This is a genomic window from Paracoccus albicereus, assembly GCF_024359525.1.
Lineage (GTDB): Bacteria > Pseudomonadota > Alphaproteobacteria > Rhodobacterales > Rhodobacteraceae > Paracoccus > Paracoccus albicereus.
Genome location: NZ_JAKZEU010000001.1, coordinates 112591 through 166650, shown reverse-complemented (window position 1 = coordinate 166650; position 54060 = coordinate 112591). Strand labels below are relative to the sequence as shown.

Below are 54060 nucleotides of genomic sequence, written 5' to 3'. Positions count from 1 at the left end.
GATACCCGGTTGGCGATCGGGCAGATCGGTCGACCGCTGCCAGCGGCTCGCCGGCGCCTGGTCCGGCGGCTGGCGGGACGCGGGGCGGGACCGGAGGAGCAAGTTTGACCGCGCAGGAAGGGATTTCGAGATGACGACACAGCACAGGGTTCCGGCCTTCGCGCCGCTTCCGGCGAGCTTGCCCGCGACGGTGCCCTTCGTCGGCCCGAACGCGCTGGAGCGGCAGAACGGGCGTCCGTTCCGGGCGCGGCTGGGTGCGAACGAGAACGGCTTCGGCGCGCCGCCCGCCGCCATCGCCGCGATGGCCGAGGCGGCGGCGCAAAGCTGGAAATACGGCGACGAGAATGCGTTCGATCTGAAGAATGCCCTTGCGGATCAACTGGATGTCGCGTCCGACCGGATCATCGTGGGCGAGGGGATCGACGGGCTTCTGGGCTTGCTGGTGCGGCTGATGGTGGCGCCGGGGGATGCGGTCGTGACCTCGGACGGGGCCTATCCGACCTTCAACTATCACGTTGCCGGGTTCGGGGGCGTGCTGCACAAGGTGCCCTATCGCGACGATCACGAGGATCCGTTTGCGCTGGCCGCCAAGGCGGCGGAGGTGGGGGCGCGGCTGACCTATATCGCCAATCCCGATAACCCGATGGGAACATGGCATGATTCCGCGACGATCCTGCAGATGCTGGAAATCCTGCCCGAGGACGGTCTGCTGGTTCTGGACGAAGCCTATGTGGAGTTCGCGCCGGAAGGGACCGCACCGCCGATGGCGGTCGATGATCCAAGGCTGATCCGCTTCCGCACCTTTTCAAAGGCTTATGGAATGGCGGGGGTCCGGATCGGCTATGGGATCGGGCATCCTGACCTGATCGCCGGATTTCACCGCATCCGCAATCATTTCGGCGTCGGGCCTATCGCGCAGGCGGGCGCGCGGGCGGCTTTGGCCGAGCGTGACTGGCTGTCCGCGACGCTGGCCAAGGTTGCGCGCGCCCGCGCTCGGATCGGTGAGATCGCGGCGGAAAACGGGATCCAGGCCCTTGAATCGGCGACGAATTTCGTGGCCGTCGATACGGGGCGGAACGGGGCTTTCGCGCGGGCGCTGGTAGCGGGTCTGGGCGAGGAAGGCGTGTTCGTGCGGATGCCGGGCGTCGCGCCGCTGGACCGCTGCATCCGGATCAGCGTGGGGCCGGACGACGAGCTGGACGTGCTGGCCGAGGTGCTGCCGCGCGTGCTGGACCGGCTACGCAGATCTTAACCAATCTGAACGGCAACGGCAGCGTGCGGTGGTGCGCAACAGCGCAACACCCTGAGGTGTCGAAAGCCCAGCATTCGCCGGGTTTTCGGGGTCACAACCCGTACACCGTGCGTACACAGGCTGTACACACCCTGTACACAGGCTGCGCGCGTGCGGTTCAGGAAGCGTTAAGGGGTCCCGGCTGCGCCGGGATGCCTCTGGCGGGGATATTTGCTTGAAGAAGAAAGGGTTGGTCGCTGTGAGGCCGTCGGTCGGGCGTTGCGCGGCGGCCGGGTCAGCGCCGCGCGTCGCGCGCGCGGTTTTCCATAGCCATCGCGCGCTTGAGTTCCATCAGCGCGATCTGGCGCTGAAGCTTCGCGCGTTCCTCGGGGTCCTCGATCTGCTCGAGGATGCCGCGCTTGGCCGCGATCTCTTTCTGCATCTCGACCTCGGGCGGCACGAAGCCTTCTTCGGCCAGCAGCCGGTGCATCGTCTGTTCGGCAGTCTCGCGCAGGCGGGCGCGGTCCAGCGGCCGCCCTTCGCCGGGCAGGTTCGAAAGCTTGCCGGCCGCCTGCGCCTCATCGAGGATGCGGGTGGCGATGCGTTCGAACCAGTGGCTCACCGGTCGCTCACAGCGTTTCCAACTGCTTCAGCGCTGCGCGGATGCGGGCGAGATCGTCGTCGAGCGCGGCCAGCTTGTCGCGCGTTTCCTCGATCACCTCGGGTTCGGCATTCTCGGCGAATTTTGGATTGGCGAGGCGCTTGCGCAGGCCCTCGGCATCCTTTTCGGTCTTGCCGGCGGATTTGGTCAGGCGCTGGGTCTCGGCGCCTGCGTCGATGACGTCGCCGATGGGCAGCGCGAAGCTGGCCCCCGGCGCCGCCACGGCGATGGTTCCGCGGCCGGCCGTGCCGTCCTGGGGGGTGTTGGTGCGGGCGAGGCGTTCGACCAGCGGTGCGTTGGCCGTCAGCGCAGCGCGTGCGGCCTCGTCGGCTTCGGTCACGATCAGGTCGAGCTTCGCGCCCGCGGGGACGCCCATCTGGGCGCGGGCCGAGCGGATGCTTTCGATCAGCCCGATCACCCAGTTCATCTGGCGATCGGCATCCGCGTCGATCAGGTTCTCGCCGTAGGTCGGCCAGTCGCCGTGGACCAGCATCTTCGGCCGCTCGCCCGTCAGCGCCCACAATTCCTCGGTCACGAAGGGCATGATCGGGTGCAGCAGCGTGAAGCACTGATCCAGCACCCAGCCCATCGTGGCGCGGGTCTCATTCGCGTGTTCGCCGTCGAACAGCGGCTTGGCGAATTCGACATACCAGTCGCAGACCTTGCCCCAGACAAAGGCGTAGAGCCCGGTTGCGGCGTCGTTGAACCGATAGGTGTCCAGCGCCTCGTCGGTGGCCATGCGGATGCGCGCGACCTCTCCGATGATCCAGCGGTTGACGGTGTGGCTTGGTTCGGGGCGGGCGCCGCCGCCCCGGGCGCCGTTCATTTCGGCGAAGCGGGTGGCGTTCCAGATCTTGGTGACGAAGTTGCGGTTCGCCTCGACATGCTTCGGCCCCAGCTTGGGGTCGCGGCCCATCGCGGCCATGCTGGTCAGCGTGAAGCGCAGCGCGTCGGCGCCGTATTCGTCGATCAGCGTCAGCGGGTCGATGACGTTGCCCTTGGACTTGGACATCTTCGCGCCCTTCTCGTCCCGGACGAGGCCGTGGACGTAGACGGTGCGGAAAGGGACGTCGCCCACGACTTCGAGCTGCATCATCATCATCCGGGCGACCCAGAAGAAGATGATGTCGAAGCCGGTGATCAGCGTCGAGGTGGGGAAATACTTGCGCAGTTCCGCCGTATCCTCGGGCCAGCCGAGCGTGCCGATGGGCCAGAGGCCGGAGGAGAACCAGGTGTCGAGGACGTCGGGGTCGCGGGTCAGGGTCTTGCCCGGCGCCTGCGCCTGCGCCTCGGCTTCGGTCGGCGCGCAGTATTGGTTGCCGTCGTCGTCGCACCAGACCGGGATCTGGTGCCCCCACCAGAGCTGGCGGGAGATGGTCCACGGCTCGATGTTCTCGAGCCAGTTGAAATAGACCTTCTTGTGCTGCTCGGGCAGGATTTGCGTCCTGCCGTCGCGGACGGCGTCCAGCGCGGGGCCGACGATCTTCTGCGTGTCGACGAACCACTGATCGGTCAGCATCGGCTCGATCACGACGCCAGAACGGTCACCGAAGGGCTGCATGATCGGCTTGGCCTCGACCAGGGGGACGAGGTCGTCCATGCGCGCCTCGCCGCCATCCTCAGGTTCCGGCGGGCGGGCGGCCTTCCCCAGACGCGGGTCCGAGGGCTGGGTCATGACGGCAAGACCGTCGGTGGTGATCTGATCGACGACGCGCTTGCGGGCTTCGAACCGGTCGAGGCCGCGAAGCTCGTCGGGGACGAGGTTCACAGTCGAAACGTCGCCGACATCCTCGCCCCCTGCTGCACGCGAGGCTATATCTGCGCTGTCGGCATAGGACTGTCCGTCCGATCGCATCGCGCCCTTGCTGTCCATCAATGCGTAAAGCGGGATCCCGTTCCGCACCGCGACGCCATAATCGTTGAAATCGTGCGCGCCGGTGATCTTGACCGCCCCCGAGCCGAAATCGGGGTCGGGATATTCGTCGGTGATGATCGGGATCAGGCGGCGATGTTCCTTGGGTCCGACCGGAATTTCGCAGAGCTGGCCGACGATCGGGGCGTAGCGCTTGTCCGAGGGATGGACCGCGACCGCACCGTCGCCCAGCATCGTTTCCGGGCGGGTGGTGGCGATGGCGATGTAGTCGCGCTCTTCCTCGAAGAGGACGGTCCCGTCCTCATCGGTTTCCGTGTAGGTGTAGGTCGCGCCGCCGGCGAGCGGGTACTTGAAGTGCCACATTTGCCCCGGCGTCTCGCGGTTCTCGACCTCCAGATCGCTGATCGCGGTCTCGAAATGCGGGTCCCAGTTCACCAGACGCTTGCCGCGATAGATGATGCCCTTGTTGTAGAGATCGACGAAGACGCGGATCACCGCGTCGTGGAAATTGCCCTCCTCGCCCGCGGGGGCGCCGGGCGCGCCGGACATGGTGAAGGCGTTCCTGGACCAGTCGCAGGAGGCGCCGAGGCGCTTCAACTGGTTGATGATCGTGTCGCCGGATTCCTGTTTCCAGGCCCAGATCTTCTCGACGAAGGCGTCGCGCCCGATGTCGCGGCGGTTCGGTTCCTGACGCTCGGCCATCTGACGCTCGACCACCATCTGCGTCGCGATGCCGGCATGGTCCTGGCCGGGCTGCCACAGCGTGTCGAAGCCGCGCATCCGGTGCCAGCGGACCAGGATGTCCTGGAGCGTGTTGTTCAGCGCGTGGCCGATATGAAGGCTGCCGGTCACGTTCGGCGGCGGGATCATCACGGTGAAGGTTTCGTCCCGCGAGGCGTTGGCGCCCGCCTTGAACGCGTCGGTGCGGTCCCATTCGGCCGCGATCCGCGCCTCGGCCGTGGCTGCGTCGAAGCTCTTGTCCATGCTCATCGTCGTGATCCCGTCATACGTCACCGGGACTTAGCGAACCCCGGCGCAAAGGCCAAGGGAGAGGGCGCGCAGACCCCGCGGAACTGGCAAGTTTTCCCTTGCCAGAGCAGGTTCCAGCGGGAAGACTGCCCCATCCGGACCGGCCGGAGGGAGAACGGCCGGCAGTGAGGATGAAGAAGGGGAGGACTTCCATGAAGACGTTTCTGACCGCCGCCTGCGGGCTGGCGATGGCTGCCACGGGTGCGCTGGCCGATCCGGCCGGCTGCGACGATGGCGAAGAGGTGGTGAAGTTCAGCCACGTCACCAACACCGACAAGCACCCCAAGGGCATCGCCGCCGCGCTGTTCGCGGAACGCGTGAACGCCGAGATGGAAGGCAAGATGTGCGTCGAGGTCTATCCGAACTCGACCCTCTACGACGACGATCAGCTGCTGGAGGCGATGCTGCAGGGCGACGTGCAGATGGGCGCGCCGTCGCTGTCGAAATTCGAGACCTTCACCAAGGTGTTCCAGATCTACGACCTGCCGTTCATGTTCAAGAACATCGAGGCGGTGGACGAATTCCAGGCCGGCGAGGCCGGGCAGGCGATGCTGTCGAGCATGGAGCGGCGCGGGATCTCGGGTCTCGGCTACTGGCATAACGGCATGAAGCAGCTGTCGGCGAACAAGCCGCTGATGACGCCCGAAGACGCCAAGGGGCTGAAGTTCCGGGTCCAGCCCAGCGACGTGATCATCGCGCAGATGGAGGCGATCGGCGCCTCGGCCCAGCCGATGGCCTTCGCCGAGGTCTATGGTGCGCTGCAGACCGGCGTCGTCGACGGGCAGGAGAACGCCTGGTCGAACATCTACGGCCAGAAGTTCTACGAGGTGCAGGACGGGATCACCGAAACCAACCACGGCGTGCTGGATTACCTCGTCGTCGCCTCGACCGACTGGCTGGACGGGCTTGACCCCGAGGTCCGCGACCAGATGATGACGATCATGAACGAGGTCACGACCGAGCGGAACGCGGCGGTCAACGATGTCGACATGGAGGCGCGTCAGGCGATCATCGATGCCGGGTCCGAAGTCCGCGAGCTGGACGAGACGCAGCGTCAGGCCTGGGTCGATGCGATGATGCCGGTCTGGGACCAGTTCGCCGAGGGCGTGGGTCAGGACAACATCGACGCCGCGCAGGCGATCAACGAAAAACACTGAGGCGGGTCTGAACTGCACGACACGATGCGCGCGCGTCCCATGCCCGACACGGCACGGGGCGCGCCTTTCGCTGGGCGGCCCGCATCGGGGCTGTCGGAACAGGGAGCGGACAGATGAGTGAGCGGCGCGATCATTCCTTCGTCGACCAGCTTGAACGGAACGTCATCGCCATCATCCTGGGGCTGATGACGATCCTGACCTTCGTCAACGTGATCCTGCGCTATGTCTTCCAGTCCAGCATCATCTGGAGCCTGGAACTGACGCTGGCGCTGTTCGCATGGCTGGTGTTGCTGGGCGTCAGCCATGCGGTCAAGATCAACGCCCATCTGGGCGTGGATGCGCTGATCAACGCGCTGCCGCCCGCCGCCCGCAAGGGGCTGGCGCTGGTGGCGGGCGCCTTGTGCATCTTCTACGCGGTGCTGCTGCTGAAGGGTGCGTGGGATTTCTGGGCGCCCTTCGCCGGATTGCAGCAGACCGGCGGGCGATGGCTGCCGACAGGCTTCATCGAGACGCGGGACCGCGCCTTTTACACGACGGAGCAGATTCCGATGCCCTTCGGTGCCGAATGGCTGGGCGCGATGATCAACGAAGGCGAGACCTACGAGAAGCTGCCGCGCTTCATACCCTATATCGTGCTGCCATTCGGGATCGGGCTGCTGCTGTTCCGGCTGCTGCAGGCGGTGTGGATGGTCTGGCGGGGCGAGCGCGAAAGCCTGATCGTCAGCCACGAGGCCGAGGACGCCGTCGAGGATGTCCGCCATATGAACTACGAGGAGTAGCCCCGTGGACGTGATCCTTCTTTTCGTCCTGATCATCGGGCTGATGCTGCTGGGCGTGCCGATCGCGATCGCGCTGGGCCTGTCCTCCACGCTGTTTCTGCTGTGGTTTTCGGACACGTCGCTCGCCTCGATCGCGCAGACCTTCTACAATGCGATGGAAGGGCACGCGACGCTGCTGGCGATCCCGTTCTTCATCCTCGCGTCCAGTTTCATGTCCACCGGCGGCGTGGCGCAGCGGATCATCCGCTTTTCGATCGCCTGCGTCGGTCATTTTCCCGGCGGGCTCGCCATCGCGGGCGTCTTCGCCTGCATGATGTTCGCGGCCTTGTCCGGGTCCTCGCCCGCGACGGTGGTCGCAATCGGGTCCATCGTCATCGCGGCGATGCGGCAGGTGGGCTATTCCAAGGATTTCGCGGCAGGCGTGATCTGCAACGCGGGCACCCTGGGCATTCTGATCCCGCCGTCGATCGTGATGGTCGTCTATGCCAGCGCGACCGACGTCTCGGTCGGGCGGATGTTCCTGGCCGGTGTGATTCCCGGCCTGCTGGCGGGCTTCATGCTGATGGCCGCGATCCTGATCATCGCCATTGCCAAGAACATGCCGCGCGGGGCCTGGCAGGGCTGGCGCGAGATCTGGGACAGTTTCCGCGAAGCCTTCTGGGGGCTGATGCTGATCGTCATCATCATGGTCGGGCTTTACGGCATCCCCGGCGTGACCCGCGCGATCTTCACACCGACCGAGGCCGCCGCCGTCGCATCCGTCTGGGCCTTCATCGTGGCGATCTTCATCTATCGAGACATGGGACCGCTGCGCGACGGCGAGCGCCGCATCCCGCTGTGGCAGAAGCCGCAGGCGCTGGTCACCGGGTTCTTCCATCCCGGCACGCGCGACGTGCTGTACGAGGCGGGCAAGCTGACCATCACGCTGATGTTCATCATCGCGAATGCGCTGATCCTGAAGCATGTCCTGACGGACGAGCAGATCCCGCAGCAGATCGCGGGCGCGATGCTGGATGCCGGTTTCGGCAAGATCATGTTCCTGATCATCGTCAACGTGATCCTGCTGATCGGCGGTCAGTTCATGGAGCCGTCGGGCCTGATCCTGATCGTGGCGCCGCTGGTCTTCCCGATCGCGATCGAGTTGGGCGTCGATCCGATCCATCTGGGGATCATCATGGTCGTGAACATGGAAATCGGGATGATCACGCCGCCGGTGGGTCTGAACCTGTTCGTGACCTCTGGCGTGGCCGGCATGTCGATGATGCGCGTCGTGCGCGCAGCCCTGCCGTTCCTGGGCGTGCTGTTCATCTTCCTGATCATGGTGACCTACATCCCGTGGCTCAGCACATGGCTGCCCACGATGATGATGGGACCGGAAACCGTGATCCGCTGAAAACCGACCGGCCCCGGCAGCGCAGTGCCGCCGGGGCAGGGTCGCATGGTCAGGCGTGAAGACCCATGATGCGCCGGATCTCGGACTCGCGGGTCTTGCCCTGTTCCGCCAGAGCTTCGTCGCTGGTGCGCGACAGACGCTCGAGCGCCTTCATGCGGGGGTTCGCCTCGGCCAGAAGGACCATGAGGGTCCACAGCGCGCGGAACGGCATTCCGAGCGTGCGCAGGACGGACTGCGTGGACAGGCTTTGGGTGAAGGTTGCGGTTTGTGCCATTGCGGAAACTCCTTGTGGGGTCACAGGTGGTTTCCTCCCTGATGTCACCTTGGCCCATCGTCGGACACGGGATCAAGGATCGATGCTGCAGAGCAGCATTGCTTCAGGCGCAGAGCATCGCGTCGGGATCCGGGATCGAGGCGCTGAAGCACAAACGCGGGCGATGATCGCCCGCGTCACAATGCGTCCCGCGTCTCAGGCCGCGGCGCGGCGGGTCAGAGCGTCAGCCATGCGATGCAGAGCATTTGCCAGCGAAACACGCAGTGCGGAGAAGTCGATGGCGGCATGGGGGGCGGGGGCGGGGATGAAGCGGGGCATGAGGCCTCCTTGGTATCTGGTATACATCGTTTCGTCGTGACACCGATTTAAGGATTCCTCCCGACACCACAACCAACACTGCTGCAACGCAGCATTGCGTCTGGTGCAAGTCGGCCGGATTTAACGGAACCTTTGCGGAATTCGTTCCGGGAAGGGGAAGTATTGCAGCCAGGGCTTCGCCTCATCATGCACGCGCGCAACGGACGGTCGTGCGAGGAGCCGCTCGAAATAGGCGGCGAGGTTCGGACGATCGTCGAACGGATGCAGGAAGCCCGCGTAGAACAGCGCCGGAACGGCCGCGCAATCGGCCAGTCCGAAATCGCCCGCCGCCCATTCCCGTCCCGCCATGTGCCGGTCGATGGCGGCGTAGGACCGGTCGAGGGAGTTGCGCGCGAAGACGCCGATCGGTTCTTCGGCCGCGTCGTCCATGAACAGACGCGCATCCACGATCTGCTGCGCCTCGCGCATCACGTGGTAGTCGAAGATGTTGTTCCAGGTTCGCGCCTGCAGCGCCGCATCGGGATCGCGCGGCAGCAGCGGTGCCGGACCAGGGTGATGGCGGTCCAGCCATTCGATGATGATCGCGCTTTCGCCCAGCGTCACGCCGGCCTCATCATCGACCAGGGCGGGCATCTTGCCCATCGGGGTCAGGCTGGCCATCAGGTCGCGATCCGCCTGCTGCGAGGGATCGATCTGGCGGAAGGTGAAGGGGGCGCCGGTCTCATACAGCGCGATCAGCACCTTGTGGCAGTAGGACGACAAAGGGTGTCCGTAGAACGTCAGGGGCATCACTCGCTCCTTGGGAAAGTGGTGCGGGCGAGCGGTCGGACGATGCGCCCACCCGCCATCGCTGGTTCAGGTCTTCGCCGCGCGCTTGCGGTCGGCTTCGGTCCAATGGTCCATCTGCGCCTGATGGGCGCGCTGGAAGGCCGGTCGCGCGGTCGCGCGCTCGACATAGGCCTTGGTGGTCGGGTGACGGTCGAGGGCGCCTTCGTCGCGGGCCGGGCGCAGAACCTCGGTCAGGATGATGTCGGCGGCTGTGAAGCGGTCGCCGACGATCCATTCTTTGTCCGCCAGATAAGCGTCGAGCTGGTCAAGGCGCTGATGCATCCAGCCGCCGAAATCCTCGCCGGCCTTCTCGTTCTTCTTGAACTTGCCGCCGAAGATCCAGCCTGTGATCGGCGGCTCTATGCTGTTCAGCGCGGCAAAGGACCATTCGGTGACATGCGTGCGCAGGGTGTCGTCATCGGGCATCAGCGCGGGTGAATCCTTGGCCAGATGCAGCACCATCGCGCCGCTTTCGAACAGCGTCAGATCGCCGTCCTTCAGGATCGGCACCTGATGAAAGGGCTGCATCGCAAGGTGGTCCTGCGTGCGGTCCATCAGCGGCACTGTCTCTGTCCGGTAGGGGATGCCCGCTTCCTCGCAGGCCCAACGGGCGCGGATGTCACGGACATAGCCGCGCGGAAAATCGGGCACCCAGTCATAGGTGACGATGGTCACGGGTTCGCGGGTCATGCTGCACGCTCCTTCGGGCCGACAAGGGCGAACCATGCGCCCTGCGGGTCCTGCGCGATGGCGATGAAGGCGCCGCCGGGGACCTCGGCCGGCCCGTGATGGACAGTCCCGCCGCCGTCCTTGATCCGGGCGATGGCCGGATGGATGCCGTTGACGCCGAAATAGGGCATCCAGGCCGGAACCGGAGAATTGCCGAGCCCCATCATCCCGCCGATATCGGCGCCGCCATGAGAGAAGAGCTGGTAGGTGCCCATCTCGCCCATGTCCATCGCCTGGGATTTCCGCCAGCCGAGCAACCGGGAATAGAAATCGAACCCGGCTTCGGGGTCGGTCGTCATCAGTTCGTGCCAGTTGCCGTGGGCGGCCTTCTGCTGGTCGAAAGCGCTGCCTTCGCTGGTCTCGCAATTCTCGTCCATCGCCTCGGGCTGCAGGATGCCGAACACGGCCCCCTGCGGATCGGCGACGATGGCGAAGTGCCCGGTGCGCGGCACATAGGCGGGCTCTTTCAGAACATTGCCGCCCGCGGCGCGGATGTCGGCAGCGGACTTGTCGCAATCGTCGACCGCGAAATAGGTGCACCAGTTCGGCGGCGGGGCGCCTTCCTGTGCGCCGAGCGCCATCATTCCGGCGACATTGTCGCCGTCCGACTGCGCGAGGCGATAGTCGAACCCTTCCATTCCGGGATCGAACATCTGCCAGCCCAGGATCTTGCCGTAGAAATCCTGCGCGCCTTGCAGGTCGCTGGTGCCGAGTTCGTACCAGACCGGTTTTCCGTGTTCATTGGCCATCGGACCATCCTCTCATTGGCTGGCGGAATCGAAGATCGGTTCGAAGCCGCCCCAGAACATGCGTTTGCCGTCGAACGGCATCGCGGGCATGTCCTGGCCGGACATCTCCGTCTCCATCTCGCGGGCGGCCTTGTCGCAGGTCGCGCGGTCCGGCCACTCGACCCAGGAAAACATCGGGATCTCGCCATCCTTGGCGTCGGCGGCGCGATAGAAGTCGGTCACCTTGCCGTGCGGGACGTCATCGCCCCATCCCTCGACCATGTGGGTCGCGCCCTTGCCGGTGAACATGCCTTCGGTGCTGCGCGCCATCTCGACATAGGCGTCCTTGTTGTCTTCAGGCACGGCCAGGACGAAGCCCTGCACGTAGCTTCCGGGCTTCGACTGGCCGAAGCTGACGATCGGCGAGAAGCCGCCCCAGAACATCCGCATTCCGTCGAAGGGCATCGGCGGCATCGCCTGGAAATCAGGGTGGTTCTGCATCTGCGAACCGGCCGTTTCGGCGGTCGCCTTGTCGGGCCACTCGATCCACGAAAAGACCGGCACCTCGTCGTCCTTGCACTGAACGGCGCGATAGAAATCGGTCTGCTTGCCCTTGGGAACATCCTCTGCCCAACATTCGACCGCGCGGACGGCTCCGAGCTTTTCGAAGATCGGCCACGCCATCGCGGCGTGATCGATATAGGCCTGTTTGTTGTTCTTCGGGACGGGCTGAACGAAACCCCAGTAAAAGGTCATGCTGTCCTCCAATCGCGGCAAATGATGAAACTGCCTGCGAATCGAACCATGCCGCTTGAAGTAATAAAAAGCAACTGTTAGTATTAAAACATGACTGATTCCGGCAAAAAGCTGCGTTACGACGAAGGGTGTCTGGGCGCGCATGCCCTGAATCTGGTGGGCGACCGCTGGGCGCTGCTGGTCGTGCGCGAGCTGATGTTCGCGCCCAAGCGCTTCCAGATGATCCGCGCGGGTCTGCCCGGCATCACCGCCACGGTGCTGACCGGCCGTCTGGCGCAATTGCAGGAGGCGGGCGTGGTCAGCCATGATCCGCGCCTGGGCGTCTACGCGCTGACCGAAGCCGGCACGGGGCTGCTGCCTGTGCTGCAATCGCTTTGCCGCTGGGCGCTAACGGTGCCGGGGCACGATCACCGGCGGTTCATCAGCCCCTCGGCGCTGATGATCTCGATGGGTGTGTGCCTGCGGACCGATCTGGCGCAGCACGCAGGCGGCCCGGCGGGCTTCGATCTTGGCCAGGAGATGTTCGAGATGCGCGTCGAGGATGGCCGGACGCAGACCGTCGCGGTGGCACGCCCGGACACGCCCTTCGTGCTGTCTGGTGACGGCAATCGGATGGCCGTCGCCGTCTATGGCAGCGCGCCGGTCGCGGCGCTGGCGGCCAAAGGGATGATCGGCGCCACGGGCGATCTGCAGGCTGCGCAGGCCTTCGTCGATCAGTTCCGGCTGGCGCCTCAGCCGTCCGTGATGGCCTAGGCGAAAATTTCACTTCAAGGGTGCGGCCGGAACGATTAGGGGCCATTCTGGGTTCGAACTGACACGACAGGAAGGCACGACATGGGACAGGACAAGACCGTCTGGGCCAACCCCGCCGAGATCATCCGGCAGCAGCAACCAGACAATCCCGTCATCGCCTTCGCCCCCACCGTGTTGCAGGACACGGCCCGGCGCTTCATCGACGGTTTTCCGGGCCTTGTGACCTACGCGGTGAAATCCAACCCGGAAGAGGCGGTGATCCAGAACCTGGTGACCGCCGGTCTGAAAGGGTTCGACGTCGCATCGCCCTTCGAGATCGACCTGATCGGTCGTCTGGCCCCCGAAGCCGCACGTCATTATCACAATCCGGTCCGCGCCCGGTCCGAAATTGCCCATGCCGTGAAGGCGGGCATCCGGTCTTGGTCGGTGGACAGCCAGACCGAGTTGGCCAAGCTGACCGCGCAGGTCCCGGTCGAGGTGGATGGCAAGCCGGTCGAGATTTCACCCCGTTTCAAGCTGCCGGTGCTGGGTGCGGCCTATGATTTCGGCTCGAAGTTCGGCGCATCGCCGGAATTGGCGGCCGAGCTTCTGAAAGAGGTCGCGGCGCGCGGATATACCGCCTCTCTGACATTCCATCCCGGCACGCAATGCACCGATCCGGTGGCGTGGGAAAGCTACATCCGCGTCGCGCGCGAAATCTGCGATCTGGCCGGTGTGCAGGCCGCGCGGCTGAACGTCGGCGGTGGCTTCCCCTCGCACCGCGTGGTGGGGGTCGAGCCCGACCTGACCTCGATCTTCGATAAGATCGGCGAGACCACGCGCGAGGTTTTCAGCGCGGACGCCCCCGCTCTGGTCTGCGAACCGGGGCGCGGGCTTTGCGCCGACGCTTATGCGCTGATCACGCGGGTCAAGGCGGTGCGCGATGGCACCGATCTGTTCCTGAACGATGGTGTCTATGGCGGGCTGACCGAACTGCCGATCATCGGCAATATCGACCGGATCGAGGTGCTGACGGCGGACGGGGAGCCGCGGGGCGAAGAGATTTCAAGCCGTGTGATCTTTGGCCCGACCTGCGATTCGGTCGATCGCCTGCCGGGCGAGATGGACCTGCCCGCCGACATCGCGGAAGGCGATTACGTCATCTTCCACGGCGCGGGGGCCTATTCGACCGTCACCAACACCCGCTTCAACGGGTTCGGCCTGATGAGCCACGCGACGGTGATGGCGCTGAGCTGAGGCTAGGCGACCGTTCAAGGGCGTGAACGAAATCGAAAGGCGGGGCGTGCTAGCCTTGCCGGATGCAGACGATTCGCCCCCCCGTGATCCACGTGATCATCCTCGACGGTACCTTCGCTTCGCTGGTGCAGGGGTCGCGGTCGTCCCTGGGGCGCATCCACGCACTGCTGAAGGGTTTTCACGGCCCTTTGCCCGGCGGTTCGCGGATCCGGTTGCATTATGCGGCAGGCCAGCAATGGAACCGGCTGGGCACGATTCCGGACCTGATGCTGGGTCGCGTTCTGGATGTCCGGATCACCGACGCCTATGGCTGGCTTGCCAGCCAGTATGCGCCGGGTGACACAATCTTTCTGCTGGGCTATTCGCGCGGCGCATTCGCGGTCCGCAGCCTTGCGGGCATGATCGGCAAGGTGGGGCTGCTTCGCCCGCGCGATGCGACCGAACGTCATATCAGGCTGGGCTGGCGTCTGTATCGGCAAGGCGGGTCCGACGCGGCCCGCACGGTCTTTCGGCAGCGGTGTCACGACAAGGTGCCGATCCGGATGGTCGGCTGTTTCGAGACGGTGATGGCGCTGGGCATCCGGCTGCCGATCCTGTGGGCGCTGACCGAGCCGCAATTCCGCTTTCACGACGCGCATCTGGGCGCCGATGTCGAGCATGGTTTCCATGCGCTGGCGCTGGACGAGACGCGGGCGGCCTTCGCGCCGCTGCTGTGGGACGACGAAAGCGCCTGCCCGCACATCGAACAGATGTGGTTTCGCGGCTGTCACCCCGATATCGGCGGGCAATTGAACGGGCTGGAATTCGCCCGGCCGCTGGCGAACATCCCGCTGGTCTGGATGCTGGAAAAGGCGGAAAGCGTGGGCCTGCCGCTGCCCGATGGCTGGCGGAGGCATTTCCCCTGCGACGCCCGGGCCCGGTCGATCGGGAGCTGGCGGAAATGGGGCAAGGCCTTCCTGTCCCGACGCCGCCGCACCGCGGGCCGCGAGGCGAGCGAGGCGCTGCACGACAGCGTCGCGCTGCCCTATACCGGGCCGGCCATTCTGGCCGGTGCGTTGGCTGCTCAGGGTCAAACCGGGTCGTCAGACTTCCGCCCTGATCGCAAGCACCGGCACGCGGCGGGCGACAAAGAGGCGGGTCATCCGGCGTAACGATGCTTCGGCGTCAGACGTGGCGCGTTGACCGACCACACTGCGTAAGGGCGTTCTACCCGGAGGGTTTCACCCTGAAAATATGCGGGCCGGCGAGCGCCGACCGCTGATTCGCTGCGATCGACGCGGTCGCAGCGCCGCGAGACGCTAGGCTTCCCGGATCACCTTCGCGAAATTGTCCCAGATCGTGGCGTTGGCCGCGATGATGGCAGGGGAATCCTGCGCCGGGCCATCGCCGCGCAGCGGTTCGACGAAACCGCCCGCCTCTCGCACCAGAAGCACGCCCGCGGCGATGTCCCAGGTGCTGATCCCGCGTTCCCAATAGCCGTCGTAGCGGCCGGCTGCGACATAGGCGAGGTCAAGCGCCGCCGCGCCCCAGCGGCGTACACCGGCGGTCAGCGGCATCAGCCGGGCAAGGTCCTTCAGCGTCGCGGGCAGGGTAGGCCGTCCGGCGAAGGGAACACCTGTGGCGAAGATCGATTCGATCATCTTTCCGCGCCCCGAGACCCGCAGACGCTGGTCGTTCATGTAGGCGCCGGCGCCCTTTTCGGCGGTGAAGAGTTCGTCCTTGGCAGCGTCGAAGACCACGGCGGCGACGATCTCGCCCTTGTGCTCCAGCGCGATGCTGACCGCCCAATGCGGCAGGCCGTGCAGGAAGTTGGTGGTGCCGTCCAGCGGATCGACGATCCAGCGCCGGGTCGGGTCCTCACCCGCTTCCTCACCCGTTTCCTCGCCCAGCCAGCCGTAGTTCGGCCGCGCGGTGCGCAGGTCTTCCTTGATGATCCGCTCGGCCTCGCGGTCGGCGCGGCTGACGAAGTCGCCCGCGCCCTTGGCGCTGACCTGCAGGTTCTCGACCTCGCGGAAATCCTTGACGAGCGAGCGCCCCGCCTTGCGCGCGGCCTTGATCATGATGTTGAGGTTGGCGCTGGCCATGACGTGCTCCTGAAGCTTGCGCGCGTCATAGGGCCCAAAGGCCGGAAAGCCAAGGCGCGCGCGGCGTCACCCGCCGCGCAGCATACGCAACGGTTCTGTCCGAGACAGGCGCAGGACATGGGCCATGTAGGGCTGGTCCAGATCGGTGTCGCGCACAGCGGCGTAGAGCCGACGCAGGATGCCGCCCCGGGTCAGCGGCAGCATCGCCAATTCGGAATTGCCTGTCTCGCGCCGCAGCACCCAGTCGGGCATCACCGCGACGCCATGTCCCGACGCGACCAGCATCAGCGTGACGGGCGTCAGTTCGATCTGCCGATGGCGGGCGGGCTCGATCCCGGCAGGCGTCAGGAACTGCGAGAAGACATCCAGACGACCGCGATCCATCGGATAGGTGATGAGCGTCTGGTCGATGAGATCTTCGGGCTCGACAAAGCCCTTGGCCACCAGGGGATGGCCCGCAGGGACGACCATCGTCGGCGCGTAGTCGAAAAGCGGCTGAAAGCTGACGCCCGGCGTGTCTTCGGGGTCTGACGAGATCACCAGATCGACCTCTTCCCGTGCAAGCGCGGGCAGGGCTGCGAAGGCGAGACGCTGGCGGATGTCCACGTCGACATCCGGCCAGGCGCGCCGGAACAGGTCGAGCACCGGCAGCAGCCAGTCGAAACAGGCGTGGCATTCCATTGCGATGTGCAGCCGACCGATCCGGCCCATCTCGACGCCCTTGAACTCTGCCTCGGTCGCGGCGACCAGCGGCAGCACCTGTTCTGCCAGACGCAGCAGGCGCATGCCGGCGGCCGACAGGCGCATGGGCTTGGCGCGGCGCACGAACAGCTCGACCCCGGCCTGATCCTCCAGTGCCTTGATCTGGTGGGACAACGCGGATTGAGTGATGTTCAGGACGTCGGCGGCGCGGGCGAGGCCGCCATGGTCATGGACGGCGCGAACGGTTCGAAGATGGCGCAGTTCCAGATGCATGTTGAGCCGCGTTCATGACCTTGTTGAGAATCATGAATTTGTTTCACGCAGGCGCGCATGGCACAAGAGCATCAAGCAAGAGGACCACGACCATGACCGACTCGCCGCGCATCTCGTTCGAATTCTTCCCGCCCAAGACGCTGGATGCGTCCTTCCGGCTGTGGGAAACCGCACGTGCGCTGGCGCCGTTGACCCCGGACTTCGTGTCCGTGACCTACGGCGCGGGCGGCACCACGCGGAAGCTGACGCATGAGGCGGTGACGACAATCAACCGCCATTACGGCATGAACGTCGCGGCCCACCTGACCTGCGTCGAGGCCACGCGCGAAGAGACGATGCAGATCGTCGAGGATTACGCGCAGGCCGGCATCCGCGAGATCGTGGCGCTGCGGGGCGATGCGCCGAAAGGGGCGACCCGCTTCACACCGCACGAAGACGGTTTCGCCAATTCGATCGAACTGATCGAGGCGATCGCGGCGCGCGGCGACATGACCATCCGCGTCGGCGCCTATCCCGAGCCGCACCCGGACAGCGCCGGCAGCGATGCCGACGTGGCCTGGCTGAAGCGCAAGATCGATGCGGGCGCGACCAGCGCGATCACGCAGTTCTTCTTCGACGCCGAGACCTTCTTCCGCTTCCGCGACAAGTGCCAGAAGGCGGGGATCGACGCGCCGATCATTCCCGGCATCCTGCCGATCCAGGGCTGGGCTGGCGCAAAGCGCTTTGCCGAAAGCTGTGGCACCGCCATCCCGCAATGGGCAGAGGACGCTTTCAACGCCGCCATCCGCGACGGTGGCGACCGCGAGCGGCTGCTCGCCACCGCGATCTGCGCCGAATTGTGCGACGATCTGGTGCAGGGTGGCGTGGATCGGCTGCATTTCTACACGCTGAACCGCCCCGAGATGACCCGCGATGTCTGCGCAGCCCTTGGCCTGCATCCGGTGCGCGAGCTGGAAGCTGTCGCCTGAGACCTGCATTTTGCGACTGACTGGTCTGCGCGCCGCCCGGGTTGACCCGGCGGCGCGAAACGCGCATCGCGCGGATGTCCCATCCAAGGTCGCGCCATGCCGGAACCGACGCTTACCCTTCCCCTGATCGCCCCGCTTCCGCCGGTCAATCCGGGCGACAAGCCTGATCGCAGCGGCTTCGCGATCCTGCTGATGTGCACGGTCAGCCTCCTGTTCGCAATCCAGGACGGATTCTCGAAGCAACTCGGCGCGGAATATCCCCCGCTGCTGGTGGTTATGATCCGGTTCTGGGTCTTTGCGATCTTCGTGACGATGCTGGTCGCCCGCAAGCCGGGCGGGTTGCGGGCTGCCGTGCGCTCTCGCCGGCCGGTGATGCAGATCGTCCGCGGCCTGCTGCTGGCGGCCGAGGTCGTGGTGATGGTCGAGGCGTTCGTGCGCCTTGGTCTGGTTGAAACGCACGCGCTTTTCACCGTCTATCCGCTGATGGTCGCGGCTTTGTCCGGCCCGGTTCTGGGTGAAAAGGTCGGCTGGCGGCGCTGGCTCGCCATCGGGGCGGGCTTTGTCGGGATCCTGATCATCCTGCAGCCGGGCGCGCGTGCGCTGTCGGTCGAGGCACTGCTGCCGCTTTCTGCTGCGGTCATGTTCGCGGTCTACGGGCTGCTGACGCGGATGGTTGCGCGCGACGACAGCGCGATGGTCAGCTTTTTCTGGACCGCGATGGCGGGTGCGGTCGGCATGACCCTGGTCGGGCTGAAGGACTGGCAATGGCTTGCGCCGGTCGACTGGCTGTGGATGGCCTGTCTCTGCGTGGTTTCGATCACCTCGCATTACCTGCTGATCCGCGCTTACGAGCTGGCCGAGGCGTCGGTCCTGCAACCCTTTGCTTACACGCAGCTGGTCTTCGTCAGCGTGCTGGGCGTCGTCGTCTTCGGCGAAACGCTGCATATGAACGTGGTGATCGGCGCGACGATCGTGGTGGGTGCGGGGCTGTTCACTCTGTGGCGGTCGCAGGTGCGGGCGCGCCAGCAGGCGGCCCGGCAGGCGGCGGAGGCCGGTCGGACGCGGTCCTGAGATCCGGCGGCACCCAATCGGTCGGCAGGCGAGGCCCGATGAAGGGTTTCGCCGGGGGATGCGCGGATCGGACAAGGTTCAGGCGCGGCGGCGGCGGGGGCAGGATGCCACCCCCGGTCAGGTCCCAAGTCGGCACGACCGGGACAGGATGTCCCGCGATCCGGGCGCGGTAGATCGGCATCGCCTCGGTCACACGCATGACGTAGTTGCGCGTCTCGTCGAAGGGGATCAGCTCGACCCAGTCGACCGGATCGACATTCTTGCGCAGGTCGCCGAAATCGCCCAGCCAGCGCGCCGGTCGGCCCGGCCCGGCGTTGTAGCCGGACGCGGTCAGCGCGGTCGAGGCGCCGAAGCGGTCGCGCAATCCCTTCAGATAAGCCGCGCCAAGGCGGGCGTTGTAGGCGGGGTCGGTGGTCAGGCGAGCCAGCTGATAGGGTTCGCCGATATCGCGCGCCATCATCTCGGCCGTGCCCGGCATCACCTGCATCAGACCCTTGGCGCCGACCGGGCTGCTGACCGCGAAGTTGAATTCGCTTTCCTGTCGCGCGATTGCCATGACCAGTTCGGCCGGCACGCCGAGTTCGCTGTCCTGAAGCCCGGTCAGCGGGAAGTGAGCGGCGGGATAGATGGCGCCTTGGTTCGCGGCCATCTTCGACAGCCGCAGCGCGTGCCACGGCGCGCCCGCTTCCAGCATCAGCCGCGCCATGCGGGCGGTGTCGTCCGGCGCCGCGGTTTCGGCCAGATGCAGAAAGAAGCGCTGCGCCTCGTCCCGCCGGCCCGTGGCCAGCAACCACAGCCCGGCGCGGAAGATCGTATTGTCGCCCAGGGCAGCGCGCCGCCAATCGGGCAGCGTCTCGATCGCAGCGCCGGGCACGGCATAGGCCGCGGGCAGGGTTGCACCGGTCTTTTCCGCGGCAAGCTGCCCGTAATAGGTGCCGATATGGTCGGCGGCTTGGGCGTAAGCATCCTGCGCCGCTGCCGTATCGCCCAGATCCTCATGGGCGCGACCCTGCCAGTAAAGTGCGCGCGACGTACTGATCGCGCTGCCGACGACGGTTTCAAGGTGGTTGAAATGATGCAGCGCGCGCGCGGGCTGGTCCTGGTGCAGCGCCGCAAATCCTGCGAGCCATTCGAGATCGGGATAATGACGGTTCTCGGGCGTCAGGTGATGGTTGGCGGCCAGCCGCTCTGCCAGCTTCCAGTCACCGCCCCGCATCGCGAGCCGCGAGTAATCGACGCGCATCTGCGCCCAGGCATCGGGATTGCGCAGCGTGGCTGCATTGGCCGAGGCGCCCAGCATCAGATCACGCGCGCCGTCGTGCAGCTTGGCGCGCACGCGCCATCGGAAGCGGTCGAGCGTCAATCCGGGATCGGCGCGGGCGCTGTCGGGCAGCGCCTCGATCAGGTCATCGACGCCGGTGCGGCCCGCCTGAAGCGCGATCCGTGCGAATGGCAGCGCCCGTGCCGGTTCAGGCAGCAGATCAAGGCTGCGTTCCGCCGCTGCCCACTCGCCGGCATCCAGAAGCGCCGCGATCCGTTCGCCGTGAAGCGGCTGCAGTTCCGCCCCAAAGGCTTCCAGCAACGTAGATTCTTCCACGGGCGACAGCGGTGCGCTGCGCCACAAGCGGGCGCGTTCAGCCGCCGCATCCTGTTCGGACATGGCTGATGCCATCGCCTGCGACGTGCGCAGGTTTGACGCGGGACTGTCACCCTGCCAGCGCAGGATCTGATCGACCGGCGTGGACGGCCCGATCTTCGCCTCGCCGCGTTCACGCAGCAGGGCGAGGCCGGGCCAGTCCGCGTTCGTCTCGACGAAGGCCAGATAATCCTCGAAATCGCCATAGCCCGCGCGCAATGCCTGCCAGCCGACCAGCGCCTGTGCCACAGGGCCCGATCGTTCCGCCGCAGCCCGTGCCGTCGTCCAGTCCCTTGCGTCGGCCGCCGCCAGCGCCAGCGCCATCGCGCCCGCATCCTCGGCCCGCGCGGGCAGGGCGACGAGCGAAAGCGTCGCAGCGGCAAGGATGTTACGAAAAAGTCCCATCGGACTTATGTCTGCGGCCCCCGGGCGCGGGGCGCAACTCACATCCTTGGCAAGGCGGATGTGCGGGCGTAGTGTCCGCGCACATTTTTTGGGCCAAAGGAAGCGTGTCATGTTCAAGGGATCGATCCCTGCCATCGTCACGCCGTTCGATGAGGACGGCGAGCTGGATATGGCGACGCTGAAGAAGCTGGTCGAGTGGCATATCGAGCAGGGCAGCAACGGCCTTGCCCCCGTGGGCACGACGGGTGAGACGCCGACGCTGACCCATGACGAGCACCGCCAGGTGATCGAGACTGTGATCCGCACCGTCGATGGCCGCATCCCGGTGATCGCGGGCGCGGGGTCGAACTCGACGCGCGAGGCGATCGGCCTCGTTCAGTTCGCGGCCGAGGCCGGGGCACAGGGCGCGCTGGTCGTCACGCCCTATTACAACAAGCCGACGCAGGCCGGCATGATCGCGCATTTCACCGCGCTCCACGATGCCGCGGACCTGCCGATCATCATCTACAACATTCCCCCGCGCTCGGTCATCGACATGCTGCCCGATACGATGGGCGAGTTGGCCAAGCTGAAGAACATCGTCGGCGTGAAGGACGCGACCGGCAAGCTGGAGCGGGTCAGCCAGCAGCGGATCACCTGCGGAACGGACTTCATCCAGCTGTCGGGTGAGGATGCGACGGCGCACGGCTTCAACGCCCAGGGCGGTGTCGGCTGCATCTCTGTCACCGCGAACGTGGCGCCCGCGCTCTGCGCGCAGATGCAGGCGGCGACGCTGGCGGGCGACTACGCAAAGGCGCTGGAATTGCAGGACAAGCTGATGCCCCTGCACATCGCGATCTTCGTCGAGCCGGGTCTGGTCGGCGTCAAATATGCGATGTCGCGTCTGGGGCTTTGCAACGAACGGGTCCGCCTGCCGCTGACGCCGCTGACCGAGCCGACGAGACGCCTGATCGACGCGGCGATGGCCCATGCCGGCCTGATCTGACCGTCCGCGCCGGGTCGTCCTGGTCGAACACCGCGTTCGGCCCGGCCCTGCATTGATCTTTCCAGCCCGCGCGCACATGTCGGTTGTCAAGCAACCGACAGGAGCGATCATGGCCAACGATTACACACCACCCAAGGTCTGGACATGGGACAAGGAAAATGGCGGCGCCTTTTCCAAAACCAATCGTCCCATCGCGGGGGCGACGCATGACAAGGACTTGCCGGTGGGCAAGCATCCGCTGCAGCTATACTCGCTGGCCACGCCCAACGGGCAGAAGGTCACGATCCTGCTGGAAGAACTTCTTGAGGCCGGGAAGAATGCCGAATACGACGCCTGGCTGATCGATATCGGCGAGGGCGACCAGTTCGGCAGCGGGTTCGTCGAGGTCAATCCGAACTCGAAGATCCCCGCGCTGATGGACCATTCCGCCAATCCGCCCCGGCGCGTGTTCGAATCCGGCTCGATCCTGCTCTATCTCGCCGAGAAATTTGGCGCTTTCCTGCCCCAGGATGCGGATGGAAGGACCGAGACGCTGAACTGGCTGTTCTGGCAGATGGGGGCCGGCCCCTATCTGGGCGGCGGTTTCGGACATTTCTACCATTACGCGCCTGAGAAGATAGAATACGCGATCGACCGCTTCGCGATGGAGGTGAAACGCCAGCTGGACCTGCTGGACCGCACGCTCGCCGACCGCCGCTTCATCGCGGGCGATGAATACACCATCGCCGATATGGCGATCTGGCCGTGGTACGGTCGCCTGATCACCGGCGGCGCCTACGGCGATGCGGCAACCTTCCTGGATGGGCAGAGCTACAAGAACGTCGTCCGCTGGGAGGCCGAGATCGCCGAGCGTCCGGGCGTGAAGCGCGGCAAGATGGTCAACAGCAAGTCCGGCGATCCGTCGCGGCAATTGCGCGAGCGCCATGACGCCAGCGACTTCCAGACGAAGACGCAGGACAAGATCGACGGACAACCCTGAACAAAAAAGCCCGGGCGTTGCCCGGGCTTTCCTTCGAATGGGTGACTTCGCTCAGTTACGGGCGCGGTCGACCATCTTGCCTTTGGAGATCCAGGGCATCATTTCGCGCAGCTTCGCGCCGACCTGTTCGATCTGGTGTTCGTCGTTGATGCGGCGCGTGGCCTTGAACGACGGCTGGCCGACCGAGTTTTCCTGCATGAAGTCGCGTACGAACTTGCCCGACTGAATGTCGCGCAGCACAGCCTTCATCCGCGCCTTGGTTTCGTCATAGGGCAGGATGCGCGGGCCGCTGACATATTCGCCGTACTCGGCCGTGTTCGAGATCGAGTAGTTCATGTTCGCGATGCCGCCTTCGTAGATCAGGTCCACGATCAGCTTTACCTCGTGCAGGCACTCGAAATACGCCATCTCGGGCTCGTAGCCCGCTTCCACAAGCGTCTCGAACCCCATGCGGATCAGCTCAACCAGACCGCCGCACAGGACCGCCTGTTCGCCGAAGAGGTCGGTTTCGCATTCCTCGCGGAAATCGGTCTCGATGATGCCCGAACGGCCGCCGCCGATGGCCGAGCAATAGGAGAGCGCCAGATCCAGCGCCTTGCCGGAGGCGTCGTTGTTCACAGCCACAAGGCAAGGCACGCCGCCGCCCTTGACGTATTCGCCGCGAACCGTGTGGCCGGGGCCCTTGGGCGCCATCATGATGACGTCGACGCCGGGCTTCGGCTCGATCAGGCCGAAATGGACGTTCAGGCCGTGGGCGAAGGCGATCGCAGCACCCTCGCGCAGGTTGTCGTGGACGTGCTTGCGATAGGTGTCGGCCTGCAGTTCGTCGGGCATGGTGAACATGATCAGGTCGGCCCACTTGGCGGCCTCGGCGATGCCCATCACCTGAAGGCCTTCGCCTTCGGCCTTGGCTTTGCTGGGCGAGCCGTCGCGCAGGGCGACAACGACGTTCTTGGCACCGGAGTCGCGCAGGTTCAGCGCATGGGCGTGGCCTTGGCTGCCATAGCCGAGAATGGCGATCTTCTTGTCCTTGATCAGGTTCACATCGCAATCGCGATCGTAATAGACGCGCATGGGGGAGCTCCTTTCGGGTTTATCGACCGGAACGTTCTAGGCTTTTGCGATCGGCGAGACTGTTCAATCTTACCGTATACGACTAAAGATGTGCGATCATCATGCTCTCTGACCTTATCGACCGAATTAATCATGCCCGACACGACAGATCGCCGCATTCTTCGCCACCTCTTCGCTGATCCTTCGCAACCCAACTCCGCGCTGGCAGAGCGGGCAGCCGTGACGCAGGCCAGTCTTTGGCGGCGGATGGACAGGATGAAGAATACCGGGGTGCTGCGCGCGATCGAGACCCGCATCGATTGGCGCGCCCTTGGGTGGGAAGTCGAGGTGAGCCTGCGCTTCACTCTGGACAAGACCGAACCACGTGCCTTCGACGAATTCATCGCCGCCGCACGCGCTGTGCCCGAGGTGATCGAGATCCAGACCTTCCTTGGCAGCGTCGATCTGCGGCTGTCGGTGATCGCGCGCGACATGGCGCATTGGCAGCAGATCTATCGCGACAGTATCCTGACCCTGCCGCATGTCGCCGACAGCGACGCGCTGATGCTGGTGTCGACCATCAAGGATGCAGCGGAGTTGCCGCTGTGAGCGCTGCTGCCGACGACACCGACCTTGCGATCCTGCGGCTGCTCGCGGGCGACGCGACGCTGGGCGCAGCCGAGATCGGGCGAAGGCTTGGGATGGGTCAACCGGCGGTCTGGCGGCGGATCAAGCGGCTGACCGAGCAGGGCGTGATCGCGGGCCGGCGGGTGGTCGTGGACAACGCGGCGTTAGGCTTTGGGGTGACCGTGTTCCTGGGGATCAAGCTGGCCGCGAAGGGTCGGACCAGCCTCGAGGATTTCGAGCGGGCCGTGACCGCCATCCCAGAGGTGCAACTGGTCCAGCATGTTCTGGGCCAGTTCGACTATCGCCTGCGGATCACCGCGCGCGACATTTCGGATTTCGAGCGGATCCTGCGGCGGCGGATCATGACCCTGCCGGGTGTGGGGCAGGTCGAGGCGAACGTGATGCTGTCGGAAGAACGTCGGCCCGGCCCGTTGGGCGGCTGATCAGAGGCCCAGGCCCGTCCGCATCAGCAGGCGGCGGACCGGCGCGACGCCGTACAGCGTCCCCAAGGCGGCGGCGCGCAGATCACGCAGGGGCTGGGCACCGGCCATGCTGGCACGGTTCAGCGCGTCGATGCCCAGAAGCCGCGCCATCGCCTCGGGCCGCCGGGTCCGGTTGTAGCGGATGAGGCCGTCGCGGCCGCCCGGTTCGTTTGCCGACATGTCCAGCAATGCGCCCAGATCGGCCAGGCTCATGTTCAGCCCTTGTGCGCCGATCGGCGGCAGGACATGCGCGGCCTCGGCGATCAGCGCGGTGCGGGGGCCGCTGAAGCGGTCGGCGATCTGGCTGATGATCGGCCATTCGGACAGCCGTGTGATCGGGGTCAGATGGCCCAGTACGCCCGCAGAACGCTCGTTCAGCGCGGTCACGAAATCCTCGGTCGGCAAGGTTCGCAGCCGCGCGATCTCGGGGCCCCGGTCCATCCAGACGACTGCCGAACGGGGCAACCCGTCGCGGTCGGGCAGCGGCACCAGCGTGAACGGGCCGCCGCTGCGGTGCACCTCGGTCGAGACGTTGCCGTGGGGCGTCTCATGGCTGACCGCGAAGGCGAGCGCCTTCTGGCCATAGCGGAAGGTGCGGACCCCGATCCCCGACGCTTGCCGAACGGGGGAAGTGCGACCGTCCGCCCCGATGATCAGCCGTGCGCGGACCCTGTCGCCGTCGCTGAGCGACACCACCGACGCGTCGTCCCGCGCCACGATGCCGGCGGTCGCAGTGCCGGGCCGCAACTCGACAGTCCCGAGGTCTTGCAGATGGGCGACGAGTTCACGCCGGATCAGCCAGTTGGGCAGGTTCCAGCCAAACGGTCGGTCACCGATCTCGGCGGCATCGAAGTCACGGGTTAGGCGCGGCGTGGCTGTGGTTCCGCCCGCATCGACGATCCGCATCACCTGCAGCGGGGTGGCGTGCGGTGACAGGCGGTCCCACAGGCCGATCCGGTCCAGCAGATCGACCGACGGCGCCAGAAACGCCGTCGTGCGCAGATCCGCGCCTTCGTTCGCGACATCGGTGACGGGCGGCGCCGGATCGACGCAAAGCACATGCCAGCCGCGCGATCCGAAAGCGGCGGCGGCGATCAATCCCGCCGGGCCGGCACCCGAAACGAGGACATCGACCGCATCGCTCATTCCCGAGTTTCCTCGCGTGTCACTGCCAGGGCCAGCAAGAACGCGGTCAGGTCGTCGGTCCGGTGCTGGACGTGTGGTCCGTACCTGTGCCCTGGCGGCAGCACGTCCGGGCCATGCCGGCCGTCACCCACCAGCACCGTCACCATGCCCAGGTCATGCGGCACGGTCAGGTTGCGGGGATCGTCTTCGAAAAAGGCGGCACGGGTCGGGTCGATCCCGTGGGCGTCGAGTACGATGTCATAGGCGCGCGGATCGGGCTTGGGGTGAAAGCCGGTTTCGGCCACGCCGTAGATCGCCTCGAACAGATCGGCCGCATCAAGCCCGCGATGGGTCAGAACCCGCGCGGCATAGTCCTTGTCGGCATTGGTGTGGATGATCTTGCGCCCCGGCAGCGCGGCGATGGCTGCGGCCAGGGGCGGGTCGGGCATCAATTCGGTGAAGTCGATGTCGTGAACGTCGGCCAGATAGGGCGCCGGGTCCAGCGCGTGATGCGCCATCAGGCCGGCCAGCGTCGTCCCGTGGTCGCGCCAGTACTGGTCGCGCAGATGGCTCGCCTCGGCCTCGCTCACGCCCAGTTCGCGCATCACATAGGCGGTCATCAGGCGCTCGATCTGCGAGAACAGCCGGGCGTCGGGGTGATAGAGCGTGTTGTCCAGATCGAAGATCCAGCACTCGACATGCGCGAAATCCATGATTGACGGGATAGCGCGCGGGATGGCCGCTTGCAATCGCGGGGGGCAGGGCGGAATGTGGCCGCCATGAAGGACGCCTATACATTGATCCTGTCGGCCATCGATGCCGGCGAATACCGACCGGGGGACCGGCTGGTCGAATCCGAGCTGGCCGAGCGGTTCGGGGTATCGCGCACCCCGGTCCGTGAGGCGCTGCAGCGGCTGGAAACGCAGGCGATGCTGGTGCGCGACGGGCGCAGCCTGATCGTCGCCACGCTCGACCACAACCAGCTGGCAGAGCTTTACACGGTGCGTGCGGAACTGGAGGCGCTGGCGGCGCGGCTGGCCGCCCGCCACGCGACGCCCGAGGAAGTCCGCGTGCTGGAGGGGATGATCGCCGAAGATCGAGACAGCGGTCGCGACCCCGAGGCACTGGCGCGGACAAATCGGCGTTTTCACCACCAGCTGCACCTTGCCTCGCACAACCGCTACCTGGTCCAGCAGCTTGATCTGGTGCGGCGCAGCATGGCGCTGATGGCGCGGACCACGCTGGCCGCGGAAGGGCGGGACGAAACCGCGCTGGACGAGCATCAGGCGATCGTCGATGCGATCCGCGCAGGCGACGGCGACGGCGCGGACCGTGCAGTCCGTGCGCATATCTCGCAGGCATGGGAGACGCGGTTGAAGCTGGATGCGGAACGCGTCGATGGCTGACGATGCGCTCGACGCGGCGCGCGCCGATCCGAAGGGGTTGATCCGCGAAAGCTTTCGCATCGACGGGATCACGCTTGGGGAATGTCGGACGATCTTTCTGGACTGGGCGCTGTCGCTGCCCGACGGCGTCGCCCCGGCAGAGGCGATGCGGGCGGTGCTGGACCTTTACGCGCCTGACGGGGCGGGCGGGCGGCGTGACCATCCGATGGTCACCGTCCTGTCCGAAGGGCTTGCCGCCGCGGCGCGCGCGCCTGTCCGGCGTGGCGGGAGGGCCGGGCGTTTCGCCCAATGAGGCTGATCGAGACAGAGGCGGATCTGGCCGAAGGCTGCGCGCATCTGGCGTCGGTCTGTCCAGTCTGGGCCGAGGCGCTGCCCCGCATCGGCCCGCTGCCCCTGCGACGGCGCGCAGACGGGTTCGCCGCCATTCTCGATGCGATCGTATCACAACAGATTTCGGTCGCGGCGGCGGCCGCGATCATGGAACGTCTGCAATCCGCCGGGCTCACGGACGAGCGCAGCATCGCGGCGGCCGCAACCGGATGACTTGCGCGCCGCAGGTCTGTCTCGGCCCAAGGCACGCTACCTGCGGGCCATTGCCGCGCGCGGAATCGATTGGTCGGCGCTGCGCGATCTTTCCGATGACAAGGCGATGGCCGCGCTGGTCGCGCTGCCCGGCATTGGTGTCTGGACCGCGGAAATCTATCTGAAATTCGCGCTCGGCCGCGCCGATGTCTTCGCTGCCGGCGATCTGGCGCTGCAGGAGGCCGCGCGGCTGATGTACCGTCTTGATGAGCGCCCGAAGGAGGCAAGCCTGCGCCTGCTGGCGCAGCCTTGGGCGCCGTGGCGGTCGGTTGCGGCGCGGGGGCTCTGGGCCTATTACCGGCTTGAGAAGGGCCGACAGGGTCTGAATGCAGCGTGAAGGAGCCCCCATGGTCCGCGAGTTGACATCCGCCCGCAAAGGCCCGCGCGAAGCGCAAAGCGTCGTCGTCTTCCTGCACGGCTACGGGGCGGATGGCGCGGATCTGCTAGGCCTCGCCGACGTGCTGGGGCCGCATCTGGCGGGCACAGCGTTCTACGCGCCCGATGCGCCTGAACCCTGTGCCAACAATCCTATGGGGTTTCAGTGGTTTCCCATCCCCTGGCTGGACGGGTCGAGCGAGGAGCAGCGCAAGTCTTCGATGGACCGGTCGATCGAGGATCTTGACGCCTATCTGGACAAGGTTCTGGCGGACGAAGGATTGACGCCCGACCGGATGGTGGTCGTCGGCTTTTCGCAGGGCACGATGATGGCGCTTCACGTCGTGCCGCGCAGGGACAAGCCGGTGGCTGGGATCGTCGGTATCTCGGGGCGGCTTCTGGCGCCCGAGTTGCTGGGAGAGGTCGCGGTCAAACCGCCGGTGCTGCTTGTCCACGGCGATCAGGACCAGATGGTCCCCTTCGCCGACATGGGGCTGGCAGCGGATGCCTTGGTTCAGGCGGACTTCACCGTCTACACCCATGTCATGAAGGGCACGGGCCACGGCATCGCCCCTGACGGATTGTCTGTCGCGCTGGCCTTCATTCGCGACCGGCTGGGCTGATCTTTGCTTGCGGGCTGGGCCCTGCTGCAACCGCCGCGCCGTGATTGCGTTGGGTCGCTGAACCTGACCAGAGGATCACTGCCATGACTGTCCTGCTTGCCCTGTCACTGATGACCGTCGCCGTGCTGAGCCTGTCCGCACGGAACCGCGAACCATCCGTCGCGAAGGTCCGCCGCTAAGTTTCCGTCCAGATGGTCGGATCGGCGAGTTCGATCGAATTTCCGGCCGGATCGCGAAAATAGATTGATCGTGCTCCGTTAGGCCACTCGAAATCGGCCTCTATCTCGACATTGGATATGATCAGATGGTCGCGCCAAGCGTCCAAGAGATCGGGCGAAACCGCTAGACAGTAATGACCGGGCCCATTTGCCCCGTGGGATGGCACAGGAAATCTTGCACCAGCCTTCGGCGGACTTTCGGTGGCGGAAGCCCGGAAAACCAGCAGAACCTGTGGCGGTGTACTGGCAGTTCTGAAGAAGGCGTGGCGCCCATCGACCCGCTGGAAGCATTCCAGACCGATCGTGTCGGTCCAGAACCGTATCGCTTCCTCAAGGTCGTCTGCATATAGCGCGGATTCGAGTGTGCCGAGTATCGGGGGAGGTCTGCTCATGACTTGGACCCTTTGCGGTGATGACCGCTCACCCTCGCATCCGGACTGTGGAATTCAACCCATCGGGCAACATGGTTTCGCGTCACGGCGTTGTCACCTTCTGGCGATAGAAGGCTGGGCATACATCCGGGGACTTGCCAGCCACCGGACGCGATATATAGTCGGCTTGAACGAATAGACGGGTCGCCCTGTCGACCCGGCCTCGACGGACGGGATACGGGCGATGCTGGACCATCACGACACGGACTTCCGAACTCAGTTCGTGCGCGAGCCCGGCGCGTTGCGTCAGCATCCGGCCTTGGTCCTGAACGCCGATTATCGACCGCTGTCCTATTACCCCCTTTCGCTTTGGCCGTGGCAGGAGGCCATCAAGGCGGTGTTCCTGGATCGCGTCTCGATTCTTGCGGAATATGATGACGTCGTTCGAAGTCAGCGGCAGGCGTTCCGGATACCGTCCGTGGTGGTGCTGAAAGATTACGTCAAACCCAAGAAGCGCGTGGCCTTCACGCGCTTCAATCTTTTTTTGCGTGACGAATTCTGCTGCCAGTATTGCGGATCGAAGGGGGAATTGACCTTCGATCACGTGGTCCCGCGCTCTCGGGGCGGTGTCACCAGTTGGGATAATGTCGTCGCGGCCTGCTCACCTTGCAATCTTCGCAAGGCGAACAAGTCGTTGCGCCATTCCGGGATGTCCTTGCGCAGGCGTCCCCGTCAGCCGTCGGCAGACGAGATGCACGCCGTCGGCCGGCGCTTTCCGCCGAACCACCTGCACGAAAGCTGGATGGATTTCCTTTACTGGGACGCCGAACTGGAAAGCTGAGACGCCCCGCAAGGTAGCCCGGCAAGTCGCCGTAGCCGGTCTTGCGTCGTTGATAGGCCAGTCCCAGCCTTGCCGCAGCCTCTTCCGCCTTGGCGTCCAGCGCCGGGTCTTCGGTCTGGGCCAGATAGATCAACCGGTCGTAATGCGCGAAATAGATGTCGCGCAGTTCGGGGTGCCGATCGAGGCCCATCGCGCGCCACACGAAAGCGTCGAACTGGCGAACCAGAAAATCGGTCAGGAAGAAGGCGGTGAACTCATCCTCGGCCCGAGCGGCATGGGCGTCGATTCCGTCGAAGAAGGCATAGCAGTGGGGGCCGGGAATCATCTCGACCCCCAGCTCTTCGCATCGCGCCTTCAGCAGCCCGCCGGTGCCGCAATCTGCATACACGACGACGATCCGGTCATATCCATAGCCATGCTTCGCGACCGCCGCCGCAACCGCGTCGGGGATCTTTTCGGGACGCAGATGCAGTTCAGCAGGCAGGCAATGCAGGTCCATGTGATGCCAGTTGTTGGCGTCACGGATTGCGATGATTTCTTTAGCCAAGGCACCACATGCCAGCAGCAGCGTGCGGAGCGGGGCAGGAATATCGGTCTGGTGAATGGGGGCGTCAGCCCTCATGATCGCGCATCGACAGGTGCAGCACGGCCGCCCCGGTCAACGCGATCAGGGCAAGAGCCACAAGCGGGACGCCCGCCGACAGCGTCGCCCAGATCGTCAGGGCGGCCGCCATGATCACGGCGGCTATCATCAGCAGGAAATGCGGCAGCGGCATGATGTCCTCACTCATCTTGCTCATCTCAATATGAGACCCGGCCGACCGGATTGAAAGGGTCAGTTGATGAGAAAGCATCAGAAGTGATCCGGGGATCCATCACGCGGCAGGATCCTGCCGCGTAATCGCGCATTAGGCCGCGAGCGTCCCGGGCGATCAGCCGCCTGCGGCCAGCTGATTGTGCTTGCGCTTGATGAAATCCTTGGCCGTCTCGACCGTCACGGCGGCGTCGCGGCAATAGGCGTCGGCGCCGATGGCGCGGCCGAATTCCTCGTTCAACGGCGCCCCGCCGACCAGGACGATATAATCGTCGCGGATGCCCTGTTCCTTCATCGTGTCGATCACGACCTTCATGTAGGGCATTGTCGTGGTCAGCAGTGCCGACATGCCGATGATGTCGGCTTCTTCGCGCGCTGCCGCTTCCAGATATTTCTCGACCGCGTTGTTGATGCCAAGATCGACGACCTCAAATCCCGCACCCTCCATCATCATCGACACCAGGTTCTTGCCGATATCGTGGATGTCGCCCTTCACGGTGCCGATCACCATCTTGCCCATCCGCGGCGCGCCGGTCTCTGCCAGAAGCGGCTTCAGAATCGCCATGCCGCCCTTCATCGCATTCGCGGCAAGAAGTACCTCGGGCACGAACAGGATACCGTCGCGGAAATCGTGGCCGACGATCGTCATGCCGGCGACCAGCGCCTTGGTCAGCACGTCGTAGGGCGCCCAACCCCGTTCCAGCAGGATGTTGACGCCTTCTTCGATCTCTTCCTTCAGGCCGTCGTAAAGATCGTCCATCATCTGCTGGACAAGCTCGTCGTCGCTGAGTTCGGACAGGATGATCTCGTCGTCGTTGTCGGCCATGGCAAAGATCCTTGCAATCGTATCCGTGATCTGAAGCGGATCGCGCGCAGAAGATAGACTGAATCCGACATCGGCGCGCAAATGCGCGACGGCAGAATCGAATCGCTGGCCAATGTTCTCTCTCTGTTCTAAATTTGGACTATGCTGCCGCCTCGCAATCCTGATGAGCGTCTGAAGGCTCGTGGTGCCGATACACGGCCTGCAGGCCGGTTCGAACCGCTGCGGTCCGAGCGTGAATCGGATGGCTGGGATCTGGACGACGAACAGCATCTGCTGCGGACTGAGATCACCGAGGAACGGCCCCGCGCGATCATCACCCGCAATGCCAGCCCGGACGTGCCGTTCGACCGTTCGATCAACCCTTATCGGGGTTGCGAACACGGTTGCATCTATTGCTTCGCGCGTCCGACACATTCCTATCTGGGCCTGTCGCCGGGGCTCGATTTCGAAACGAAGATCGCCGCCAAGCCTGACGCGGCGAAGCTTCTTGAACGTGAGATCGGCAAGCCATCCTATAAGGTGGCACCCATCGCGCTTGGCACGAACACTGATCCCTATCAGCCGGCCGAGGCCAGATACCGGATCATGCCTCAGATCCTGCGCGTGCTGTCGGACTGGAACCATCCGATCACGCTGGTCACGCGCGGGCAGTTGGTGTTGCGCGACGTGCACCTGTGGGCGGAGCTTGCAGCCAAGGGTATGGCGATGGCCGGCGTGTCGCTGACTTCACTGGATCCGGCCTTGGCCCGCGCGATGGAGCCGCGCGCGCCTGCGCCGGGAACGCGGCTGCGGATGATCCGTGAACTGGCTGCTGCGGGAGTGCCCACCAGGGTCATGGTGGCGCCGATCGTCCCGGTGCTGAACGAGCCCGAGATCGAGGCGATTCTGCAGGCCGCGCGTGAGGCCGGGGCGACGACTGCCAGCATGATTCCATTGCGCTTGCCGCACGAGGTCGCGCCCCTGTTTCGCGACTGGCTGGAGCGGCACCATCCGGGCAAGGCCGCCCATATCATGCGGCGTGTGCAGTCGATGCGGGGTGGTCGCGACAACGATCCGAACTTCGGTAGCCGAATGAAGGGCGAGGGGATCGAGGTCGAGCTGATACACAAGCGGTTTCGCCTGGCCAAGCAACGGCTCGGCTACCAGACCGGGACCGCTGCGTTGGATTGCAGCCGATTTGGCCCGCCCGCGAAGGCCGGCGACCAGCTGGCCCTGTTCTGACCCCTGTCACGTCGCCGAGACGCCGTTAAGGTGGCCCCATGCGCCCGATCCTCGACAATCGAACCGCCCGCCATCTGTTCCTAGATCGGCATCTTTTGCTTCGACCTAGCACCGGGAGCGGGCGGGGCGACGATCTGCAGGGCGTGCTGAACGATCTGGGCTTCGTGCAGGTGGATAGCGTCAACACGCTGGCGCGCGCGCATGACCTGATCCTGTGGTCGCGGCGCGGACGCTACCGCCCGAAGGCACTGTCGCGCCTGGTCTCTCACGACCGATCCGCGTTCGAACACTGGACGCATGACGCATCGGTCATTCCGATGCGGTTCTATCCGATGTGGCGGCTGAAATTCGCCCGCGACGAGGCACGGATGCGGCAGCGCTGGCCCGCTTGGCAGGGAGAAGGCTGGGACGCAGAGGTTCACAAGGTCCTCGACCACGTTGCGGCCCACGGGCCGGCTTCCTCTCTGGACGTGGGCGGCGACGAGCCCAAGGGATCATCGGGCTGGTGGGAGTGGCATCCGTCGAAGACCGCGCTGGAATTCCTGTGGCGATCGGGAAAACTGGCGATCTGCCACCGTTCGGATTTTCGGAAATACTACGACCTCGCCGAACGGGTGATCCCTGCCGATGTCTTATCGACCCATCACGAGGATGCCGAAATCATCGACTGGGCGATGATGGCGGCGCTGGAAAGGCTTGGCTTCGCGACAAGCGGTGAACTGGCCGCTTTCTTCGCCATCGTCACACCGGCCGAGGCGAAGGATTGGTGCGCCGCCGCGCTGGCCGCCGGGCGGGTCATCGCCGTGGACGTAGAGATGGCGGATGGCAGCCGCCGTCGCAGCGTGACGACCGAAGCGATCCTGGCACAGGCGCAGAACCTGCCCGAGCCGGCGAACCGTGTGCGCCTGCTCTCACCCTTCGATCCGGCACTGCGAGACCGCAACCGTGCGTATCGCCTGTTCGGCTTTCACTTCCGCATCGAGATTTTCGTCCCAGAGGCGCAGCGCACCTATGGCTACTACGTCTTTCCGGTCATGCAGGGCGACCGAGTCATCGGTCGGCTGGACGTCAAGCGCGACGGCCGCACGCTGGCCGTTCGCGCGTTCTGGCCAGAGCCGGGCGTCATGATGGGCAAGGGCCGCGTCGCCGGGCTATCGGCGGAACTGGACCGCGTTCGTCATCTGGCCGGGGCCGACGACGTCGTCTTCGCCCCGGACTGGGTACGGCCCTAGCCGCGTCGACGTCCGCGCCGTTCCCGGGTCGGTCCCTCGCCATCGGTCCCGTCGCTGGCCGAGGAAAAACCGCCAAGCTTGGTCGCGATCTCGTCCAGCGTCGGCCGCTCGCCCCGCGGCCGCGTTTCCAGTGCCTCGCGCATCGCGCGCAGATGGTCGGGCATGGTACCGCAGCAACCGCCGATGATCCGAACGCCCAGGTCGCGGGCGAGGACGGCATAATCCGCCATCAGGTCGGGCGTGCCGTCATAGTGGATATGCCCGTCCTGAAAGCGCGGAATCCCCGCATTGCCCTTGGCGATGATCGGACGCTCGTTGCCCGAGGCGACGAAGCCCGTAACCGTGCGCAGCAGATCCGCCGCGCCGACGCCGCAATTGGCGCCGTAAGCGACCGGCGGGTTCTTCAGCTTTTCCACCATGGCCGACATCTGTGCAGAGGTGACGCCCATCATGGTGCGCCCGGCAGTATCGAAGCTCATCGTGCCGCACCAGGGCATCCCGGCCAGATCGGCGGCCTCGGCTGCGGCCTTGTATTCCTCGGGTGCGCTGATCGTCTCGATCCACAGAACGTCGGCTCCACCCTCTTTCAGACCCTCGGCCTGTTCGTGGAACATCTCGACGGCAGCGTTATGGGTCAGGCTACCCATCGGCGCCATGATCTCGCCGGTCGGACCGACGCTGCCGGCGAGCACGACGGGGCGACCGGCCTTGTCGGCGATCTCTCGACCAAGCTCGGCGGCGATCCGGTTCAGCTCGCGCACGCGATCCTGCGCATTGTGCAGCTTCAGACGGCTGGCATTGCCGCCGAAGCTGTTGGTCAGGAAGATGTCGGACCCCGCCTCGACCGCGCCGCGATAGAGCGTGCGAATTTTTTCGGGCTCATCGACATTCCACAATTCGGGCGGTTCGCCCGATTCCAGACCCATGTTGAAGAGGTTGGTGCCGGTCGCCCCATCGGCGAGCAGCCAGTCGCGGTCCGCAAGAAGCCGGCTCAGCGCATCACTCATCGTCTCTCCCCGTTTCGGTTTCGGACCGACATCAATCCTGTCGTTCCACGCCGCCGGCGCCACGTCAAATGGCGTTTATGCATGTCGATCATGCGCGGCCCTGTATGGAAAAACCGCGCCGGTCGCCCGGCGCGGTTCATGATCGCGATCGCGACGGCCCGAAGGCCTCAGCGGTCGTCGTCGTCCGTGTTGCGCGAGGGCGTGGCTTCTTCCAGATCGTCGGCGCCGGCGGAGCCAATGTCGTCGAACAGCTCGGCGATCTCGAACTCAGCCTCGGCATCGGCCTCGGCGGCCAGATCCTGGATCGACTTGCCCTGTGCCTGCAGCTCGGCCTCTTCGGTCGAGCGCGCGATGTTCAGGGTCACGGTCGCCTCGACCTCGGGGTGCAGGACGACGGCGATGTCGTGCAGACCCAGTTCCTTGATTGGGTTGCCCAGAACGATCTGCTTGCGGCTGATCGTGTGACCGGCTTCGGCCGCCACCGCCTCGACGTCACGCGGGGTGACCGAGCCGTACAGCGCGCCTGCGTCGGACGCCGAGCGGATGATGACGAAGCGCTCGCCGTCCAGCGTCTTGGCGGCCTTTTCCGCCTCTGCACGGGATTCGTCGTTGCGGGCCTGACGGTCGGCCTTCTGAGCCTCGAAGGCATCGATGTTCGACTGGCTGGCGCGCAGCGCCTTGCCCTGCGGCAGAAGGTAGTTGCGGGCGTAGCCCTCTTTCACCTTCACCACTTCGCCCATCTGGCCCAGTTTGGCCACGCGTTCCAGCAGGATGACTTGCATGATCGGTCCTCCTTACTTCACGGCGTAGGGAAGGAGCGCGAGGAACCGGGCACGCTTGATGGCGCGCGCGAGTTCACGCTGCTTCTTGGCCGAGACGGCGGTGATGCGCGAGGGCACGATCTTGCCGCGTTCGCTGATGTAGCGCTGCAGCAGACGGGTGTCCTTGTAGTCGATCCGGGGCGCGTTGTCGCCCGAGAACGGGCAGACCTTGCGGCGGCGGAAAAACGGTTTCGTTGCCATGTTCTATGCCTTTCCGATCAGTTGCGGTCGCGGCGGCGGTCGCCGCGATCACCGCGGTCGCCACGCTCTTCGCGCTTCTGCATCTGGATCGAGGGACCTTCCTCGTGCTCGTCCACGCGGATGGTCATGACCCGCATCACGTCGTCATGCAGACGCGCCAGACGCTCCATTTCCTGCACGGCATCGGACGGCGAGTCCGAGCGCAGGTAGGCGTAGTGGCCCTTGCGGTTCTTGTTAATCTTGTAGGCGAGGGTGCGGACACCCCAATATTCGTTGTCCACGACCTTGCCGCCATTGTCGGACAGCACGGTCGAGAAATGTTCGATCAGCCCTTCGGCCTGCGTGTTCGACAGGTCCTGGCGGGCGATCAGCACATGCTCGTAAAGCGGCATGGCGATCCTTTCTCACGTTTCGGGCGGCTTCATAGGCGGGTCGAAAACCCTTCCGCGCCCCGCCACGAGAGGCTTCGCCGGTTTCGCAAATCTGCGGAAGGATGCGGCCTTATAGCGGGAAAGGCTGCAGACGCAAGGTGATTCGGGCTTGTGGCGCGAGGCGACTAGTCTTCGGCCGCCTTCTTCGTAGAGGCTTTTTTCGCGGCGGGTTTCTTGGCGGCCGGCTTTTTCGCCGCCGTCTTCTTGGCAGCGGTTTTCTTCGCGGCCGGTTTCTTCGCCGCAGCAGGCTTCGACGCGGCTTTCTTGCCGCCCTTCTTCGCCGCCTTTGCGGAAATCAGTTCCAGCGCCTTGTCCAGCGTGATGTCGGCCGGGTCCAGATCACGGGGCAGGGTCGCGTTGACCTTGTCCCATTTGACATAGGGCCCGTAGCGTCCGTTCATCACCGCAACGGCGCCACCGTCAGGATGGTCGCCCAACTGCTTCAACGGCTCGGCGGCAGCCGCGCGGCCTCGGGTCGGTTTGGCGGCCAGCACCTCGACCGCGCGGTTCATGCCGATGGTGAAGACCTCGTCCACCTCGGGCAGGTTCGCGTATTTGCGATCGTGCTTCACATAGGGACCGTAGCGACCAATCCCGGCCTCGATCATCACGCCGTCATCGGGATGCGGCCCGATCTCTCGCGGCAATGCCAGCAGCTTCAGCGCCTGTTCCAGATCGACCGCGTTCGCGTCCCATCCCTTTGGGATACTGGCGCGCGGCGGTTTCGGCTGGTCTTCGGTCGGCTCGCCGCGCTGCACGTAGGGACCGAAGCGACCGTTCTTGAGGCTGATCTGCTCCCCGGCATCGTCTCCCAGCACGCGATCGCCCACCGCCTCCTCGCCATCGGGTGCCGAGAGCGGCCGCGTGAAGCGGCATTCGGGATAGCGCGAACAGCCGATGAAGGCGCCGCCCGAACGGGCGGTCTTGAGGTTCAGACGGCCCTGATGGCACAGCGGACATTCGCGCGGATCGCCGCCATCGAGGCGGGCCGGATACAGATGCGGCGCCAGCGCCTCGTCGATCGCTTCCAGCACCTCGGTGATGCGCAACTCGCTGGTCCCGTCCAGCGCCTTGGTAAAGTCGCGCCAGAACCGGCCCAGCACGTCGCGCCACATCAGGTCGCCGGCGCTGATCTCGTCCAGCTCGTTCTCCAGATCCGCGGTGAAATCGTAGCTGACGTAGCGCGGGAAATACTCGGTTAGGAAGATCGTGACCAACCGGCCCTTGTCTTCGGGGATCAGACGGTTCTGATCCTTGCGGACGTAATCGCGGTCCTGGATCGTTGTCACGATGCTGGCATAGGTCGAGGGGCGACCGATGCCCAGTTCTTCCATGCGCTTGACCAGCGTCGCCTCGGTATAACGCGGCGGGGGCTGGGTGAAATGCTGGCGCGCGGCGGTATCTTCGCCAGTACTGGCCAGCGTGCCGGGTGCGGTCGTCAGTCCGGGAGCATCGGGGCTGTCGCCACCCTTTTCGCGCGCCTTGGCCAATTCGGCGGAAAAGGCCTTGCCCACCTTCCGGGCCGCTTCGCCCTGAGTGATGGCGGGTAGCCGGCGGCCATCCTCGCCCTCGTCGTCGTCGCGCCCCTGGTCGTAGACCTTCAGGAAGCCGTCGAAAAGCATCACCTGGCCCGTGGCGCGCAGGCCGACCTGGCCGTCGCGGCTGCCGATCTCGACGGTGGTCCGCTCCATCCGGGCGGCTTCCATCTGGCTTGCGATGGTGCGCTTCCAGATCAGGTCATAGAGCTTCCGCTGATCATCCGCGCTGACCCGAATCTTGTCGGGCGAGGCCATCATGTCCGTGGGCCGGATGCATTCATGCGCCTCCTGCGCGTTTTTGGCCTTGTTCTTGTACATGCGCGGACTGGAGGGCAGGTATTTGTCGCCGAACTTGGCCTTGATCGCGTCGCGGGCAGCCATCACCGCCTCGGGCGCCATGTCGATGCCGTCGGTCCGCATGTAGGTGATCAGCCCCGCCTCATAGAGCCGCTGGGCGGTGGACATGCAGGCCCGCGCGCCCATGCCCAGCTTGCGGCTGGCTTCCTGCTGCAGGGTCGAGGTCATGAAGGGCGGCCACGGGTTGCGGCTGGCGGGCTTGGCCGAAACCTCGGTCACGGTCAGGTCGCGGCTGGCGACCGCGCTGACGGCCATCGCGGCATCCTCGGCATCGGCAAGATCGTAGCGGTCGAGCTTCTTGCCCTGATATGACGTCAGCGTCGCGTCGTATTCCTCGCCGCCCGGCGTCGCAAGGCGGGCATGGACCGACCAGTATTCGCGCGGCTTGAACGCCTCGATCTCCATCTCGCGATCGACAATCAGGCGCAGGCAGACGGACTGCACGCGGCCCGCCGACTTGGCGCCGGGCAGCTTGCGCCACAGGACGGGCGAGAGGTTGAAGCCCACAAGGTAATCCAGCGCGCGGCGGGCCAGATAGGCATCGACCAGCGCCTGATCGATCTGGCGCGGCTGCTTCATCGCGTCGGTGACGGCCGACTTGGTGATCGCGTTGAAGGTGACGCGGTTGACCTCGCTCCCCTTCTTCAGCGCGGGTGCAAGGGCCTCCAGCAGGTGCCACGAAATCGCCTCGCCCTCACGGTCCGGGTCGGTGGCGAGGATGAGGTTCTGGTCGTCCTTCAGCGCATCCTTGATCGCCTTGAGATGCTTCTTGCTGTCTGACGCCACCTCCCATTTCATCGCGAAATCGGCGTCGGGATCGACGCTGCCATCCTTGGGCGGCAGGTCGCGGACATGGCCGAAGCTTGCCAGCACGCGGTAGTCGCCGCCGAGATATTTCTCGATGGTCTTGGCCTTGGCCGGGGATTCGACGACGACGACGGGCATGGGGTTCTCGGGCTGCGAAGGATTTGGTCGCGGAACATGGGCAGCGCCGCGCGGGGTGTCAACCGGCGATGGCGCGCCGCGGATCCTTGCCAGGATGCCCCGCTTCGATAACGCCGAGGTCAGGGCAGGGACTTCGCCGTCAGGTCAGCGCCAGCCGTCCGCCCGCCAATCGCGTCAGGCGGCCCTGCAGTTCCAACGCCTGGATCGCGGGGTTCAGCACCGCCGCCGACAGGCCCAGATCGCGGATCAGAAGATCTTCCTCGGTCGGGCTGGGCGAGAGGCGGGCGAGGATTGCAGCCTCGAGTTCGCGCTGATCGATTCTTGGACGTGCCGGTTTAGCAACCGGCTCTGGCCGTGTGTCGGCCGTGGCGGGTTCGGTGCGCGCCGCGACGGCTGCAATGACGTCCTGCGCGCTGCGCACAAGGGTCGCGCCGTCGCGGATCAACGCGTTGCAACCGGCGGCCCGCGCATCCATCGGGTGGCCCGGAACCGCCATCACCTCACGCCCCTGATCCAGCGCGTTCTTCGCAGTCAGCAGGCTGCCCGAACGGTGCGCCGCCTCGATCACGATCACGGCCTGGGCCAGCCCGCTGATGATACGGTTGCGCATCGGGAAATGCCGCGCCATCGGCTCGGTCCCCGGAGGAAGCTCGCTCAGCAGCGCGCCCTTTTCGGCGATCTGCGCGGCGAGAACGGCGTTTTCGGCCGGATAGATCACGTCGATACCACCGGCCATGACGGCGACGGTGCCCGTGGGCAGGCTGGCATTGTGGGCGGCGGTGTCGATCCCGCGTGCGAGGCCTGAGACGACAACATGTCCCGCCTCGCCCAAGGCAGCCGCCATCCCGCGCGCCATCCGAAGCCCCAAGGACGAGGCGTTGCGCGCGCCGATCACCGCGAGTGGCTGGTCTTTCAACCGCGCAGGATCGCCGCGCAGCCAGAGAACCGGGGGCGCGTCGTCGATCTGTCGCAACTGATCGGGATAATCGGGGTGATCGAACCGCAGCAGCCGGGCGCCGGCGCGCTGGCCCGCCCGCAGTTCGGCCTCGGCCGTGGCGGTCGAGCAGGGGGCGTAATCCTCGATTCCGGCGGCCTGCGCGATGCCGGGGAGTGCGTCAAGCGAGGCGGCCAGACTGCCGTGTTCGGCGATGAGCCGATAGAAGGTCGTCGGACCTACACGGCGAGAGCGGATGAGACGAAGACAGGTGAGATCGTCTTCCTTCGTGGTGGGTGGGGTTTTGGGGGTGCCGAAAGAAAAAATCCCGGTATCCATGCTGACCTCGCCTCATCCAGACGCAAAGCTAGCAGCCCAATGGTTAACAAGCGGTTACCGGAAGCAGGCGCGATCCGGGTGGAGCTGAAAATTCTTGCGCTCAGGCCGCCGAACCGCCGACCGTCAGTCCGCCGATCATCAGGGTCGGTTGGCCGACACCAACCGGAACCCACTGCCCCTGCTTGCCGCAATTGCCGATACCCGGATCCAGGGTCATGTCGTTTCCGATCGCGCGGATCTGCTGCAGCGCGGTCGCGCCGTCGCCGATCAGGGTCGCCCCGCGAATCGGATCGCCGACCTGTCCGTTCTTCACGCGGTAGGCCTCGGTGCATGAAAACACGAACTTGCCATTGGTGATGTCGACCTGACCGCCACCGAATCCGGTCGCATAGACCCCGTCCTTGAGGTCAGCCAAGATGGCGGCCGGATCGGCGTCGCCGCCTGGCATGTAGGTGTTGGTCATCCGCGGCATCGGCGCATGGGCGAAACTTTCTCGCCGGCCGTTCCCGGTCGGCGACACGCCCATCAGCCGCGCGTTCTGGCGATCCTGCATGTAGCCAACCAGGATACCGTCCTCTATCAGCACGTTGCGGGCGGGCGGGGTGCCCTCGTCATCCACGCTGATGCTGCCGCGCCGATCGGGGATGGTGCCGTCATCGACCACGGTCACGCCGGGCGCTGCGACCCTCTGGCCCATCAGGCCGGCGAAGGCGCTGGCGCGCTTGCGGTTGAAATCGCCTTCCAGCCCGTGGCCCACCGCCTCGTGCAGCAGGATGCCGGGCCAGCCGGGACCAAGCACCACGTCCATGACGCCGGCAGGCGCCGCGACGGACCGCAGGTTCACCAACGCAATGCGCAGCGCCTCGTCCACCTGCGCGCGCCAATGCGCGGTCTCCATCAGTCCGGCGAGCGAGACGCGCCCGCCACCACCGCTGCTGCCCGATTCGCGGCGGTCGTTGTTTTCCACGATCACACTGACATTCAGCCGCGCCATCGGGCGGATATCGGTGACCAGCCCGCCCTCGGGGCGCAGGATCACGATTTCTTGCAAACTCGATGCCATCGACACGGAAACCTGCACCACGCGCGGGTCTGCCGCGCGGGCATAGGCATCGATCTCGCGCAGCAACTCGATCCGGTTCGCGATCCCGATCCCCTCTGCCGGGTCGGCGTCCATGTAAAGCGAGCCGCCCCGCATCGCCGGTGCCTCGGCCGCGATGCCGCCACCCTGTCCCACCGCAAGCCGGGCGGTTTCAGCGGCGCGATGCAGCGCGGGCAACGTGATCTCGGTCGAATGCGCGTAGCCCGTGGTTTCGCCGCGAACCGCGCGCAGACCGAAACCCTGGCCGGCGGTGTAGCCCGAATTGCGCAGCCGCCCGTCATCGAACACCAGCGATTCCGACACGGTGCGTTCCAGAAACAGCTCGCCATCGTCCGCGCCCGCGACCGCCTTGCGAAGGATCGTCTGCGCCTGATCCTGATCGAGCATGTCTTCAAAGGGCTGGAACGTCGTCCGCGTCATCGGTCGCTTCCTCGGATCGAAAGGTTTGAATGCTTAAAACCGACGAATGACTTGCCGGGCGTAGCGAGATATGGTCTTAGAGCGATCATTGGGCAAGGGAAAGAGGCGGCTTTGGCGGCCTATCCCAACGTGCGACAGCGCCCTGCGCGCGTTTAGAGACGGGATGGAAGAATGGCGATTGCGAACATGCACCGGAGGCTTTTTGCGGGGGTCGCGATGGCGTCCTCTCTGTTGGCATCGGGCATGGCCCTGGCACAGGATGCGCTGGGCGACCTTCCCACGATCGGCAAGCCGCACGCGCGCGGGATGGGCTTTCAGGAGCCGGTGACCGAACTGGCCCACCAGCAGCAATGGCTGGACCATTTCGTGCTGATCATCATCACGATCATCACGATTTTCGTCATCGCACTGCTGGCGATCGTGATCTTTCGCTACAACAGCCGCTCGAACCCGGTTCCGGCGCGGTTCACTCACAACACCCCGGTGGAGATCGCCTGGACGCTGATCCCGGTCCTGATCCTGATCGTGATCGGTGTCTTCTCGCTGCCGCGGTTGTTCTACTCGCAGGAAATGCCGGAAGATCCTGATGTCGTCATCAAGGCGATCGGCAACCAGTGGTACTGGTCGTATGAATATCCCGAGAATGGTCTCGCCTTCGATTCGCTGATGCTGGCCGAGGACGAGCTGGCGGAATACGGCTATGCCGAAGACGAATATCTGCTGGCGACCGACACCGCTGTCGTCGTGCCAACGGGTCAGGACGTGCTGCTGCAGGTCACCGCGAACGACGTCATCCACTCCTGGACCATTCCCGCATTCGCGGTGAAGCAGGATGCGGTCCCCGGCCGGATCGCTCAAGCCTGGTTTAACGTCGAAAAGGAAGGCGTCTATTTCGGCCAGTGTTCGGAACTGTGCGGGATCAACCACGCGTATATGCCGATCGTCGTGAAAGCCGTGGCGCCCGAGCGTTACGCGGCCTGGGTCGCCGAACAGGGTGGCACGATGGGCGGCGAGACCGAGGTGGCGGCCGCCGAGGGTGAGGCACCGGAAGCTGCGGCCGAGGATGCCGCGACCGATGCGCCGGGTTCGGATGAGCCCGCTGCCGAAGATGCGGCAGAACAGGCTGCCCAGGAGTCCGCACCGGTAGAAGGTGCTGCCGCAACCGAGCCGTCCGCCGGAGAAGCACCGGCCGCCGACGAGGCGCCGGCCGCCGAAGAAACGCCGGCTGCCGAAGAGGCGCCGGCTAGCGACGAAGCTACTGCAGCTGAAGAACCTGCTGTAGAGCAGCCTGCTGCCGAAGAGGCAGCGGCGGATGAAGCCACAGCGCAGCCGGCTACCGAAGAAGGTGCAGCCGCTGAATCGACCGCTGCCGACGCCGAAGCGGCGACAGCGCAGCCCTCCGCCGTGCAGGGTGCCGCGACCGAGCCGGAAGCGGCCGGTGAAGCGGCAGCGACCGACGCCCCCGCGGCTGAAGCGCCTGCGACCGAACCCGCGGCCGAGGAACCCGCCGCAGCGACCGGCAACTGATCGGGGACGCGAAGCGAGCGATGGCCACGACCCAGATAGATGCGCCCGCACCCGAGGCGGAGTTCGGCGATTTCGTCGCACTTCTGAAGCCGCGCGTGATGTCGCTGGTCGTCTTCACCGCCTTTGTCGGCTTGTGGGTTGCGCCCGTTCCGGTCCATCCGGTCATCGCGTTCTGTTCCGTCCTGTTCATCGCCCTTGGCGGAGGTGCCTCCGGCGCGCTGAACATGTGGTATGACGCCGATATCGACAGCGTGATGCGCCGCACCGCCTCGCGCCCTATCCCGGCGGGGCTGGTCAAGCCGGGCGACGCGCTTGGTCTTGGGCTCGCGCTATCGGGCGTGTCGGTGATGATGCTGGGTCTGGCCGCGAACTGGGTTGCGGCAGGACTGCTGGCCTTCACCATCTTCTTCTATGCCGTGGTCTACACAATCTGGCTGAAACGCTCGACGCCGCAGAACATCGTCATCGGCGGGGCCGCTGGCGCGCTGCCCCCGATGATCGGCTGGGCTTGTGCCACCGGCGGCATCAGCATCGAATCTCTATTGATGTTCGCGCTGATCTTCTTCTGGACGCCGCCGCATTTCTGGGCGCTCGCGCTGTTCATGAAGGACGATTACCGCGATGCGGGCGTCCCGATGCTGACGGTCACGCACGGCCGCACGTCCACCCGCCGCCACATCTTCGCCTACACGCTTGTGCTCGCGCCCTTCGCGATCTGGCTAGGCTTCACCTCGGTCGGCGGGCCGCTGTATCTGGCCGTCGCCCTGGTTCTGAACGCGCTGTTCATCCATGGCGGATGGCGCATCCTGCGCCGCAGCGACACGACCGCTGCCGCAGATGGCTACGCGGTCGAGAAGCGCTATTTCCGCCTGTCGCTGTATTACACGTTCCTGCACTTCCTCGCGCTGCTGATTCAGCACGGGTTGGGGGGATGGTGATGGCGATCGGTCAGCATCATGAACTCCACCGTCGCCGCCGGTCGCGCAATGTCGGCGTGGCGCTGGTGCTGATCGGCTTCGTGGCTTTGATCTTCGCGCTGTCGGTGGTCAAGGTTCAGCAGGGCGATCTGATGGAGGGCTTCGATCACCAGACGCGGACCTCTGTCCTGCCGATCGAGCAGCCTGAACCGCAACCGGCAACGGAGGTCGAACAATGAAACGCGAGACCAGGACCGTGACGATGCTGGTCGGCGTCGTCGTTTTCATGGGCGCCATGGCCTGGGCCGCAGTGCCATTCTACAACTGGTTCTGCTCGGTGACGGGCTTTGGCGGCACCACCCAGCGGGCCGAGGCTGAGTCCGACACCGTCCTGGACGAGGTCGTTCGCGTGCGCTTCGATGCGAACACCGACAAGAACCTGGAATGGACCTTCCGTCCGATGGAAACGGTGATGGAAATCCGCATCGGCGAGACGGGCCTCGCCTTTTACGAGGCGGTCAACAACAGTGACGAGCCGATCACGGGCACGGCCAGCTACAACGTCGCCCCCGAAGTCGCCGGCTACTATTTCGACAAGATCCAGTGCTTCTGTTTCGAGGAGCAGACCTTGCAGCCGGGCGAGCGGGTCGAGATGCCGGTGACGTTCTACGTCGATCCCGATATCGTGGACGACCGCGACGCCGGCTGGGTCCGTGACATCACGCTGAGCTACACATTCCACAGGACCGAACCGAAGCAGGCCGCGCTGGACGCGCCCGCGGACACGGCCGTAAACTGACCTGACGAGGGACAAGGCGAGAGGCGCAATGGCACACGCGAAGAATCACGACTACCACATCCTCCACCCCTCGGTTTGGCCGTTCCTCGGTGCGATCGCAGCCTTCCTGATGCTTTACGGCGCCGTCGGCTGGATGCATTCCGGCGAGGTGCACCTGTGGCTGCTGCCGGTCAGCGGACCCTGGCTGTTCCTCATGGGCCTCGTCGGCGTGCTGTACGTGATGTACAGCTGGTGGGCCGACGTGATCCACGAAGGCGAGATGGGCGACCACACGCCGGTCGTGCGGATCGGTCTGCAATACGGCTTCATCCTGTTCATCACCTCGGAAGTGATGTTCTTCGTCGCGTGGTTCTGGGCCTTCTTCAAGAACGCGATGTATCCGATGGGCCCCGAAAGCCCGATCAAGGATGGCGTCTGGCCGCCGGAGGGGATCGCGACCTTCGATCCGTGGCACCTGCCGCTGATCAACACGCTGGTCCTGCTGCTGTCGGGCGTTGCGGTGACCTGGGCACACCACGCCCTGGTGCATGAGAACGACCGCAAGACCGTGATCCGTGGCCTGATCGTTGCGATCGTGCTGGGTGCGTTCTTCACGGTCCTGCAGGCCTACGAATACAGCCATGCCGCGTTCGGTCTGTCCGATACCGTCTATGGTGGCGTCTTCTTCATGGCGACGGGTTTCCACGGCGCGCATGTCATCATCGGGACGATCTTCCTCGCCGTCTGCCTGTTCCGCTTCCTGCGCGGCCAGATGAGCCAGGAACAGCATGTCGGCTTCGAAGCTGCCGCCTGGTATTGGCACTTCGTCGACGTGGTCTGGTTGTTCCTGTTCTTCTCGATCTATATCTGGGGCCGCTGAGCCCGCGATCGATGTCACAGCGACGCGCGGGTCATCGGCCCGCGCGTTTTTCTTTGGAGGTGCAGGATGCTGACAGGGAGATGCCAGTGCGGCGCGGTCCGCTATCAGGTCGATGCTGACCCGATCCGGACCTATTGCTGTCATTGCACCGAGTGCCGCGCGCAATCGGCGTCAGCCTTCGGGATCTCGGTGATCGTTCCCCCCGCCGCAGTGTCGCTGACCCGCGGAGAGGTTCGGACCTGGACACGGCCGACAGGCAGCGGCAAGCGTCTGGAATGTGCGTTCTGCCCCGATTGCGGAACACGTATCTGGCACGTCAACGAACCAAGGGGCGAGACGATGTCGATCAAGGGCGGCTCACTCGACCATCCGGTCGATCTGACGAACGCCGCCCATATCTGGGTTGCCGAGAAGCTGCCGGGGATCGTGATCCCGGACCACGTTCGCACCTGGAATGGCGAGCCTGACTGAATGAAGCGCTATATCGGACCCCTGCTGATTGGCGTCGTGGGTTGCGCCATTCTGATCGCGCTCGGCATTTGGCAGCTTCAGCGGATGGAATGGAAAGAGGAGCTTCTGGCCCAGATCCAGTCGCGTATCGACGCAGCCGCCGTCCCCTTACCGGCCGAGGTCGATCCGTCGATGAAATACGACCCCGTGACGGTCGCGGGGACGACGACCGGCGAAGAGATCGACATCCTGTCCAGCACCAAGGCGCAGGGTGGCGGCTATCAGATCGTGTCGGGCTTTGTCACCGATGATGGGCGGCGGATCATGCTGGACCGCGGCTATGTCCCGCAGGAAGCCCGCCACGCGGACCGTCCGCCCGTCCGCCTGACGGTGCAGGGAAACCTGCACTGGCCGGACGAGAAGGGCAGCGCGACGCCGGACCCCAACATGACCGAGAATATCTGGTTCGCCCGCGACGTGCCCGCGATGGCCGAGGCGTTGGGGACCGAACCGATCCTTGTCGTTGCGCGTGCGGTCGAGGGTGACGCACAGGGTGTCGAACCGATCCCGATCGGGATCGAGGGCATCCCCAACAACCACCTCAGTTATGCCGTGCAATGGTTCATGATTGCGGCGGTCTGGGCAGGGATGACAGTCGCGCTCATCTGGCGTATCAGGCAGCGGACTTACTGAAGGGCAGACGATGCGTTACGTCTCGACCCGGGGCGAGGCCCCGGTGCTGAATTTCGAACAGGCGATGCTGACCGGTCTCGCGCGTGACGGCGGGTTGTATCTGCCCGAGCATGTCCCTGCTCTGGACGACCTCACCACGTTCGAGGGGCTGTCCTACGAATACGCCGCATTTCGGGTGATCCGTCCATTCCTGGGGGAAAGCTTTTCCGACAGCGAGTTGCGGGGCGCGATTGCGCGGGCCTACGAAGGCTTCGGCCATGTCGCCCGCGCGCCGCTGACCCAACTGGCCCCCAGCCATCATCTGCTGGAGCTTTTCCACGGCCCGACGCTCGCGTTCAAGGATTTCGCGATGCAACTGATCGGGCAGCTGTTCCAGATCGCACTGGAACGGTCAGGCCAGCGGGTCACCATCCTTGGCGCGACCTCGGGCGACACGGGAAGCGCCGCCATCGAAGCATTCCGCGGCCTGCCGAATGTCGACGTGTTCATCATGTATCCGCATGGTCGCGTCAGCGAGGTGCAGCGCCGGCAGATGACGACGCCAGACAACGACAATGTCCACGCGCTGGCGGTCACAGGCCATTTCGACGATTGCCAAGCGCGGCTGAAGGACCTGTTCAACGATCACGACTTTCGCGACGAGGTCGGGCTTGCTGGCGTGAACAGCATCAACTGGGGCCGGGTTCTGGCGCAGATCGTCTATTATGTCACCGCCGCCGTCAGCCTGGGCGCCCCTCACCGCGCCGTCGATTTCACCGTGCCGACGGGAAATTTCGGCGACATCTTTGCCGGATCCATCGCGCGCCAGATGGGCGTGCCGATCCGGCGCATGATCGCCGCGACCAACCGCAACGACATCCTGCACCGCGCACTGTCCACGGGCGAACACCAGCTTGGCGAGGTCTATCCCACCATCAGCCCCAGCATGGACATCCAGGTCAGTTCCAATTTCGAACGCGCGCTGTATTTCGCCTATGGCGGCGATGCGGCGGCGATCCGCCAGTTGATGGATGAGCTGAAATCGGGCGGATTCACGATCAGCCAAGGGGCGCTGCAGGCGCTGCGCGAGCAATACGGCTCGGGTCGGGCGTCGGAGGAAGAAACCTCGTCCATGATCGCGACGGTTCGGGCAGAGACGGGTCAGATCGTCTGCCCGCACACCGCAGTCGGCATCAAGGTCGCCCGCGAGCATCTGGAACCGGGTGTGCCGATGATCACGCTGGCGACCGCGCATCCGGCCAAGTTTCCCGATGCCGTCGAGGCTGCGGTCGGTCAGCGTCCGCCACTGCCGCCCCATATGGCCGCGATCTTCGACCTGCCAGAGCGTGTGACGCGGGTTGAAAACGACGGCGAGGCGATTAAATCGCTGATCCTTGACCGGAGGACCGCGTGAACGCCATCATCAGTGACCCTGCCACCCGCCTGACGACGCTGCCGAACGGCTTGCGCGTCATCACGCGTCACATGCCCGGCCTGCACTCGGCAGCGTTCGGGATCTGGGTCGGCGCCGGCGGGCGCGACGAGCGTCTGGAACAGAACGGCATCGCGCATTTTCTGGAACACATGGCCTTCAAGGGCACCAAGAAGCGCAGCGCAATTCAGATCGCTGAGGCGATCGAGGATGTGGGCGGCTATCTGAACGCGTACACCTCGCGCGATGTCACGGCCTACTACGCGCGGGTCCTGACCGCCGATCTAGACCTCGCCTTCGACGTCATCTCGGACATCGTGCTGAACCCGGTCTTCGATCAGCGAGAAATCGAAGTCGAGCGCGGGGTAATCCTGCAGGAAATCGGTCAGGCGCTGGACACACCAGACGACGTGATTTTCGACTGGCTGCAGGAAGCGGCCTATCCAGACCAGGCCATCGGTCGCACGATCCTGGGTCCGGCGGACCGCGTACGCAGCTTCTCGCGCGATGATTTGGCGCGGTTCGTGGCCGAACATTACGGGCCGGGTGAGATGATCGTCTCGGCCGCCGGGGCGGTCGATCACGACCACATCGTTCGCCTGGCCGAAGCGGCGTTCGGGCACCTGAAACCGCTTCCGGCAGCGCCGCGCGAAAGCGCACGGTGGCTCGGGGCGGAAACGCGGCGCCAGAAGAAGCTTGAACAGGCCCATTTCGCGCTCGCGCTGGAAGGGCCGGGCTTCTTGTCCGACGACTTCTACGCCGCGCAGATCTTTTCGGGTGCACTAGGCGGGGGCATGTCATCGCGCCTGTTCCAGAAGATCCGCGAGGAACGCGGCCTCTGCTACACGATCTTCGCGCAGTCGGGTTTTCATGACGATACCGGGATGCTGACGATCTATGCGGGCACCGGCGGCGATCAGGTGGCCGATCTGGCGAACTTGACCATCGACGAGATGAAGCGCGCTGCAGGCGACATGAGCGCGGCAGAAATCGAGCGTGCCAAGGCGCAATTGCGCGCAGGGATGCTGATGGGGCTGGAGAGCTGCTCGGGTCAGGCCGAACGTCTGGCACGCAGCCTTGCCATCTGGGGCCGCGTGCCCGATCCGGCCGAGGTTGCCGAACGCATCGCGGCCGTCACACCGACCGAGGTCCTGGACCACGCGCAGCGGCTGATCGAAGGTGCGCAACCGGCGCTGGCGCTATACGGCCCGGTGTCGCGGGCGCCAAAGCGCGAGGCGCTGGCGGAAAGACTCGCTGCATGATGTTCTGGCGCCGCTCCCCCGTTCGGCTGGAAACCGAGCGGATGGTTCTGCGCCTGCCTGCCCACGAAGACCTCGCCCCCTGGGTCAACCTGCGTCGTGAAAGCCGCGCGTTTCTGACCCCGTGGGAACCTGTCTGGGCCAACGATCACCTGTCGAAGAAAAGCTTCACCCACCGTGTCTACTGGGCTGCGCGTGCCAGCCGGGGCGGCACCGCGCTGCCCCTGTTCCTGCTGCGCCGCGATGGCGTGTTGCTGGGGGCGATCACGCTGGACAACATCCGGCGGGGACCGGCGCAATCGGGAACGATCGGTTACTGGATCGGCGCACCCTTCGCACGGCAGGGCTTCATGCGCGAAGCGATCGGGGCGGTGGTCCATCATGCCTTCACCGTGCTGGATCTAAGCCGGATCGAAGCGGCCTGCCTGCCCGAAAACACCGCATCGCGTGGGGTTCTGGAACGGGCGGGTTTCAAGTACGAGGGCGTGGCGCAAAGCTATCTGCAGATCAATGGGCGGTGGCGCAATCACGTTCTTTACGCGAACCTGCGCAGCGATCGTCGCGGACGCACCGAAACGCGCTGAGACGCGAAGACGAAGGGAAGACAATGCTGAATTCGGCGGACGAACGGCTGGCAGCGCGGCTGCCGGAAGGTGTGTTGCGCGACGTTGCACCGGCCTATCTGGATGAGCCGCGCGACCGCTGGAAGGGGACGGCCGGTCTGGTCGCAGCGCCCCGGGACGCGGATGAAGTTGCGGCGGTCGTTCGCGCCTGTGCCGACGCCCGTGTTCCGATCGTCCCGCGCGGCGGCGGTACCGGACTGGTCGCGGGTCAGGTGCTGCCGGACGGCGCTCTGCCGCTGATCCTGTCAATGGAACGGATGACCGCGATCCGCGCGATCCATCCGGACGAGAACGTCGTGATCGCCGAGGCCGGCGTGACCCTGCAATCTCTGCGCGACGCAGCCGCGGACGTCGGCCGCCTGTTTCCGCTGTCTCTGGCCGCACAAGGAACCGCTCAGATCGGCGGCTGTCTTGCGGTCAATGCGGGCGGCGTCAACGTGCTGCGCTATGGCAATACCCGCGCCTTGTGTCTGGGGATCGAGGCTGTAATGCCCGACGGGTCGGTCATCCGCAGCCTGCCGCGGCTTCGGAAGGACAATACCGGCTATTCGATCCGCGACCTGCTGATCGGCGCTGAAGGCACTCTGGGCATCATCACCGCCGCCTCGCTTGTCATGGAGGCCATCCCCGCCAGCACCGGGACGGCATTGATGGCGGTCGAGGGTCCGGAGGCGGCCCTTGAGCTGCTGTCGCGCGCGCAAGCCAGGATGGCAGGCTGCGTCAGCGCGTTCGAGCTGATCTCGGGACAGGGAATGCGCTTTCTGGCAGAAACGATGCCGCAGGTCCGATTGCCCTTCGCCGAGCCGCCAGAATGGATGGTTCTGATCGATGTCGGGCTGCCCGAGGGTCTGGAAGCGGCAAGCGCGCTGGAAAATCTTTTCATCGAGGCGGCCGAAGCCGGTCTGGTCGATGATGGGCTGATCGCGCAGAGCGAGCAGCAAGCCGCGGATTTCTGGAATGTCCGCGAATCGATCCCCGAGGCGAACCGCAAGATCGGCGCGGTCGCCAGTCACGACATTTCGCTTCCGCTCTCAGAAGTTGCAGGCTTCATTGAAGAGGCTGGCGCGCAACTGGCGGATCGCAACGTCCGCGTGAACTGTTTCGGCCATCTGGGCGACGGCAACCTGCACTACAATCTGTTTCCGGCCGAGGGACGAAGCCGCGCGGATTACGACGATCAGCGCGCCGGTCTTTCCCGGTTGGTCCACGAACTCGCCGTCGCGCGAGGCGGCAGCTTTTCGGCCGAACATGGGGTCGGACGCTTGAAGGTCGGCGATCTGGAACGATGGGGCGATCCGGCACGGCTGGCCGCAATGCGCGCGATCAAGTCCGCGCTGGACCCGCTCGGGATCATGAATCCCGGCGCAGTGTTGCGGGCCTAGTCTGCCGCGACCAGCGACGGGCCTAATCGCCCTCGAAGCTGCAAAGCACGTGGACCGGCATCCCAAGCGCCTGCAGCTTGGCGTTTCCGCCGAGGTCAGGCAGGTCGATCACGAAAGCGCAGCCGATCACCTCGGCGCCCATCCGGCGACACAGTTTGATCCCCGCTTCGGCGGTGCCTCCGGTCGCAAGAAGATCGTCGACGATCAAGACCCGCTCTCCTGGCTTCAGGGCATCGTCGTGCACCTCCATCACCGCCTCGCCATATTCCAACGCATAGGCTTCAGAGATCACCGGGCCGGGCAGCTTGCCCTTCTTGCGGATTGGCACGAAGCCGGTCGATAGCTGGTGCGCGATGGCGCCACCCAAAATGAACCCGCGCGCCTCCAGCCCGACGACCTTGTCGATGCGTTCGCCCGCATAGGGATGCAGCATCTGGTCGATGGCCATGCGGAAGCCGCGCGCGTCCGCGAACAGCGTCGTCACGTCGCGAAACATGATCCCTTCATGCGGGAAGTCCGCGATCGTGCGGATATAATCCTTGACCGTTTGGCTCATCGCGGACGCTCCATCTCGAACGTGTCGTGGACGGCAGCGAAATCCAGGTAGCCAAGGCGCGCGATCCAGCCGGCCTCGTGCAGATCGAACCGGCCATCCTTGATGAATTCGTCGCGGATATGAACGCCGGTCACGACGCCAAAGACGGCGAAATTCGCCTGTCCCGCCAAGGGCACCACGCGCAGCAGGCGGCATTCAAGATTTGCCGCCGCATCCGCAACGCGTGGGCAGTCGATGGTTTCGCATTCGGCGGCGGCGATGCCGCAGGCCTCGAACTCGCTCTGACCGGCAGGCAGAGGGGCCGAGGAGGCATTGACCGCTTCGCGCATCGCGCCGGTTGCGATGTTGACGCAGAAGACGTCGCTTTCGACGATCTGCGCCACGCTGTCCTTCGTGCCGGGCCGGTCGGGTTTGGCCGAGGTCGAGGCGAACATCACCTGTGGTGGCACGTAGGCCACCGCGTTGAAGAAGGAATAGGGCGCCAGATTGTCGCCCTTTGCGCCGCGGGTCGATATCCAGCCGATCGGCCGCGGGGCGACGATGGCATTAAAAGGGTTGTGCGGCATGCCATGGCCGTTTTCGGGTCGGTAGAACATGGCGCCTCGCTTGTTGGGTCCGGCTGCAACCTGCCGCACCGTGGCGCGTTACGCAATTCCCCCTTGGCGCGCCACCGTGCTAGGACCCGCCCGAAGACGAGAGGCGCGATGTTCGAAATCTGCCCCGAGACCGACGCCGACACCTACGAGGTCGAGGCGCTTTATGACCTGTGCTTCGCGCCGGGCCGTACCGCGCTGTCGTCGTACCGTCTGCGCGACGGCGTGCCGAAGGTGGCGGATCTGTGTCTG

The 54060-nt window shown here is 65.3% G+C and carries 56 protein-coding genes and 4 pseudogenes (2 of these 60 cut by a window edge); 33 read left to right on the top strand and 27 right to left on the bottom strand.

Going from position 1 to position 54060, the window contains the following annotated elements:
* Both recO and MLD63_RS00860 read left to right on the top strand, forming a co-directional pair.
* Positions 1-108: the 3' portion of a DNA repair protein RecO gene (recO, locus tag MLD63_RS00865; RefSeq protein ID WP_255327948.1), read on the top strand. 633 nt of this gene lie to the left of the window's left edge; 108 of the gene's 741 nt are visible here — the last part of the coding sequence; its start codon lies beyond the left edge, outside the window; it ends in the stop codon at positions 106-108.
* A 22-nt stretch (positions 109-130) separates the two neighbouring features.
* A complete protein-coding gene (locus MLD63_RS00860; protein WP_255327947.1) occupies positions 131-1252 on the top strand; it encodes a pyridoxal phosphate-dependent aminotransferase in 1122 nt (373 codons plus the stop codon).
* A gap of 274 nt (positions 1253-1526) precedes the next feature.
* On the opposite strand, the gene MLD63_RS00855 is transcribed toward MLD63_RS00860, so the two are convergent.
* Together MLD63_RS00855 and MLD63_RS00850 are read right to left on the bottom strand one after the other, a co-directional pair.
* Positions 1527-1853: a DnaJ family domain-containing protein gene (locus MLD63_RS00855; RefSeq protein WP_255327946.1), complete on the bottom strand. Its 327-nt coding sequence runs from the start codon at positions 1851-1853 to the stop codon at positions 1527-1529.
* Between the two features lie 7 nt (positions 1854-1860).
* Entirely contained in the window at positions 1861-4755 is a 2895-nt protein-coding gene (locus MLD63_RS00850) for a valine--tRNA ligase (RefSeq protein ID WP_255327945.1), read from the bottom strand.
* 191 nt (positions 4756-4946) lie between these two features.
* Here MLD63_RS00850 and MLD63_RS00845 point away from each other — a divergent pair, with 191 nt between their 5' ends.
* From MLD63_RS00845 to MLD63_RS00835, 3 genes are all read left to right on the top strand, one after another.
* Positions 4947-5951, top strand: a complete 1005-nt coding sequence (locus MLD63_RS00845) for a TRAP transporter substrate-binding protein (protein WP_304363984.1) — start codon at positions 4947-4949, stop codon at positions 5949-5951.
* A 113-nt stretch (positions 5952-6064) separates the two neighbouring features.
* Entirely contained in the window at positions 6065-6730 is a 666-nt protein-coding gene (locus tag MLD63_RS00840) for a TRAP transporter small permease (protein WP_255327944.1), read from the top strand.
* 4 nt (positions 6731-6734) lie between these two features.
* Positions 6735-8123 carry a TRAP transporter large permease gene (locus tag MLD63_RS00835; RefSeq protein ID WP_255327943.1) on the top strand — a complete coding sequence of 463 codons (1389 nt, stop codon included), beginning with the start codon at positions 6735-6737 and terminating at the stop codon, positions 8121-8123.
* A 49-nt stretch (positions 8124-8172) separates the two neighbouring features.
* Here the strand turns inward: MLD63_RS00835 and MLD63_RS00830 are convergent, their stop codons facing one another.
* The 6 genes from MLD63_RS00830 to MLD63_RS00805 form a co-directional block, all read right to left on the bottom strand.
* Positions 8173-8397, bottom strand: coding sequence for a hypothetical protein (locus MLD63_RS00830; RefSeq protein WP_255327942.1), 225 nt, complete (start codon positions 8395-8397; stop codon positions 8173-8175).
* A gap of 195 nt (positions 8398-8592) precedes the next feature.
* Complete coding sequence (locus MLD63_RS00825; protein WP_255327941.1) at positions 8593-8715, bottom strand: hypothetical protein; 123 nt, start codon at positions 8713-8715, stop codon at positions 8593-8595.
* Positions 8716-8835: 120 nt separating this feature from the next.
* The gene (locus MLD63_RS00820) at positions 8836-9504 is read right to left on the bottom strand and encodes a glutathione S-transferase family protein (RefSeq protein ID WP_255327940.1); all 669 of its coding nucleotides are present in this window, start codon (positions 9502-9504) and stop codon (positions 8836-8838) included.
* Between the two features lie 66 nt (positions 9505-9570).
* Positions 9571-10233 carry a glutathione S-transferase family protein gene (locus tag MLD63_RS00815; protein WP_255327939.1) on the bottom strand — a complete coding sequence of 221 codons (663 nt, stop codon included), beginning with the start codon at positions 10231-10233 and terminating at the stop codon, positions 9571-9573.
* A complete protein-coding gene (locus MLD63_RS00810) occupies positions 10230-11021 on the bottom strand; it encodes a VOC family protein (protein ID WP_255327938.1) in 792 nt (263 codons plus the stop codon). The genes MLD63_RS00815 and MLD63_RS00810 overlap by 4 nt, the downstream gene beginning before the upstream one ends.
* Before the next feature lie 12 nt (positions 11022-11033).
* Complete coding sequence (locus tag MLD63_RS00805) at positions 11034-11756, bottom strand: DUF1428 domain-containing protein (RefSeq protein ID WP_255327937.1); 723 nt, start codon at positions 11754-11756, stop codon at positions 11034-11036.
* Positions 11757-11846: 90 nt separating this feature from the next.
* On the opposite strand from MLD63_RS00805, the gene MLD63_RS00800 reads away from it, so the two are divergent.
* The 3 genes from MLD63_RS00800 (at position 11847) to MLD63_RS00790 (ending at position 14896) form a co-directional block, all read left to right on the top strand.
* Positions 11847-12509, top strand: a complete 663-nt coding sequence (locus tag MLD63_RS00800; protein ID WP_255327936.1) for a winged helix-turn-helix transcriptional regulator — start codon at positions 11847-11849, stop codon at positions 12507-12509.
* A gap of 81 nt (positions 12510-12590) precedes the next feature.
* Positions 12591-13745 carry a type III PLP-dependent enzyme gene (locus MLD63_RS00795; protein ID WP_255327935.1) on the top strand — a complete coding sequence of 385 codons (1155 nt, stop codon included), beginning with the start codon at positions 12591-12593 and terminating at the stop codon, positions 13743-13745.
* Between the two features lie 62 nt (positions 13746-13807).
* Entirely contained in the window at positions 13808-14896 is a 1089-nt protein-coding gene (locus MLD63_RS00790) for a T6SS phospholipase effector Tle1-like catalytic domain-containing protein (RefSeq protein WP_255327934.1), read from the top strand.
* Positions 14897-15043: 147 nt separating this feature from the next.
* Here the strand turns inward: MLD63_RS00790 and MLD63_RS00785 are convergent, their stop codons facing one another.
* Positions 15044-15829 (bottom strand): inositol monophosphatase family protein, encoded by a 786-nt coding sequence (locus MLD63_RS00785; RefSeq protein ID WP_255327933.1) that lies wholly within the window; start codon positions 15827-15829, stop codon positions 15044-15046.
* Between the two features lie 66 nt (positions 15830-15895).
* Positions 15896-16804 (bottom strand): LysR family transcriptional regulator, encoded by a 909-nt coding sequence (locus tag MLD63_RS00780; RefSeq protein WP_255327932.1) that lies wholly within the window; start codon positions 16802-16804, stop codon positions 15896-15898.
* A 92-nt stretch (positions 16805-16896) separates the two neighbouring features.
* On the opposite strand from MLD63_RS00780, the gene metF reads away from it, so the two are divergent.
* Together metF and MLD63_RS00770 are read left to right on the top strand one after the other, a co-directional pair.
* Positions 16897-17772 carry a methylenetetrahydrofolate reductase [NAD(P)H] gene (metF, locus tag MLD63_RS00775; RefSeq protein ID WP_255327931.1) on the top strand — a complete coding sequence of 292 codons (876 nt, stop codon included), beginning with the start codon at positions 16897-16899 and terminating at the stop codon, positions 17770-17772.
* A gap of 96 nt (positions 17773-17868) precedes the next feature.
* Positions 17869-18843: a DMT family transporter gene (locus MLD63_RS00770; protein ID WP_255327930.1), complete on the top strand. Its 975-nt coding sequence runs from the start codon at positions 17869-17871 to the stop codon at positions 18841-18843.
* Here the strand turns inward: MLD63_RS00770 and MLD63_RS00765 are convergent.
* The gene (locus MLD63_RS00765; RefSeq protein WP_255327929.1) at positions 18764-20884 is read right to left on the bottom strand and encodes a lytic transglycosylase domain-containing protein; all 2121 of its coding nucleotides are present in this window, start codon (positions 20882-20884) and stop codon (positions 18764-18766) included. The genes MLD63_RS00770 and MLD63_RS00765 overlap by 80 nt on opposite strands.
* A gap of 109 nt (positions 20885-20993) precedes the next feature.
* On the opposite strand from MLD63_RS00765, the gene dapA reads away from it, so the two are divergent.
* Positions 20994-21869, top strand: coding sequence for a 4-hydroxy-tetrahydrodipicolinate synthase (gene dapA, locus MLD63_RS00760; protein ID WP_255327928.1), 876 nt, complete (start codon positions 20994-20996; stop codon positions 21867-21869).
* A 109-nt stretch (positions 21870-21978) separates the two neighbouring features.
* Positions 21979-22848, top strand: coding sequence for a glutathione-dependent disulfide-bond oxidoreductase (gene yghU, locus MLD63_RS00755; protein WP_255327927.1), 870 nt, complete (start codon positions 21979-21981; stop codon positions 22846-22848).
* 51 nt (positions 22849-22899) lie between these two features.
* Here yghU and ilvC read toward each other — a convergent pair whose 3' ends face one another.
* Entirely contained in the window at positions 22900-23922 is a 1023-nt protein-coding gene (ilvC, locus tag MLD63_RS00750) for a ketol-acid reductoisomerase (RefSeq protein WP_255327926.1), read from the bottom strand.
* Positions 23923-24054: 132 nt separating this feature from the next.
* On the opposite strand from ilvC, the gene MLD63_RS00745 reads away from it, so the two are divergent.
* Positions 24055-24510, top strand: coding sequence for an Lrp/AsnC family transcriptional regulator (locus MLD63_RS00745; protein WP_255327925.1), 456 nt, complete (start codon positions 24055-24057; stop codon positions 24508-24510).
* Positions 24507-24971 (top strand): Lrp/AsnC family transcriptional regulator, encoded by a 465-nt coding sequence (locus MLD63_RS00740; RefSeq protein ID WP_255327924.1) that lies wholly within the window; start codon positions 24507-24509, stop codon positions 24969-24971. The genes MLD63_RS00745 and MLD63_RS00740 overlap by 4 nt, the downstream gene beginning before the upstream one ends.
* Here the strand turns inward: MLD63_RS00740 and MLD63_RS00735 are convergent, their stop codons facing one another.
* Both MLD63_RS00735 and MLD63_RS00730 read right to left on the bottom strand, forming a co-directional pair.
* Complete coding sequence (locus tag MLD63_RS00735; protein ID WP_255327923.1) at positions 24972-26156, bottom strand: UbiH/UbiF family hydroxylase; 1185 nt, start codon at positions 26154-26156, stop codon at positions 24972-24974.
* Positions 26153-26848: a pyrimidine 5'-nucleotidase gene (locus MLD63_RS00730; RefSeq protein ID WP_255327922.1), complete on the bottom strand. Its 696-nt coding sequence runs from the start codon at positions 26846-26848 to the stop codon at positions 26153-26155. Before MLD63_RS00730 ends, MLD63_RS00735 begins: the two co-directional genes overlap by 4 nt.
* A 66-nt stretch (positions 26849-26914) precedes the next feature.
* Here MLD63_RS00730 and MLD63_RS00725 point away from each other — a divergent pair, with 66 nt between their 5' ends.
* From MLD63_RS00725 to MLD63_RS00710, 4 genes and pseudogenes are all read left to right on the top strand, one after another.
* A complete protein-coding gene (locus tag MLD63_RS00725; RefSeq protein WP_255327921.1) occupies positions 26915-27541 on the top strand; it encodes a GntR family transcriptional regulator in 627 nt (208 codons plus the stop codon).
* Positions 27534-27833 (top strand): hypothetical protein, encoded by a 300-nt coding sequence (locus MLD63_RS00720; protein WP_255327920.1) that lies wholly within the window; start codon positions 27534-27536, stop codon positions 27831-27833. Before MLD63_RS00725 ends, MLD63_RS00720 begins: the two co-directional genes overlap by 8 nt.
* Positions 27830-28460, top strand: a pseudogene (locus MLD63_RS00715) (DNA-3-methyladenine glycosylase family protein). Before MLD63_RS00720 ends, MLD63_RS00715 begins: the two are co-directional and overlap by 4 nt.
* Positions 28461-28470: 10 nt before the next feature.
* Entirely contained in the window at positions 28471-29121 is a 651-nt protein-coding gene (locus tag MLD63_RS00710; protein WP_255327919.1) for an alpha/beta hydrolase, read from the top strand.
* 175 nt (positions 29122-29296) lie between these two features.
* Here the strand turns inward: MLD63_RS00710 and MLD63_RS00705 are convergent, their stop codons facing one another.
* Complete coding sequence (locus MLD63_RS00705; protein ID WP_255327918.1) at positions 29297-29731, bottom strand: VOC family protein; 435 nt, start codon at positions 29729-29731, stop codon at positions 29297-29299.
* Between the two features lie 223 nt (positions 29732-29954).
* On the opposite strand from MLD63_RS00705, the gene MLD63_RS00700 reads away from it, so the two are divergent.
* Complete coding sequence (locus MLD63_RS00700; protein WP_255327916.1) at positions 29955-30551, top strand: HNH endonuclease; 597 nt, start codon at positions 29955-29957, stop codon at positions 30549-30551.
* A gap of 4 nt (positions 30552-30555) precedes the next feature.
* Here MLD63_RS00700 and MLD63_RS00695 read toward each other — a convergent pair.
* The 3 genes and pseudogenes from MLD63_RS00695 to MLD63_RS00685 all read right to left on the bottom strand — a co-directional run.
* A pseudogene (locus MLD63_RS00695) lies at positions 30556-31173 on the bottom strand (DUF1638 domain-containing protein); the annotation flags it as partial.
* On the bottom strand, positions 31163-31342 hold the full coding sequence (locus tag MLD63_RS00690; RefSeq protein ID WP_255327915.1) for a hypothetical protein: 180 nt from the start codon (positions 31340-31342) through the stop codon (positions 31163-31165). The gene MLD63_RS00690 and the pseudogene MLD63_RS00695, both read right to left, overlap by 11 nt.
* Before the next feature lie 141 nt (positions 31343-31483).
* Positions 31484-32191 (bottom strand): cobalamin B12-binding domain-containing protein, encoded by a 708-nt coding sequence (locus MLD63_RS00685; RefSeq protein ID WP_255327914.1) that lies wholly within the window; start codon positions 32189-32191, stop codon positions 31484-31486.
* A 141-nt stretch (positions 32192-32332) separates the two neighbouring features.
* On the opposite strand from MLD63_RS00685, the gene MLD63_RS00680 reads away from it, so the two are divergent.
* Both MLD63_RS00680 and MLD63_RS00675 read left to right on the top strand, forming a co-directional pair.
* Positions 32333-33412 (top strand): PA0069 family radical SAM protein, encoded by a 1080-nt coding sequence (locus MLD63_RS00680; protein ID WP_255327913.1) that lies wholly within the window; start codon positions 32333-32335, stop codon positions 33410-33412.
* Positions 33413-33450: 38 nt separating this feature from the next.
* Positions 33451-34644 (top strand): winged helix-turn-helix domain-containing protein, encoded by a 1194-nt coding sequence (locus MLD63_RS00675; protein ID WP_255327912.1) that lies wholly within the window; start codon positions 33451-33453, stop codon positions 34642-34644.
* Here MLD63_RS00675 and bmt read toward each other — a convergent pair.
* From bmt to tldD, 7 genes are all read right to left on the bottom strand, one after another.
* Positions 34641-35651 (bottom strand): betaine--homocysteine S-methyltransferase, encoded by a 1011-nt coding sequence (bmt, locus tag MLD63_RS00670; protein WP_255327911.1) that lies wholly within the window; start codon positions 35649-35651, stop codon positions 34641-34643. The two genes, MLD63_RS00675 and bmt, sit on opposite strands and share 4 nt — an antisense overlap.
* A 167-nt stretch (positions 35652-35818) precedes the next feature.
* On the bottom strand, positions 35819-36433 hold the full coding sequence (gene rplI / locus MLD63_RS00665) for a 50S ribosomal protein L9 (protein WP_255327910.1): 615 nt from the start codon (positions 36431-36433) through the stop codon (positions 35819-35821).
* Between the two features lie 12 nt (positions 36434-36445).
* Complete coding sequence (gene rpsR / locus MLD63_RS00660; RefSeq protein WP_255327909.1) at positions 36446-36673, bottom strand: 30S ribosomal protein S18; 228 nt, start codon at positions 36671-36673, stop codon at positions 36446-36448.
* Positions 36674-36690: 17 nt separating this feature from the next.
* The gene (gene rpsF, locus MLD63_RS00655) at positions 36691-37065 is read right to left on the bottom strand and encodes a 30S ribosomal protein S6 (RefSeq protein WP_255327908.1); all 375 of its coding nucleotides are present in this window, start codon (positions 37063-37065) and stop codon (positions 36691-36693) included.
* Positions 37066-37229: 164 nt separating this feature from the next.
* Positions 37230-39944 carry a type I DNA topoisomerase gene (gene topA / locus MLD63_RS00650; protein WP_255327907.1) on the bottom strand — a complete coding sequence of 905 codons (2715 nt, stop codon included), beginning with the start codon at positions 39942-39944 and terminating at the stop codon, positions 37230-37232.
* Positions 39945-40083: 139 nt separating this feature from the next.
* A complete protein-coding gene (dprA, locus tag MLD63_RS00645) occupies positions 40084-41217 on the bottom strand; it encodes a DNA-processing protein DprA (protein ID WP_255327906.1) in 1134 nt (377 codons plus the stop codon).
* Positions 41218-41317: 100 nt separating this feature from the next.
* Positions 41318-42739, bottom strand: a complete 1422-nt coding sequence (tldD, locus tag MLD63_RS00640; protein WP_255327905.1) for a metalloprotease TldD — start codon at positions 42737-42739, stop codon at positions 41318-41320.
* A 171-nt stretch (positions 42740-42910) separates the two neighbouring features.
* Here tldD and coxB point away from each other — a divergent pair.
* The 11 genes and pseudogenes from coxB to MLD63_RS00585 form a co-directional block, all read left to right on the top strand.
* Positions 42911-43768, top strand: a pseudogene (gene coxB, locus MLD63_RS00635) (cytochrome c oxidase subunit II); the annotation flags it as partial.
* 518 nt (positions 43769-44286) lie between these two features.
* Positions 44287-45204: a heme o synthase gene (cyoE, locus tag MLD63_RS00630; RefSeq protein ID WP_255327904.1), complete on the top strand. Its 918-nt coding sequence runs from the start codon at positions 44287-44289 to the stop codon at positions 45202-45204.
* Positions 45204-45422, top strand: coding sequence for a cytochrome c oxidase system small membrane protein (locus MLD63_RS00625; RefSeq protein WP_255327903.1), 219 nt, complete (start codon positions 45204-45206; stop codon positions 45420-45422). The genes cyoE and MLD63_RS00625 overlap by 1 nt, the downstream gene beginning before the upstream one ends.
* Positions 45419-45982, top strand: coding sequence for a cytochrome c oxidase assembly protein (locus MLD63_RS00620; protein WP_255327902.1), 564 nt, complete (start codon positions 45419-45421; stop codon positions 45980-45982). The genes MLD63_RS00625 and MLD63_RS00620 overlap by 4 nt, the downstream gene beginning before the upstream one ends.
* Positions 45983-46010: 28 nt before the next feature.
* On the top strand, positions 46011-46841 hold the full coding sequence (locus MLD63_RS00615; RefSeq protein ID WP_255327901.1) for a cytochrome c oxidase subunit 3: 831 nt from the start codon (positions 46011-46013) through the stop codon (positions 46839-46841).
* 66 nt (positions 46842-46907) lie between these two features.
* Complete coding sequence (locus tag MLD63_RS00610) at positions 46908-47312, top strand: GFA family protein (RefSeq protein ID WP_255327900.1); 405 nt, start codon at positions 46908-46910, stop codon at positions 47310-47312.
* The gene (locus MLD63_RS00605) at positions 47313-47984 is read left to right on the top strand and encodes an SURF1 family protein (RefSeq protein ID WP_255327899.1); all 672 of its coding nucleotides are present in this window, start codon (positions 47313-47315) and stop codon (positions 47982-47984) included.
* A 10-nt stretch (positions 47985-47994) separates the two neighbouring features.
* Positions 47995-49377 (top strand): threonine synthase, encoded by a 1383-nt coding sequence (gene thrC, locus MLD63_RS00600; protein WP_255327898.1) that lies wholly within the window; start codon positions 47995-47997, stop codon positions 49375-49377.
* A gap of 71 nt (positions 49378-49448) precedes the next feature.
* The gene (locus tag MLD63_RS00595) at positions 49449-50657 is read left to right on the top strand and encodes a M16 family metallopeptidase (protein WP_439957614.1); all 1209 of its coding nucleotides are present in this window, start codon (positions 49449-49451) and stop codon (positions 50655-50657) included.
* Complete coding sequence (locus tag MLD63_RS00590; protein WP_255328466.1) at positions 50657-51238, top strand: GNAT family N-acetyltransferase; 582 nt, start codon at positions 50657-50659, stop codon at positions 51236-51238. The genes MLD63_RS00595 and MLD63_RS00590 overlap by 1 nt, the downstream gene beginning before the upstream one ends.
* Before the next feature lie 23 nt (positions 51239-51261).
* A complete protein-coding gene (locus tag MLD63_RS00585) occupies positions 51262-52659 on the top strand; it encodes an FAD-binding oxidoreductase (RefSeq protein WP_255327896.1) in 1398 nt (465 codons plus the stop codon).
* A 22-nt stretch (positions 52660-52681) separates the two neighbouring features.
* Here the strand turns inward: MLD63_RS00585 and MLD63_RS00580 are convergent, their stop codons facing one another.
* Positions 52682-53215 carry an adenine phosphoribosyltransferase gene (locus MLD63_RS00580; RefSeq protein WP_255327895.1) on the bottom strand — a complete coding sequence of 178 codons (534 nt, stop codon included), beginning with the start codon at positions 53213-53215 and terminating at the stop codon, positions 52682-52684.
* Positions 53212-53811, bottom strand: coding sequence for a flavin reductase family protein (locus MLD63_RS00575; RefSeq protein ID WP_255327894.1), 600 nt, complete (start codon positions 53809-53811; stop codon positions 53212-53214). The genes MLD63_RS00580 and MLD63_RS00575 overlap by 4 nt, the downstream gene beginning before the upstream one ends.
* 108 nt (positions 53812-53919) lie before the next feature.
* Between MLD63_RS00575 and MLD63_RS00570 the strand changes: the two are divergent.
* Positions 53920-54060 (top strand): annotated as a pseudogene (locus tag MLD63_RS00570) (GNAT family N-acetyltransferase) (its annotated part continues 342 nt past the right edge of the window); the annotation flags it as partial.

What these genes read in the sequence shown, in the direction of transcription:
- MLD63_RS00765 (WP_255327929.1), bottom strand. Translation starts at nt 20,884, where the DNA reads ATGGGACTTTTTCGTAACATCCTTGCCGCTGCGACGCTTTCGCTCGTC.
- tldD (WP_255327905.1), bottom strand. Translation starts at nt 42,739, where the DNA reads ATGACGCGGACGACGTTCCAGCCCTTTGAAGACATGCTCGATCAGGAT.
- MLD63_RS00575 (WP_255327894.1), bottom strand. Translation starts at nt 53,811, where the DNA reads ATGTTCTACCGACCCGAAAACGGCCATGGCATGCCGCACAACCCTTTT.
- MLD63_RS00710 (WP_255327919.1), top strand. Translation starts at nt 28,471, where the DNA reads ATGGTCCGCGAGTTGACATCCGCCCGCAAAGGCCCGCGCGAAGCGCAA.
- MLD63_RS00805 (WP_255327937.1), bottom strand. Translation starts at nt 11,756, where the DNA reads ATGACCTTTTACTGGGGTTTCGTTCAGCCCGTCCCGAAGAACAACAAA.
- MLD63_RS00860 (WP_255327947.1), top strand. Translation starts at nt 131, where the DNA reads ATGACGACACAGCACAGGGTTCCGGCCTTCGCGCCGCTTCCGGCGAGC.
- MLD63_RS00730 (WP_255327922.1), bottom strand. Translation starts at nt 26,848, where the DNA reads ATGGATTTCGCGCATGTCGAGTGCTGGATCTTCGATCTGGACAACACG.
- MLD63_RS00780 (WP_255327932.1), bottom strand. Translation starts at nt 16,804, where the DNA reads ATGCATCTGGAACTGCGCCATCTTCGAACCGTTCGCGCCGTCCATGAC.
- cyoE (WP_255327904.1), top strand. Translation starts at nt 44,287, where the DNA reads ATGGCCACGACCCAGATAGATGCGCCCGCACCCGAGGCGGAGTTCGGC.
- MLD63_RS00830 (WP_255327942.1), bottom strand. Translation starts at nt 8,397, where the DNA reads ATGGCACAAACCGCAACCTTCACCCAAAGCCTGTCCACGCAGTCCGTC.
- MLD63_RS00700 (WP_255327916.1), top strand. Translation starts at nt 29,955, where the DNA reads ATGCTGGACCATCACGACACGGACTTCCGAACTCAGTTCGTGCGCGAG.
- MLD63_RS00680 (WP_255327913.1), top strand. Translation starts at nt 32,333, where the DNA reads ATGCTGCCGCCTCGCAATCCTGATGAGCGTCTGAAGGCTCGTGGTGCC.
- MLD63_RS00605 (WP_255327899.1), top strand. Translation starts at nt 47,313, where the DNA reads ATGAAGCGCTATATCGGACCCCTGCTGATTGGCGTCGTGGGTTGCGCC.
- ilvC (WP_255327926.1), bottom strand. Translation starts at nt 23,922, where the DNA reads ATGCGCGTCTATTACGATCGCGATTGCGATGTGAACCTGATCAAGGAC.
- MLD63_RS00725 (WP_255327921.1), top strand. Translation starts at nt 26,915, where the DNA reads ATGAAGGACGCCTATACATTGATCCTGTCGGCCATCGATGCCGGCGAA.
- rpsR (WP_255327909.1), bottom strand. Translation starts at nt 36,673, where the DNA reads ATGGCAACGAAACCGTTTTTCCGCCGCCGCAAGGTCTGCCCGTTCTCG.
- MLD63_RS00590 (WP_255328466.1), top strand. Translation starts at nt 50,657, where the DNA reads ATGTTCTGGCGCCGCTCCCCCGTTCGGCTGGAAACCGAGCGGATGGTT.
- MLD63_RS00705 (WP_255327918.1), bottom strand. Translation starts at nt 29,731, where the DNA reads ATGAGCAGACCTCCCCCGATACTCGGCACACTCGAATCCGCGCTATAT.
- MLD63_RS00845 (WP_304363984.1), top strand. Translation starts at nt 4,947, where the DNA reads ATGAAGACGTTTCTGACCGCCGCCTGCGGGCTGGCGATGGCTGCCACG.
- MLD63_RS00615 (WP_255327901.1), top strand. Translation starts at nt 46,011, where the DNA reads ATGGCACACGCGAAGAATCACGACTACCACATCCTCCACCCCTCGGTT.
- MLD63_RS00825 (WP_255327941.1), bottom strand. Translation starts at nt 8,715, where the DNA reads ATGCCCCGCTTCATCCCCGCCCCCGCCCCCCATGCCGCCATCGACTTC.
- MLD63_RS00820 (WP_255327940.1), bottom strand. Translation starts at nt 9,504, where the DNA reads ATGCCCCTGACGTTCTACGGACACCCTTTGTCGTCCTACTGCCACAAG.
- topA (WP_255327907.1), bottom strand. Translation starts at nt 39,944, where the DNA reads ATGCCCGTCGTCGTCGTCGAATCCCCGGCCAAGGCCAAGACCATCGAG.
- dprA (WP_255327906.1), bottom strand. Translation starts at nt 41,217, where the DNA reads ATGGATACCGGGATTTTTTCTTTCGGCACCCCCAAAACCCCACCCACC.
- dapA (WP_255327928.1), top strand. Translation starts at nt 20,994, where the DNA reads ATGTTCAAGGGATCGATCCCTGCCATCGTCACGCCGTTCGATGAGGAC.
- MLD63_RS00620 (WP_255327902.1), top strand. Translation starts at nt 45,419, where the DNA reads ATGAAACGCGAGACCAGGACCGTGACGATGCTGGTCGGCGTCGTCGTT.
- MLD63_RS00585 (WP_255327896.1), top strand. Translation starts at nt 51,262, where the DNA reads ATGCTGAATTCGGCGGACGAACGGCTGGCAGCGCGGCTGCCGGAAGGT.
- MLD63_RS00580 (WP_255327895.1), bottom strand. Translation starts at nt 53,215, where the DNA reads ATGAGCCAAACGGTCAAGGATTATATCCGCACGATCGCGGACTTCCCG.
- MLD63_RS00815 (WP_255327939.1), bottom strand. Translation starts at nt 10,233, where the DNA reads ATGACCCGCGAACCCGTGACCATCGTCACCTATGACTGGGTGCCCGAT.
- yghU (WP_255327927.1), top strand. Translation starts at nt 21,979, where the DNA reads ATGGCCAACGATTACACACCACCCAAGGTCTGGACATGGGACAAGGAA.
- rplI (WP_255327910.1), bottom strand. Translation starts at nt 36,433, where the DNA reads ATGCAAGTCATCCTGCTGGAACGCGTGGCCAAACTGGGCCAGATGGGC.
- MLD63_RS00785 (WP_255327933.1), bottom strand. Translation starts at nt 15,829, where the DNA reads ATGGCCAGCGCCAACCTCAACATCATGATCAAGGCCGCGCGCAAGGCG.
- MLD63_RS00690 (WP_255327915.1), bottom strand. Translation starts at nt 31,342, where the DNA reads ATGAGTGAGGACATCATGCCGCTGCCGCATTTCCTGCTGATGATAGCC.
- MLD63_RS00800 (WP_255327936.1), top strand. Translation starts at nt 11,847, where the DNA reads ATGACTGATTCCGGCAAAAAGCTGCGTTACGACGAAGGGTGTCTGGGC.
- thrC (WP_255327898.1), top strand. Translation starts at nt 47,995, where the DNA reads ATGCGTTACGTCTCGACCCGGGGCGAGGCCCCGGTGCTGAATTTCGAA.
- MLD63_RS00810 (WP_255327938.1), bottom strand. Translation starts at nt 11,021, where the DNA reads ATGGCCAATGAACACGGAAAACCGGTCTGGTACGAACTCGGCACCAGC.
- MLD63_RS00675 (WP_255327912.1), top strand. Translation starts at nt 33,451, where the DNA reads ATGCGCCCGATCCTCGACAATCGAACCGCCCGCCATCTGTTCCTAGAT.
- bmt (WP_255327911.1), bottom strand. Translation starts at nt 35,651, where the DNA reads ATGAGTGATGCGCTGAGCCGGCTTCTTGCGGACCGCGACTGGCTGCTC.
- MLD63_RS00625 (WP_255327903.1), top strand. Translation starts at nt 45,204, where the DNA reads ATGGCGATCGGTCAGCATCATGAACTCCACCGTCGCCGCCGGTCGCGC.
- MLD63_RS00595 (WP_439957614.1), top strand. Translation starts at nt 49,449, where the DNA reads ATGCCCGGCCTGCACTCGGCAGCGTTCGGGATCTGGGTCGGCGCCGGC.
- MLD63_RS00850 (WP_255327945.1), bottom strand. Translation starts at nt 4,755, where the DNA reads ATGAGCATGGACAAGAGCTTCGACGCAGCCACGGCCGAGGCGCGGATC.
- MLD63_RS00770 (WP_255327930.1), top strand. Translation starts at nt 17,869, where the DNA reads ATGCCGGAACCGACGCTTACCCTTCCCCTGATCGCCCCGCTTCCGCCG.
- metF (WP_255327931.1), top strand. Translation starts at nt 16,897, where the DNA reads ATGACCGACTCGCCGCGCATCTCGTTCGAATTCTTCCCGCCCAAGACG.
- MLD63_RS00735 (WP_255327923.1), bottom strand. Translation starts at nt 26,156, where the DNA reads ATGAGCGATGCGGTCGATGTCCTCGTTTCGGGTGCCGGCCCGGCGGGA.
- MLD63_RS00795 (WP_255327935.1), top strand. Translation starts at nt 12,591, where the DNA reads ATGGGACAGGACAAGACCGTCTGGGCCAACCCCGCCGAGATCATCCGG.
- MLD63_RS00840 (WP_255327944.1), top strand. Translation starts at nt 6,065, where the DNA reads ATGAGTGAGCGGCGCGATCATTCCTTCGTCGACCAGCTTGAACGGAAC.
- MLD63_RS00610 (WP_255327900.1), top strand. Translation starts at nt 46,908, where the DNA reads ATGCTGACAGGGAGATGCCAGTGCGGCGCGGTCCGCTATCAGGTCGAT.
- MLD63_RS00745 (WP_255327925.1), top strand. Translation starts at nt 24,055, where the DNA reads ATGCCCGACACGACAGATCGCCGCATTCTTCGCCACCTCTTCGCTGAT.
- MLD63_RS00685 (WP_255327914.1), bottom strand. Translation starts at nt 32,191, where the DNA reads ATGGCCGACAACGACGACGAGATCATCCTGTCCGAACTCAGCGACGAC.
- MLD63_RS00720 (WP_255327920.1), top strand. Translation starts at nt 27,534, where the DNA reads ATGGCTGACGATGCGCTCGACGCGGCGCGCGCCGATCCGAAGGGGTTG.
- MLD63_RS00790 (WP_255327934.1), top strand. Translation starts at nt 13,808, where the DNA reads ATGCAGACGATTCGCCCCCCCGTGATCCACGTGATCATCCTCGACGGT.
- rpsF (WP_255327908.1), bottom strand. Translation starts at nt 37,065, where the DNA reads ATGCCGCTTTACGAGCATGTGCTGATCGCCCGCCAGGACCTGTCGAAC.